This window comes from Streptomyces sp. SID5643 (assembly GCF_009872555.1).
Classification (GTDB): domain Bacteria; phylum Actinomycetota; class Actinomycetes; order Streptomycetales; family Streptomycetaceae; genus Streptomyces; species Streptomyces iakyrus.
Genome location: NZ_WWIC01000124.1, coordinates 1 through 57079 on the forward strand (window position 1 = coordinate 1; position 57079 = coordinate 57079).

50 protein-coding genes, 1 pseudogene and 2 riboswitches are annotated in these 57079 nt (G+C 71.3%); of the genes and pseudogenes, 15 read left to right on the forward strand and 36 right to left on the reverse strand.

Annotated features, from left to right (window positions below; genetic code table 11):
* From GTY56_RS15550 to GTY56_RS15575, 6 genes are all read right to left on the reverse strand, one after another.
* A partial coding sequence (locus GTY56_RS15550) for an ATP-binding protein (protein WP_161365952.1) occupies positions 1 to 2756 on the reverse strand: 2756 nt, incomplete at its 3' end.
* Between the two features lie 128 nt (positions 2757 to 2884).
* Entirely contained in the window at positions 2885 to 3070 is a 186-nt protein-coding gene (locus tag GTY56_RS15555) for a hypothetical protein (protein WP_161365953.1), read from the reverse strand.
* A 198-nt stretch (positions 3071 to 3268) separates the two neighbouring features.
* A complete protein-coding gene (locus GTY56_RS15560) occupies positions 3269 to 3805 on the reverse strand; it encodes a hypothetical protein (RefSeq protein ID WP_161365954.1) in 537 nt (178 codons plus the stop codon).
* A 35-nt stretch (positions 3806 to 3840) separates the two neighbouring features.
* A complete protein-coding gene (locus GTY56_RS15565) occupies positions 3841 to 4413 on the reverse strand; it encodes a GNAT family N-acetyltransferase (RefSeq protein ID WP_161365955.1) in 573 nt (190 codons plus the stop codon).
* Positions 4391 to 6637 carry an MMPL family transporter gene (locus GTY56_RS15570; RefSeq protein WP_161365956.1) on the reverse strand — a complete coding sequence of 749 codons (2247 nt, stop codon included), beginning with the start codon at positions 6635 to 6637 and terminating at the stop codon, positions 4391 to 4393. Before GTY56_RS15570 ends, GTY56_RS15565 begins: the two co-directional genes overlap by 23 nt.
* 158 nt (positions 6638 to 6795) lie before the next feature.
* Complete coding sequence (locus GTY56_RS15575) at positions 6796 to 7137, reverse strand: hypothetical protein (protein WP_161365957.1); 342 nt, start codon at positions 7135 to 7137, stop codon at positions 6796 to 6798.
* Positions 7138 to 7329: 192 nt separating this feature from the next.
* Between GTY56_RS15575 and GTY56_RS15580 the strand changes: the two genes are divergently transcribed.
* Positions 7330 to 8133 (forward strand): SAM-dependent methyltransferase, encoded by an 804-nt coding sequence (locus GTY56_RS15580; RefSeq protein ID WP_161365958.1) that lies wholly within the window; start codon positions 7330 to 7332, stop codon positions 8131 to 8133.
* Between the two features lie 62 nt (positions 8134 to 8195).
* On the opposite strand, the gene gatB is transcribed toward GTY56_RS15580, so the two are convergent.
* From gatB to GTY56_RS15630, 10 genes are all read right to left on the reverse strand, one after another.
* Positions 8196 to 9710: an Asp-tRNA(Asn)/Glu-tRNA(Gln) amidotransferase subunit GatB gene (gatB, locus tag GTY56_RS15585; RefSeq protein WP_161365959.1), complete on the reverse strand. Its 1515-nt coding sequence runs from the start codon at positions 9708 to 9710 to the stop codon at positions 8196 to 8198.
* Between the two features lie 16 nt (positions 9711 to 9726).
* Positions 9727 to 9966, reverse strand: a complete 240-nt coding sequence (locus tag GTY56_RS15590) for a hypothetical protein (protein WP_019329755.1) — start codon at positions 9964 to 9966, stop codon at positions 9727 to 9729.
* Entirely contained in the window at positions 9963 to 11456 is a 1494-nt protein-coding gene (gatA, locus tag GTY56_RS15595; protein WP_161365960.1) for an Asp-tRNA(Asn)/Glu-tRNA(Gln) amidotransferase subunit GatA, read from the reverse strand. Before gatA ends, GTY56_RS15590 begins: the two co-directional genes overlap by 4 nt.
* A 6-nt stretch (positions 11457 to 11462) precedes the next feature.
* On the reverse strand, positions 11463 to 11759 hold the full coding sequence (gene gatC, locus GTY56_RS15600; RefSeq protein WP_018531282.1) for an Asp-tRNA(Asn)/Glu-tRNA(Gln) amidotransferase subunit GatC: 297 nt from the start codon (positions 11757 to 11759) through the stop codon (positions 11463 to 11465).
* Positions 11760 to 11884: 125 nt separating this feature from the next.
* A complete protein-coding gene (locus GTY56_RS15605; RefSeq protein ID WP_161365961.1) occupies positions 11885 to 14173 on the reverse strand; it encodes a putative bifunctional diguanylate cyclase/phosphodiesterase in 2289 nt (762 codons plus the stop codon).
* Between the two features lie 257 nt (positions 14174 to 14430).
* Positions 14431 to 16626 carry an NAD-dependent DNA ligase LigA gene (ligA, locus tag GTY56_RS15610; RefSeq protein WP_161365962.1) on the reverse strand — a complete coding sequence of 732 codons (2196 nt, stop codon included), beginning with the start codon at positions 16624 to 16626 and terminating at the stop codon, positions 14431 to 14433.
* Between the two features lie 15 nt (positions 16627 to 16641).
* Positions 16642 to 17649, reverse strand: a complete 1008-nt coding sequence (locus GTY56_RS15615) for a uroporphyrinogen decarboxylase/cobalamine-independent methonine synthase family protein (protein WP_161365963.1) — start codon at positions 17647 to 17649, stop codon at positions 16642 to 16644.
* Between the two features lie 31 nt (positions 17650 to 17680).
* The gene (locus GTY56_RS15620) at positions 17681 to 18379 is read right to left on the reverse strand and encodes an SDR family oxidoreductase (protein ID WP_161365964.1); all 699 of its coding nucleotides are present in this window, start codon (positions 18377 to 18379) and stop codon (positions 17681 to 17683) included.
* 64 nt (positions 18380 to 18443) lie between these two features.
* On the reverse strand, positions 18444 to 18983 hold the full coding sequence (locus GTY56_RS15625) for an LOG family protein (protein ID WP_161365965.1): 540 nt from the start codon (positions 18981 to 18983) through the stop codon (positions 18444 to 18446).
* Complete coding sequence (locus GTY56_RS15630; RefSeq protein WP_161365966.1) at positions 18980 to 19786, reverse strand: class I SAM-dependent methyltransferase; 807 nt, start codon at positions 19784 to 19786, stop codon at positions 18980 to 18982. Before GTY56_RS15630 ends, GTY56_RS15625 begins: the two co-directional genes overlap by 4 nt.
* 83 nt (positions 19787 to 19869) lie before the next feature.
* Between GTY56_RS15630 and GTY56_RS15635 the strand changes: the two genes are divergently transcribed.
* Together GTY56_RS15635 and GTY56_RS15640 are read left to right on the forward strand one after the other, a co-directional pair.
* Entirely contained in the window at positions 19870 to 20193 is a 324-nt protein-coding gene (locus GTY56_RS15635; protein WP_161365967.1) for a DUF427 domain-containing protein, read from the forward strand.
* A gap of 61 nt (positions 20194 to 20254) precedes the next feature.
* Entirely contained in the window at positions 20255 to 21037 is a 783-nt protein-coding gene (locus GTY56_RS15640) for an alpha/beta fold hydrolase (protein ID WP_161365968.1), read from the forward strand.
* Between the two features lie 71 nt (positions 21038 to 21108).
* Here GTY56_RS15640 and mnmA read toward each other — a convergent pair whose 3' ends face one another.
* Positions 21109 to 22239 (reverse strand): tRNA 2-thiouridine(34) synthase MnmA, encoded by a 1131-nt coding sequence (gene mnmA / locus GTY56_RS15645; protein WP_161365969.1) that lies wholly within the window; start codon positions 22237 to 22239, stop codon positions 21109 to 21111.
* A gap of 60 nt (positions 22240 to 22299) precedes the next feature.
* Between mnmA and GTY56_RS15650 the strand changes: the two genes are divergently transcribed.
* A complete protein-coding gene (locus GTY56_RS15650) occupies positions 22300 to 22965 on the forward strand; it encodes an N-acetylmuramoyl-L-alanine amidase (RefSeq protein ID WP_161365970.1) in 666 nt (221 codons plus the stop codon).
* A 4-nt stretch (positions 22966 to 22969) separates the two neighbouring features.
* On the opposite strand, the gene GTY56_RS15655 is transcribed toward GTY56_RS15650, so the two are convergent.
* The 4 genes from GTY56_RS15655 to GTY56_RS39950 all read right to left on the reverse strand — a co-directional run bounded on the left by GTY56_RS15655 (position 22970) and on the right by GTY56_RS39950 (position 25224).
* A complete protein-coding gene (locus tag GTY56_RS15655) occupies positions 22970 to 23344 on the reverse strand; it encodes a DUF1304 family protein (RefSeq protein WP_161365971.1) in 375 nt (124 codons plus the stop codon).
* A gap of 95 nt (positions 23345 to 23439) precedes the next feature.
* Positions 23440 to 24609: a cysteine desulfurase family protein gene (locus GTY56_RS15660; protein ID WP_161365972.1), complete on the reverse strand. Its 1170-nt coding sequence runs from the start codon at positions 24607 to 24609 to the stop codon at positions 23440 to 23442.
* Positions 24610 to 24750: 141 nt separating this feature from the next.
* Positions 24751 to 25017: a DUF4190 domain-containing protein gene (locus GTY56_RS15665; protein ID WP_161365974.1), complete on the reverse strand. Its 267-nt coding sequence runs from the start codon at positions 25015 to 25017 to the stop codon at positions 24751 to 24753.
* 42 nt (positions 25018 to 25059) lie between these two features.
* A complete protein-coding gene (locus GTY56_RS39950; protein WP_202510230.1) occupies positions 25060 to 25224 on the reverse strand; it encodes a hypothetical protein in 165 nt (54 codons plus the stop codon).
* Between the two features lie 116 nt (positions 25225 to 25340).
* Between GTY56_RS39950 and GTY56_RS15670 the strand changes: the two genes are divergently transcribed.
* The gene (locus tag GTY56_RS15670; protein WP_161365976.1) at positions 25341 to 25979 is read left to right on the forward strand and encodes a TetR family transcriptional regulator; all 639 of its coding nucleotides are present in this window, start codon (positions 25341 to 25343) and stop codon (positions 25977 to 25979) included.
* Positions 25980 to 26091: 112 nt separating this feature from the next.
* On the opposite strand, the gene GTY56_RS15675 is transcribed toward GTY56_RS15670, so the two are convergent.
* Positions 26092 to 26952, reverse strand: a complete 861-nt coding sequence (locus tag GTY56_RS15675) for a thioesterase family protein (protein ID WP_161365978.1) — start codon at positions 26950 to 26952, stop codon at positions 26092 to 26094.
* A 147-nt stretch (positions 26953 to 27099) separates the two neighbouring features.
* Between GTY56_RS15675 and GTY56_RS15680 the strand changes: the two genes are divergently transcribed.
* Positions 27100 to 28335, forward strand: a complete 1236-nt coding sequence (locus GTY56_RS15680) for an alpha/beta hydrolase (RefSeq protein ID WP_161365979.1) — start codon at positions 27100 to 27102, stop codon at positions 28333 to 28335.
* On the opposite strand, the gene GTY56_RS15685 is transcribed toward GTY56_RS15680, so the two are convergent.
* The 9 genes from GTY56_RS15685 to GTY56_RS15725 all read right to left on the reverse strand — a co-directional run bounded on the left by GTY56_RS15685 (position 28226) and on the right by GTY56_RS15725 (position 38738).
* Positions 28226 to 28900 carry a TRIC cation channel family protein gene (locus tag GTY56_RS15685; RefSeq protein WP_161365980.1) on the reverse strand — a complete coding sequence of 225 codons (675 nt, stop codon included), beginning with the start codon at positions 28898 to 28900 and terminating at the stop codon, positions 28226 to 28228. The genes GTY56_RS15680 and GTY56_RS15685 overlap by 110 nt on opposite strands.
* A gap of 64 nt (positions 28901 to 28964) precedes the next feature.
* Positions 28965 to 30098, reverse strand: coding sequence for a dipeptide ABC transporter ATP-binding protein (locus GTY56_RS15690; RefSeq protein ID WP_161365982.1), 1134 nt, complete (start codon positions 30096 to 30098; stop codon positions 28965 to 28967).
* Complete coding sequence (locus GTY56_RS15695) at positions 30095 to 31177, reverse strand: oligopeptide/dipeptide ABC transporter ATP-binding protein (protein WP_161365984.1); 1083 nt, start codon at positions 31175 to 31177, stop codon at positions 30095 to 30097. The genes GTY56_RS15690 and GTY56_RS15695 overlap by 4 nt, the downstream gene beginning before the upstream one ends.
* Positions 31174 to 32184, reverse strand: a complete 1011-nt coding sequence (locus GTY56_RS15700; protein WP_161365985.1) for an ABC transporter permease subunit — start codon at positions 32182 to 32184, stop codon at positions 31174 to 31176. The genes GTY56_RS15695 and GTY56_RS15700 overlap by 4 nt, the downstream gene beginning before the upstream one ends.
* 91 nt (positions 32185 to 32275) lie before the next feature.
* Positions 32276 to 34042: an ABC transporter substrate-binding protein gene (locus GTY56_RS15705; protein ID WP_202510231.1), complete on the reverse strand. Its 1767-nt coding sequence runs from the start codon at positions 34040 to 34042 to the stop codon at positions 32276 to 32278.
* A gap of 8 nt (positions 34043 to 34050) precedes the next feature.
* A complete protein-coding gene (locus GTY56_RS15710) occupies positions 34051 to 35049 on the reverse strand; it encodes an ABC transporter permease (RefSeq protein WP_161365988.1) in 999 nt (332 codons plus the stop codon).
* Positions 35050 to 35392: 343 nt separating this feature from the next.
* Entirely contained in the window at positions 35393 to 36193 is an 801-nt protein-coding gene (locus GTY56_RS15715; RefSeq protein WP_161365989.1) for an enhanced serine sensitivity protein SseB C-terminal domain-containing protein, read from the reverse strand.
* Between the two features lie 163 nt (positions 36194 to 36356).
* Entirely contained in the window at positions 36357 to 37145 is a 789-nt protein-coding gene (locus GTY56_RS15720) for an enhanced serine sensitivity protein SseB (protein ID WP_107459460.1), read from the reverse strand.
* Positions 37146 to 38072: 927 nt separating this feature from the next.
* Complete coding sequence (locus GTY56_RS15725; protein WP_161366041.1) at positions 38073 to 38738, reverse strand: AAA family ATPase; 666 nt, start codon at positions 38736 to 38738, stop codon at positions 38073 to 38075.
* Between the two features lie 222 nt (positions 38739 to 38960).
* Positions 38961 to 39061: riboswitch (glycine riboswitch) on the forward strand.
* Positions 39062 to 39170, forward strand: a riboswitch (glycine riboswitch).
* 40 nt (positions 39171 to 39210) lie between these two features.
* Here GTY56_RS15725 and gcvT point away from each other — a divergent pair.
* From gcvT to GTY56_RS15745, 4 genes are all read left to right on the forward strand, one after another.
* Positions 39211 to 40332: a glycine cleavage system aminomethyltransferase GcvT gene (gene gcvT / locus GTY56_RS15730; RefSeq protein ID WP_161365990.1), complete on the forward strand. Its 1122-nt coding sequence runs from the start codon at positions 39211 to 39213 to the stop codon at positions 40330 to 40332.
* Positions 40333 to 40435: 103 nt separating this feature from the next.
* The gene (gene gcvH / locus GTY56_RS15735) at positions 40436 to 40813 is read left to right on the forward strand and encodes a glycine cleavage system protein GcvH (protein WP_161365992.1); all 378 of its coding nucleotides are present in this window, start codon (positions 40436 to 40438) and stop codon (positions 40811 to 40813) included.
* A gap of 9 nt (positions 40814 to 40822) precedes the next feature.
* Positions 40823 to 42085: a serine hydroxymethyltransferase gene (gene glyA, locus GTY56_RS15740; RefSeq protein ID WP_161365993.1), complete on the forward strand. Its 1263-nt coding sequence runs from the start codon at positions 40823 to 40825 to the stop codon at positions 42083 to 42085.
* Positions 42086 to 42170: 85 nt separating this feature from the next.
* Positions 42171 to 43538, forward strand: coding sequence for an L-serine ammonia-lyase (locus GTY56_RS15745; RefSeq protein WP_161365996.1), 1368 nt, complete (start codon positions 42171 to 42173; stop codon positions 43536 to 43538).
* A 65-nt stretch (positions 43539 to 43603) separates the two neighbouring features.
* Here GTY56_RS15745 and GTY56_RS15750 read toward each other — a convergent pair whose 3' ends face one another.
* The 4 genes from GTY56_RS15750 to GTY56_RS15765 all read right to left on the reverse strand — a co-directional run bounded on the left by GTY56_RS15750 (position 43604) and on the right by GTY56_RS15765 (position 49446).
* Positions 43604 to 44026, reverse strand: a complete 423-nt coding sequence (locus GTY56_RS15750; RefSeq protein WP_524540105.1) for a class I SAM-dependent methyltransferase — start codon at positions 44024 to 44026, stop codon at positions 43604 to 43606.
* An 81-nt stretch (positions 44027 to 44107) separates the two neighbouring features.
* Positions 44108 to 44881, reverse strand: coding sequence for a hypothetical protein (locus GTY56_RS15755; RefSeq protein ID WP_161365997.1), 774 nt, complete (start codon positions 44879 to 44881; stop codon positions 44108 to 44110).
* A 135-nt stretch (positions 44882 to 45016) separates the two neighbouring features.
* On the reverse strand, positions 45017 to 45418 hold the full coding sequence (locus GTY56_RS15760; protein ID WP_161365998.1) for a hypothetical protein: 402 nt from the start codon (positions 45416 to 45418) through the stop codon (positions 45017 to 45019).
* 80 nt (positions 45419 to 45498) lie between these two features.
* Positions 45499 to 49446 (reverse strand): GDSL-type esterase/lipase family protein, encoded by a 3948-nt coding sequence (locus tag GTY56_RS15765; RefSeq protein WP_202510234.1) that lies wholly within the window; start codon positions 49444 to 49446, stop codon positions 45499 to 45501.
* A gap of 809 nt (positions 49447 to 50255) precedes the next feature.
* Here GTY56_RS15765 and GTY56_RS41330 point away from each other — a divergent pair.
* The 5 genes and pseudogenes from GTY56_RS41330 to GTY56_RS40585 all read left to right on the forward strand — a co-directional run.
* Complete coding sequence (locus tag GTY56_RS41330) at positions 50256 to 52448, forward strand: AAA family ATPase (protein ID WP_161366000.1); 2193 nt, start codon at positions 50256 to 50258, stop codon at positions 52446 to 52448.
* Complete coding sequence (locus GTY56_RS15775; protein ID WP_161366001.1) at positions 52445 to 53674, forward strand: 5-methylcytosine restriction system specificity protein McrC; 1230 nt, start codon at positions 52445 to 52447, stop codon at positions 53672 to 53674. Before GTY56_RS41330 ends, GTY56_RS15775 begins: the two co-directional genes overlap by 4 nt.
* Before the next feature lie 85 nt (positions 53675 to 53759).
* Positions 53760 to 54317: a glycoside hydrolase family 25 protein gene (locus GTY56_RS15780; RefSeq protein WP_161366003.1), complete on the forward strand. Its 558-nt coding sequence runs from the start codon at positions 53760 to 53762 to the stop codon at positions 54315 to 54317.
* A 612-nt stretch (positions 54318 to 54929) separates the two neighbouring features.
* Positions 54930 to 55316 carry a PI-PLC domain-containing protein gene (locus tag GTY56_RS15785; protein ID WP_161366004.1) on the forward strand — a complete coding sequence of 129 codons (387 nt, stop codon included), beginning with the start codon at positions 54930 to 54932 and terminating at the stop codon, positions 55314 to 55316.
* Positions 55317 to 55799: 483 nt separating this feature from the next.
* Positions 55800 to 56186 (forward strand): annotated as a pseudogene (locus GTY56_RS40585) (fibronectin type III domain-containing protein); the annotation flags it as partial.
* A 72-nt stretch (positions 56187 to 56258) separates the two neighbouring features.
* On the opposite strand, the gene GTY56_RS15790 reads toward GTY56_RS40585, so the two are convergent.
* Positions 56259 to 56921, reverse strand: a complete 663-nt coding sequence (locus tag GTY56_RS15790) for an NADPH-dependent F420 reductase (RefSeq protein WP_161366043.1) — start codon at positions 56919 to 56921, stop codon at positions 56259 to 56261.
* Between the last annotated feature and the right edge of the window lie 158 nt (positions 56922 to 57079).

A 57079-nucleotide genomic window follows, 5' to 3' on the forward strand; every position in this document is an offset into this window, starting at 1 on the left:
CGCCGGCCGAGGGCGGTGGCGGCGTCGGCGAGCGGCCGGGCGCCGAGGTGGCGGGCGGCGGCGTGGGCGAGCCGGAGCAGTTCCGCGGCGCGCTCGCGCTCGTCCTCGCCGCCGCACGTCAGCAGGGACGCGGCCAGGCGGTAGCGGACGCGGGCGAGGTCGTAGGGCCGGCCCAGGGGTTCGAAGGCGGTGACCACCTCCGACCAGGTGTCCGGGGTGCTCCGGTCCGCGGCGCGGTGGAGTTCGGCGCGGACCCACTGTTCGTGGGCGTACCAGACGGGGGCGTGGGTGGTGAGGCGCTTCACGGCGGCGAGGATGCCGTCCAGGACCTGCTCGCGGCCGTCGCGGGCGGCGGGCAGCGCCCGGGCGTCGGCCTCGGCGGTGGCCGCCTGGAGCAGCAGCGGCCAGGCGTAGCGCTGAGTGCCGAGCGGGAAACCGGACTCCAGGGTGCGGGCCAGTTCGGCGCGGGCGTCGGCCAGGCGTCCCTCGGCGGCGGCGAGGGCGATGGTGAGGCGGGAGATCGGCAGGTCCTGCTGCGGCATGGGGTCGTGCGGACCGTAGGAGGCACGGGCCTCCGCGAGGTGGCGGGCGGCCTCGGCCGGCTCGCCGCGGGCGAGTGCGAGGAAGGCCAGGCTGTGAGCGCCGGATCCGTACGGAGCGGCCGTCCGGCCCAATCGCTGGGCGCTGACGGCCGCCTGTGCCGCCTCGTCCCAGCGGCCCAGGGAGATGAGCGACTCGGCGAGGTTGCCCCAGACCCAGCCCTCGGACTCGGTCAGTCCCATCCTGCCGGTGAGCCGCAACCCCTCGCGCAGGATGTCCACGGATTCCTCGGAGCGCCCGATGCCTTCCAGGGCGGAGGGCAGGTTGACATGGCTGCGGCCCACGACGACGGCGAGACCACGGGCGACGACGTCGTCCCTGACCTCGTACATGTGGGCCAGCCCGGCCTCGATCTGCCCGGCCTCGACCATGAGCCCGCCGAGGGTGAGCCGGGCGTTGGACTCGATCTCGTCGGCGCCCACCATGCGCGCGTACTCGACAGCCCGCTCGGCGGCCGTGAGGGTGTCGGGGCCGGGCTCGCGGAGCATGGACCAGTGGGCGGCCGTGGCCAGTACCTCGGCGTGCACCTCGGACGGTGGCAGGCCGCGGACCAGGTCCTGCGCGGTGGCGATCTCCTGCCAGCCGTCGCCCCGGGCGAGCCGCTGCACCAGCCGGGAGCGCTGGATCCAGAACCAGGCGGTGCGCAGGGGGTCGTTCTCCTGGTCCAGGAGGCGCAGTGCCCGCTTGGTGATCTTCAGGGCGCGTTCGCGCTCCCCGCAGAGCCGTCCGGCGACGGCCGCCTCGGCCAGCAGGTCCAGATAGCGCAGCGCGGTGGTGGCCGGGTCGCAGCCGCAGGGAGGGTAGACCTCGGCGTGGTCGACGGGGCGCAGAATCTCGCGTACGGCCTCGGGGGCGGCGTCCCACAGGTCCATCGCGCGTTCCAGAAGCCGGAGTTGCTCGGCGTAGGCGTGGCGGCGGCGGGCCTGGACGGAGGCTTCGAGGACGGCGGGCAGGGCCTTGGCGGCGTCGTGGGCGTGGTACCAGTAGCTGGCCAGGCGCGCCGCCCGCTGGTCGGCGGGGACGAGGGCCGGGTCGGACTCCAGGGCCTCGGCGTAGCGGCGGTTGAGGCGTGAGCGTTCGCCGGGGAGCAGGTCGTCGCTGACGGCCTCGCGGACCAGGGAGTGGCGGAAGCGGTAGCCGTCGTCGCCGGGTGCGGGGGCGAGGATGCCGGCGTTCACGGCGGCCCGCAGTGCCTCGATGAGGTCGTCCTCGGCGAGCCGGGCGACGGCGGACAGCAGCCGGTACTCGACGGTGGAGCCGCCCTCGGCGACGATCCGGGCGACCTGCTGGGCGGCCTCCGGCAGCCCTTCGACGCGGACGAGCAGCAGGTCGCGCAGGGAGTCGGTCAGGCCGGTGCGGCAGCCCTCGTGGGAGGCGACGGCGAGTTCCTCGACGAAGAAGGCGTTGCCGTCGGAGCGTTCGAAGATCGCGTCGACCTGGTCCGGCTCGGGTTCCTGGGCGAGGATCCCGGCGATCTGGCGGCCCACCTCGTCGCGGTTGAAGCGGGCGAGTTCCAGGCGGCGGATGGTGCGGAGCCGGTCCAGTTCGGCGAGGAGGGGGCGGAGCGGGTGGCGGCGGTGGATGTCGTCGGAGCGGTAGGTGGCGAGGACGACGAGGCGGCCCGTGCGCAGGGTGCGGAAGAGGTAGGAGAGCAGATGCCGGGTGGAGGCGTCGGCCCAGTGCAGGTCCTCCAGGGCGAGGACTACGGTGTGCTCGGCGGTGACGCGTTCCAGCAGGCGTGCGGTGAGCTCGAAGAGGCGGGCCACGGCGTCCTCGTCGTGCCGCCCGGCCCTCGACTCGCCGAGCTCGGGCAGCAGCCGGGCCAGTTCCTCCTCCTGGCCTGCGGCCGCGGCGGCCAGTTCGCCGGGGAGTTCGCGGCGCAGGGCACGCAGCGCGGTGGAGAAGGGGGCGAAGGGCAGCCCGTCGGCGCCGATCTCCACGCAGCCGCCGAGTGCGACCACCGCCTCGCGGCTGCGGGCGGCCGCGGCGAACTCCTCGACCAGGCGGGTCTTGCCGACTCCGGCCTCCCCGCCGATGAGCAGTGCCTGCGGCTCACCCTCGCGGGCGCGTACGAGTGCGTCGTGCAGCGTGCCCAGTTCCTCGGCACGGCCGACGAACACGGGGCTGACGGACCGGGTCTCCACGGCCCCGAGCATCGCACGCGGGTCCGGCAGTGCGGCACCGGTTTTCCGGGCAACGGCCGGAGCAGCGGCCTCCGTTCCGGCAGGAACGACGGCCGCTGCGTGTCGGACGGCCACGGCCGGGGCCGGTCCCGCCGCGGTGTTCACGCCGTCCGGGCGGACCGTGGCCGCCGGAAGAGGCGGCTATGGCTCTCGTGCTCGGCGGTGTCCGTGGTCGCCTGGTCACGGGCGCCGCGGCGGGCCCGGGCCGCCTCGCGGACCAGACGCTCGTGGTCGGCCCGGCGGATGAGGTCGGAGGTGCGCAGCTGCTGGAGCTCGTACTCGTGCATGGTGTGTCCTTCGAGGAGAGGCCGGTCACGGAGTGTTTCTCCGTGATGACCTCACTCTCGTCCCCCAGGCGGGGCCGCCACATCGGGAGAGTTCCGCATCTTCGGCGACGGGAGGGGCCTTAGACACGGCTGAGGGGCCTCAGGGGTTCCGTAAGGTGCTTACGGAACCGTCTGAGACCCCTCGGGAAACGCGTGCTCTCAGCTCGCGGACGGCAGTCCGAGCAGGACGCCTGTGTACTTGAGGACGGCCAGGAGCAGGCCGATGACGCCGAGCGCGACTCCCGCCCAGGCGACGGACTTGATCCAGGGGGCCTGGATCCGGCCCGGCGTGCCGAACGCGGGCCGGGCGAGCGTCACGACGCCGGTGACCAGCGCGATCAGCGCGAACAGGCCGCCCCACAGGGCCGTGGTCTGCCAGGCGTCGCCGTAGACGGCCTGGATCTGCTGGGCCACGCCCGCATTCTGGGCGGTCTCCAGCTGACCGATGAGGTTCTGACGCGCGGAGGCGACGGTGCCGATCCAGCTGCCGGTGAGGGAGACGACACCCAGGGCGGCGGAGACCACGGCGGCGGCACCCTGGCCGACGCCGGAGGGGCTCTCCTCCTTGGCCTGCGCGTCCTCGGCCGCGGCCGGGACCTCGGTCTCGGGCACCTCGTCGGACTTGGTGGTGTCCACCGCCTTCTCGTCGGTCGTGGCCTGGGTGGCCTCGGTCTCGTCCACTGCGTTCGTTGCCATGTCTCGCACCGTAGGGTCGCTGTCTGAGAAGTCTCTTAATGATCGTTGTGAGCGGCACGCGCGCGTGCGGCGCGCCACTCGGGTGCCAGCACCGACCAGACTTCGAGATCGTGCCGTAGGCCACCATAGGGGTGCGCCTCGCGCCGCACACCGTCCCGGGTCATGCCGAGGCGCCGTGCCACGTTCAGGCTGGGCCGGTTGCCGGAGGCGGCGACCCATTCGACGCGGTGGATGCCGCGCTGCTCGACGGCCCAGTCGATGAGGACCCGCATCGCGCGCGTGACCAGGCCGCGGCCCGTGGCGGCCGGCTCCAGCCAGCACCCGACCTCGCAGTTTCCGGTCGCCGCGTCGAAGTTCAGGAACAGCACCCCGCCCACCAGTGTCCCCTCCAGCCACAGACCGTGCAGGGAGCCGGTGTCCGCGGCGCGCATGTCGGCGTAGCGCTGGAGCTTGGCCAGGGCCGAGGGCAGGTCCGTCTCGGTCGTGCCGAACGGGATGTACTGACCGATGAACTCCCGCCCCCGCTCCAGGTGCGCCAGGAACTCCCCGGCGTGCCAGGGTTCCAGGGGCCTCAGCTCGGCGTCGTCACCCAGGGATATCGCGTACATCCCGCTGCCGCTCCTCCTCCGCCAGGACGTCCGCCACCTCGGCGTCCGTCGCGGCGGCCAGCCTCTCATGGGCGGCACGGCTCTCGGGCGGCTCGATGCTGATGCGTGGCATGCGCTTGTCCAGCCAGCGGGGCAGCCACCAGTTCGCGCCGCCGAGCAGGTGCATCAGGGCCGGGACGAGGAGGGTGCGCAGGACGAAGGCGTCCAGGGCGACCGCGGCGGCCAGGGCGATGCCGAACATGGCGATCACCCGGTCGCCGCTGAGGACGAAGGCCAGGAAGACGGAGATCATGATGACCGCCGCCGAGTTGATCACCCTGCTGGTCTCGGCGAGGCCGACGCGCACGGCACGCCGGTTGTCGCCGGTCTCCAGCCACTCCTCGTACATCCGGCTGACCAGGAAGACCTGGTAGTCCATGGAGAGGCCGAAGAGCACCGACACCATGATCACGGGCAGGAAGGGCTCGATGGGCCCGGCGCTGCCGAGGCCGAGCAGTTCGCTGCCCCAGCCCCACTGGAAGATCGCGACCACCACTCCGAAGGCCGAGGCCACGGCGGCGACGTTCATCGCGGCGGCCTTCAGCGGGATGCCGACGGAGCGGAAGGCGAGCAGGAGCAGCAGACAGCCCAGGCCGATGACGACCCCGACGAACACCGGCAGCTTGGAGACGATGACGTCGGCGAAGTCGTCGTAGCCGGCCGTCATGCCGCCCACCTGCACGTCGAGGGAGGTGCCCGCCTCGGCGCGCGGCAGTACCCCGTCGCGCAGCCGGTCGACGAGGTCGCTGGTGTCCTTGGACTGCGGGGAGGACTCCGGGACGACCGTGAGGTAGGCGGTGTGCCCGCCGGAGTCGAAGGTCACCGGGGTGACCGAGGCGACGCCGTCGGTGGTGCGGAGGGTGCCGTCGAGGTTGTCCAGGGCGAGCTTGTCGCCGGCCCCGTCGACCTTGGTGACGAGGGTGAGCGGGCCGTTCACGCCCGGGCCGAATCCGTCGGCGAGCAGGTCGTAGGCCTGGCGGGTGGTGGCCGTCTTCGGGCCGTTGCCCTGGTCGGAGGTGCCGAGGTGCAGGGAGAAGGTGGGCAGCGCGAGGACGCCCATGACGACCAGGGCGACCGCGCCGAGCACCTTGGGGTGGCGTTCCACGAAGGCCGACCAGCGGGCCGCGAAGCCGGTGGGCATCTCGGGTTCCGGGCCGTGCTCGGCCAGGCGGCGGCGCTCGCGGCGGCTGAGCGCGCGCATGCCGATGAACGACAGCAGGGCGGGCAGCAGGGTCACGGAGGCGGCGACGGTGAGGATCACCGTGAGGCTGGCCGCTATGGCGACGCCGTTGAGGAAGCTCAGCCGCAGGATCAGCATGCCGAGCAGCGCGATGCAAACGGTGGCACCCGCGAAGACGACCGCCCGTCCCGTGGTCGCGACGGCGTTCGTGGCGGCCTCGGTGACGGACAGGCCGCGTTTCAGCCCGCGCCGGTGCCGGGTGACGATGAACAGCGCGTAGTCGATGCCGACACCGAGCCCGACGAGCATGCCCAGCATCGGGGCGAAGTCCGCGACGGTCATGGCGTGGCCGAGCAGCACGATCCCGGCGTAGGCGGTGCCGACGCCGACCAGGGCGGTGGCGATGGGCAGCAGGGAGGCGGCGAGCGAGCCGAAGGCGAGGAACAGCACCACCGCGGCGACCAGCACGCCGACGATCTCGGCGAGGTGCCCGCCGGAGGACTCGGTGAGCGCGACGGCGCTGCCGCCCAGCTCCACCTGGAGTCCGTCGGTCTCGGCGCTCTTGGCGGTGTCGACGACGGCCCGGGCCTCGCCCTCGGCGATGTCCTCGGCCCGGTCGTCGAAGGTGACCGAGGCGTAGGCCGTGCGGCCGTCCTCGCTGATGCGGCCCGCGCCCGGCCCGTCGTAGGGGCTGGTGACCGAGGCCACCCCGGGGAGGTCCTCGATCCGGTCCAGGGCGCGGCTCATCGTCTGCTCGACGTCGGCGGCGCGGACGCTGCCGGAGGCGGTGTGCCAGACGACGGTGTCGCTGTCCCCGCCGAGCTGCGGGAAGCCCTCGTGCAGCAGCTCGGTGGCGCGGCCCGACTCGGTGCCCGGAACCTGGTAGTCGTTCGAGTACGTGGTGCCGGCGACGGCGGCACCGGCGGCGACCCCCGCGAACGCGAGGAGCCACAGCAGGACGCTGAGCAGACGGCGCTGGACACACCAGCGTGCGAGGGCTGCCACGAAACGTGCTCCCGGAGTTGCCTTGTGTGGATCTTTGGCCGGGAACAGTCGTACATGAACTGAACAGCCAGCAAAGAACGCATGAGCAATGCGCTGCCACTCTTACAAACGAACGAGATCATTTGTCGGTTTCGTGGGCTTATTCACAGCGGCCGGGCTCAGTCGAACTGGTCCCCCAGCGCCATCACCATCACGCCCGCGATCAGCAGCCACAGCGCGCGGCGGGTGCGGCCGCGCGAGCCCAGCGCGGCGGCGGCCGCGCAGACGGCGGCCCCGCTCGCGTAGGCGGCCGGGACGAGCGCCGACGCGGGGCCGGTGAGGCGAAGCACGGCTGCGGCGAGTCCCGCGAGGGTCAGCGCGGCACCGGTGGCGGCGGCCGTCCAGCGGGCCCGGCGCGCGGCCCCCTCGTCCTGCGCCGGGTCCCCGGCGTCGTCCTGCCCGGCGGCCGCCTCCGCGTCCGCCATCTCTGGATCGGTGCCGGAATCAGGACGTCCACTCATGGCCGAGACGGTAGCGCGCCGGGTGGCGAAAACCGGGTGCGGGGCCGGAGGGGCGGCTGTTAGCGTCCGCTGGTCCGAGGAACACCCGCGGCCCCCCCGCCGCCCGGCCGAAGCAGGTGCATTGTTTGACGGTCCGACCGAGCTCCTCCGCATCCCCTTTCTTCCTCAAGGACTCAAGGAGCCCGTTCACCGATGTCGGACATCACTTCCCGGACCCCGAACGACCCCCTCGCTGACCGTGTGAGCCACCCCGGCTACCCGCGCAGCAACGGCTACGACGCCCGCTGGACCATCGACAACCAGATGGGCCCGCATGCGCTGTGGCTGCTGGAGTGGCTGGCCCCCGCCCTGGGGCTCGACACCCTGAGCCCCGGCTCCCGCGTGCTCGACCTGGGCTGCGGCCGCGCCATGACGTCGGTCTTCCTCGCCAGGGAGTACGACGTCCAGGTCACCGCTGCCGACCTGTGGATCAAGCCCGACGAGAACGCCGGGCGCATCGCCGGGGCGGGCGTCGCCGACCGCGTCCTGCCCGTGCTCGCCGAGGCGCACGACCTGCCGTTCGGCGCGGACAGCTTCGACACGATCGTCTCGATCGACGCCTACCAGTACTTCGGCACCGACGATCTCTACCTGCCCCGCCTCACGCGGCTGCTGAAGCCCGGCGGGCGGATCGGCGTCGTCGTACCGGCGCTGCGCGAGGAGATCGACGGCGTCGAGCCGCCGGAGCACCTCAAGCCGTACTGGGAGCCGGACTTCTGGTGCTTCCACACCGCGGCGTGGTGGCGACGCCACTGGACCCGCAGCGGGGCCGTGGAGGTCGAGACCGCGGACTGGCTGGAGGACGGCTGGCGCGACTGGCTGCGCTGGTGCGAGGTCGTGGCCGAGGAGCACACGGACGAGTGGCACGTCCGGATGGCCGGCCAGTGCGCCGAGATGCTGCGCCTGGACCGGGGCGAGACGCTCGGCTTCGTCCGGGTCGTCGGCCGCCGCCCGTGAGCTGAACGTCGAGGGGGACGCACCGGTTCCGGTGCGTCCCCCTCGTCGGGTCCACGGGAGGGTCAGCCCTCGCTGACGCCCAGCTTCTGAAGGATCAGCTCCTTCACGCGGGCCGCGTCGGCCTGGCCGCGCGTCGCCTTCATGACCGCGCCGACCAGGGCGCCGGCCGCGGCCACCTTGCCGCCGCGGATCTTGTCCGCGACGCCCGGGTTGCCGGCGATGGCCTCGTCGACGGCGGCCGTCAGCGCACCCTCGTCGGAGACGACCTTCAGACCGCGCTGGTCGACGACCTCGTCCGGGGTGCCTTCGCCCGCGAGGACGCCCTCGATGACCTGCCGGGCCAGCTTGTCGTTCAAATCGCCCTTCGTGACGAGTTCGGTGACCCGGGCCACCTGCGCCGGCGTGATGGCCAGCTCGTCGAGGGCCTTGCCCGACTCGTTGGCGCTGCGGGCCAGCTCGCCCATCCACCACTTGCGGGCGGAGGCGGCGTCCGCCCCGGCCTCGATCGTGGCGACGATCGGCTCCAGCGCACCGGCGTTGAGGATCGCCTGCATGTCGGTGGCCGAGACGCCCCACTCCTCGCGGAGCCGGTTGCGGCGGACCAGCGGCAGCTCGGGCAGCCCGGCCCGGATCTCCTCGACCCAAGCACGGGACGGGGCGACCGGGACGAGGTCGGGCTCCGGGAAGTACCGGTAGTCCTCGGCCTCCTCCTTCACGCGGCCCGAGGTCGTCGACCCGGTGTCCTCGTGGAAGTGGCGGGTCTCCTGCACGATCGTGCCGCCGGACGACAGCACGGCCGCGTGCCGCTGGATCTCGAAGCGGGCCGCGCGCTCCACGGAGCGGAGCGAGTTGACGTTCTTCGTCTCCGAGCGCGTGCCGAACTTCTCGGTGCCGTGCGGGCGCAGCGACAGGTTCACGTCACAGCGCATCTGGCCCATCTCCATGCGGGCCTCGGAGACGCCGAGCGCCTTGATGAGCTCGCGCAGCTCACGGACGTAGGCCCGCGCGACCTCGGGGGCACGCTCGCCGGCGCCCTCGATCGGCTTGGTGACGATCTCGATGAGGGGGATGCCGGCGCGGTTGTAGTCCAGCAGGGAGTGGGACGCGCCGTGGATACGGCCGGTGGCGCCGCCGACGTGCGTCGACTTGCCGGTGTCCTCCTCCATGTGGGCGCGCTCGATCTCCACGCGGAAGGTTTCGCCGTCCTCCAGCTGCACGTCGAGGTAGCCGTTGAAGGCGATCGGCTCGTCGTACTGGGAGGTCTGGAAGTTCTTCGGCATGTCCGGATAGAAGTAGTTCTTCCGGGCGAAGCGGCACCACTCGGCGATCTCGCAGTTCAGCGCGAGGCCGATCTTGATGGCGGACTCGACGCCGGTCGCGTTGACGACCGGGAGCGCGCCGGGCAGGCCGAGGCAGACCGGGCAGGTCTGCGTGTTGGCCTCCTGGCCGAGGGCGGTCGAACAGCCGCAGAACATCTTGGTCTTGGTGCCGAGTTCGACATGGACCTCAAGGCCCATGACGGGGTCGTACGACGCGAGTGCGTCCTCGTACGACACCAGGTCGGTCGTGGTGGTCACGGTGAGTACTTCCCTCTCAGCCCAGCAGGACGTCGTCGTCGCCCAGCCGCTTCAGCTCGCGGTAGAGGATGGCCAGGTTGGTGACGACCGCGGCGCCGGTCACGACGGCGTCGAGCAGCCGCAGCGTGTCGTTGTCTCCGCGGGCCTTCTTGATCTGCTTGTAGACACCGACGGCGCCGAACGCCGACGTGGCCATCGAGACGTACAGACCGGACTTGGACTTCTTGAAGCCCTTGGCCTTGGACAGTGCGCTCACAGCGACGGAGCCTCCTCGATCAGCGGGTGGCCCCACTTTTCCACGAAGGCCGCCTCGACGGCTGCTCCCACCTTGTACAGGCGGTCGTCCTTCATGACGGGGGCGATGATCTGCAGGCCGACCGGGAGGTTGTCCTCCGGGGCGAGGCCGCACGGCAGCGACATGGCCGCGTTGCCCGCCAGGTTGGTCGGGATGGTGCACAGGTCGGCGAGGTACATCGCCATCGGGTCGTCGGCGCGCTCGCCGATCGCGAAGGCGGTGGTCGGGGTCGTCGGGGAGACGATCACGTCGACCTGCTCGAACGCCTTGTCGAAGTCCTGCTTGATGAGCGTGCGGACCTTCTGGGCGCTGCCGTAGTAGGCGTCGTAGTAGCCGCTCGACAGGGCGTACGTGCCGAGCATGATGCGGCGCTTGACCTCGGGGCCGAAGCCGGCCTCCCGGGTCAGGGAGGTGACCGCCTCGGCGGAGTTCGTGCCGTCGTCGCCGGTCCGCAGGCCGTAGCGCAGGCCGTCGAAGCGGGCGAGGTTGGAGGAGCACTCCGAGGGCGCGATCAGGTAGTACGCCGACAGCGCCAGGTCGAAGGACGGGCAGTCGAGCTCGACGATCTCGGCGCCCAGCTCCTTCAGCAGCTCGACGGACTCGTCGAACCGCTGGATGACGCCGGCCTGGTAGCCCTCGCCGCGGAACTGCTTGACGACGCCGACGCGCATGCCCTCGACGCTGCCGCCCAGGGCGGCCTCGACGACCGACGGGACGGGCTCGTCGATGGACGTGGAGTCGAGCGGGTCGTGCCCGGCGATGACCTCGTGCAGCAGCGCCGCGTCCAGGACCGTACGGGCGCAGGGCCCGCCCTGGTCGAGGGAGCTGGAGAAGGCGACCATGCCGTAGCGGGACACCGCGCCGTAGGTCGGCTTGACGCCGACCGTGCCGGTGACCGCGGCGGGCTGGCGGATGGAGCCGCCGGTGTCGGTGCCGATGGCGAGCGGGGCCTGGAAGGAGGCGAGCGCGGCGGACGAACCGCCGCCGGAGCCGCCGGGGATCTTGGTGAGGTCCCACGGGTTGCCGGTCGGGCCGTAGGCGCTGTTCTCGGTGGAGGACCCCATGGCGAACTCGTCCATGTTGGTCTTGCCGAGGATGACGACGTCCGCGGCCTTCAGCCGCTGGGTGACCGTCGCGTCGTACGGCGGGATCCAGCCTTCGAGGATCTTCGAACCGACGGTCGTGGGCACGCCCTCGGTGGTGAAGATGTCCTTCAGCGCCAGCGGTACGCCGGCCAGCGGGCCGAGCTTCTCGCCGCGCTCGCGCTTGGCGTCCACGGCACGGGCCTGGGCGAGGGCGCCCTCACGGTCGACGTGCAGGAAGGCGTGCACCTTCTCGTCGACGGCCTCGATGCGGGCGAGGTGGGCCTCGGTGACCTGCACCGCGGTGAGCTCGCCGGAGGCGATCCTCGCGGCGGTCTCGGCGGCGGTGAGCTTGATGATGTCCGTCATGACTTCTTAGTCCTCCCCCAGGATCTGCGGCACCTTGAAACGCTGCTGCTCCTGGGCCGGGGCGCCGGAGAGCGCCTGCTCGGGGGTGAGCGACGGACGGACCTCGTCCGCGCGCATGACGTTCGTCAGCGGGAGCGGGTGCGAGGTCGGCGGTACGTCTTGGTCGGCGACCTCACTGACGCGGGCGACCGCGCCGATGATGTCGTCCAGCTGTCCCGCGAAGTGGTCGAGCTCTTCGGGCTTCAGCTCCAGACGCGCCAGCCGGGCGAGGTGGGCGACCTCCTCGCGCGTGATGCCAGGCATGCAGCGATCCTCAGGGGTGAGTGAATGTGGTTTGGCCTAATCCTATGGGGCGGGAGGGCGTGCCCGTGAAACGGTTTGCCGGACCTTCGCGCCCCGGCCCTGCCGGGGCGCGTCGGGTTCCGTGACTAGCCGACCCGGCCCGAGTCGTCCGCGGCGGCCGCCGGCAGGGCGGCCCGGGGGCGCTGCCAGCCCCGTGAGCCCCGGGCGCGGAGCCAGGCCGTGGTCTCGTCCGGGGGCATGGCGGCGGCGACCAGCCAGCCCTGGACCGCGTCGCAGCCGAGGTCGCGCAGGCGTTCCCAGGTCTCGTCGTCCTCGACGCCCTCGGCGACGACGAGCAGGCCGAGGGAGTGGGCCAGGTCCACCGTGCAGCGGACGATCTCGGCGTCCTCGGCGTCGACCGCGAGGCGTGCCACGAACGAACGGTCGATCTTCAGCTCGCTGACCGGCAGCCGGCGCAGGTGTACCAGCGAGGAGTAGCCCGTGCCGAAGTCGTCGAGGGACATCTTCACGCCGTGCGCGGTCAGCTGGTTGAGGGTGTCGGCGGCGCGCTGCGGATCCTCCAGGAGGACGTGCTCGGTGATCTCCAGCTGGAGCGCTCCCGCCGGGACGCCGTGCCGGGCGAGCCGGGCGGCGACCGAGCCGGCGAAACCGGGGGTGTGCACGTCGCGCGGAGAGACGTTCACCGCGACCGGGACGAACAGGCCCTGCTCCCGCCAGTGCGCGACCTGGCCGAGCGCGGTCTCCAGCACGTACTCGGTGAGGTGGGGCATCAGGCCCGAGGACTCGGCGATCGCTATGAACTCGTCCGGCGGCACCTTGCCCCGCTCGGGGTGCACCCAGCGGACCAGGGCCTCCAGGCCCGCGACCTGCCCGTCGAAGCGGACCTTGGGCTGGTAGTGCAGATGCACCTCGTGCGCGTCGAGGGCGCGGCGCAGATCGCCCAGCAGGCCGAGGCGGTCGGGGGTGTTGGAGTCGCGCTTGGACTCGTAGACCTCGACGCCGGTGCGGTCCCGCTTCGCCTGGTACATCGCCACGTCCGCCCGCCGCAGCAGTCCTTCGGCGTCCAGGGCGTGGTCGGGGAAGACGGCGACCCCGGCGCTGGCCTCCAGGACGAGGGTGAGGCCGTCGAGGTCGAGGGGGGAGCTGAGGGCGGCGACCAGGGTGCGGGCGATCCGGGTCGCGGACGTCGTGGAGTCGGCGACCGGCAGTAAGACCGCGAATTCGTCCCCGCCGAGCCGGGCGGCCTCGGCCCCGCGCGGCAGCGCCACCCGCAGCCGGTCGGCGATCTGCAACAGCAGCCGGTCACCGGCGAGATGACCGAGTGTGTCGTTGACCGACCGGAACCGGTCGAGGTCGATCAGCATGAGGGCGGCGCGGGCGTCGATCCGCTCCGCGTCGTCCAGCGCGGTCCAGATGCGCTCCAGCAGCCACTGGCGGTTGGGCAGCCCGGTCAGCGGGTCGCGCAGCTGTTCCTCCGCGCGGGCCCGGGCTATCCACAGGGTGGAGTCCAGGGCGATCAGGGGGATGGAGAACAGCGGCAGCAGGATCGGCTTGGCCACGGCGACCACGCAGACCAGCGGCGCGATGCCGAGCAGCGCGACGGCGACCAGACCCTGCCTGACCAGGGCGGTGCGGGCGACGGTGGGCAGCCCGGGGCGCGGGGCGTGCAGGTACCAGAGCAGGACGCGGGTGACCATCAGGTAGGCGACGGCGACCAGGGCCACCTGGGGTGCGGTGGCGAGCGTCCAGGCGGCGGGGTCCGCCGGGGACTCGACGGACGGCACGGTTCCGAAGACGGCCAGCACGAGCGCCCCGGCGCCGATGCCGAGGAGGTCGACGGCGCCGTGCAGCACGCCCTGACGCCAGCGGTTGCGGCGGGCTACGCCCACCAGCACGACGACCGTGAGGCTGACCATGCCGGCCGGTACCCAGCCGTAGAGCAGCAGCACGGCCAGGGTGAGGGCGGCGCCCGAGCCGGTGCCGCCCCACCAGCGGGAGCGGCCCAGCATGACGAGATGGCCGACGATGATGCCGGTCAGCACGGCCAGCGCCCAGCCGGCCGTGCCCGACGGGAACAGCGCGTGGCCCCCGGTGAAGGCGCGGTAGAAACCGGCGCCCAGGACGAAGCCGGCCGCCGCGACGACGGCCGCGGGCAGCGCGGGCCAGGACTGGTGCCGTTCGCCGTCAGGGTCGTCGGTGCCGGCGGGCAGGGGGGTGTGTTCGGTGATCGGCTGTGCGCCGGGGCCGTCCACGGCGCGCCCCCCGTCACCCCGCGCGTCCGGGGTGTACTGTCCGACGGCGCGCACCTCCGCTCCCGGACGCCCCGCCGGCCGCACGGCCCCACGGACTGCACGCCACGCGACCGCCACACGGCGCAGCCGTGAGCCCGGCACGGCGCTCTCGGTCGGTTCCATTCCCGTCCCTCTCACAGCCGGCGGTGCCCACGCCCCGCGGCCCGGTGCCCGACATCCCTCAACGGCCCGCGCCCGAAAACCCTTCCCCGCGCTCTTGCGAACACGAGGATGCCCCGACCGCAGCTGGGCACGGCAGGCGCACATCTCAACAGTAGGCCGCAGAAGGCTTCCACGGGCAGCGGTCGCCGACGGTTGCCCGAATGCGCCCCGGCCACCCGTATGCATCTGGTATGCGCCGAACGGGTGGCCTTCAACCGCTACTCCTCGGCCGAAAGGGCGACTTCGGCCGCGGCTTGCTGCCCCTGCTCCAGCAGGACGCCGAAACCGTCCTCGTTCAGGACCGGAACCTTCAGCTGCATCGCCTTGTCGTACTTGGATCCGGGGCTGTCACCGACGACGACGAACGACGTCTTCTTCGAAACGGAGCCGGTCACCTTCGCTCCGCGGCTCTGCAGCGCCTCCTTGGCGCCGTCCCGGGTGAAGTGTTCGAGGGTGCCGGTGACGACCACGGTGAGACCTTCGAGCGGGCGCGGCCCCTCGTCCTCGCCGGTGCTCTCGGCCTCCATGCGGACGCCCGCGGCCTTCCACTTGCGGATGATGTCGCGGTGCCAGTCCTCGGCGAACCACTGCTTGAGGGAGGCGGCGATGGTCGGTCCGACGCCCTCGGTGACCGCCAGCTCCTCCTCCGTGGCCTGGTCGATGCGCTCGATCGAGCGGAACTCGCGGGCCAGCGCCTCGGCCGCCACGGGTCCGACGTGACGGATCGACAGACTGGTGATGACACGGGCCAGGGGGCGCTCCTTGGCCGCGGCGATGTTCTCCAGCATGGCGACCGCGTTCTTGCGGGGCTCACCCTGCTGGTTGGCGAAGATCGTGGCGACCTTCTCCTCGCCGGTCTTCGGGTCGCGCTTGGGCAGCCCGCTGTCCGGGTCGAGGACGTACGCCTTGATGGGCAGCAGCTGCTCGATGGTGAGGTCGAACAGGTCGCCCTCGTCGGCCAGCGGCGGGTCCTTGGGCTCCAGCGGGGCGGTGAGGGCGGCGGCGGCGACATAGCCGAAGTGCTCGATGTCCAGCGCCTTGCGGCCCGCGAGGTAGAACAGGCGCTCGCGCAACTGGGCAGGGCAGGTGCGGGCGTTGGGGCAGCGCAGGTCGACGTCACCCTCCTTCATCGGCCGTAGTGCCGTGCCGCACTCGGGGCACTCGCCCGGCATCACGAACTCGCGCTCGGTGCCGTCGCGCAGGTCGGCGACGGGGCCGAGGATCTCCGGGATGACGTCACCGGCCTTGCGCAGCACGACCGTGTCCCCGATGAGGACGCCCTTGGCCTTGACCACGTCCTGGTTGTGCAGCGTGGCGAACTCGACCTCGGAGCCCGCGACCGTGACCGGCTCGACCTGGGCGTAGGGGGTGACGCGGCCGGTGCGGCCCACGCCCACGCGGATGTTGACGAGCTTGGTGTTGACCTCCTCCGGCGCGTACTTGTACGCGATCGCCCAGCGCGGGGCGCGCGAGGTGGAGCCGAGGCGGCCCTGGAGGGGGATCTGGTCGAGCTTGACGACGACGCCGTCGATCTCGTGCTCGACGGAGTGGCGGTTCTCGCCGAAGTAGGCGATGAACTCCCGGACGCCTTCCAGGCCGTCGACCACCTTGTTGTGCCGGGAGGTGGGCAGGCCCCACGTCTTGAGCAGGTCGTAGGCCTGGGAGAGGCGGGTCAGGCCGGTGAAGCCCTCCAGGGCGCCGATGCCGTGGACCACCATGTGCAGGGGGCGGGTGGCGGTGACGCGCGGGTCCTTCTGGCGCAGGGAACCGGCCGCCGCGTTGCGCGGGTTGGCGAAGGGCTTGTCACCGGCCTCGACGAGACGGGCGTTGAGCTCCTGGAACTTCTCCATCGGGAAGTAGACCTCGCCGCGGATCTCCACGAGGTCCGGCACGCGGTCGCCCTTGAGGCGCTCGGGGATCTCGGCGATGGTCCGGACGTTCGGTGTGATGTCCTCGCCGGTGCGGCCGTCACCGCGGGTCGCCGCGCGGGTGAGGCGGCCGTGCTCGTAGGTGAGGTTCACCGCGAGGCCGTCGACCTTGAGCTCGCACAGGAAGTGGTAGGCCTGTTCACCCAGTTCCCTGGCGATGCGTTCCGTCCAGGCGGCCATCTCCTCGTCGTTGAACGTGTTGTCGAGGGAGAGCATGCGCTGTCGGTGCTCGACGGCGGTGAACTCCGTCTCGTACGACCCGGCGACCTTCTGGGTCGGCGAGTCCGGCGTGCGCAGCTCCGGGTGCTCCTCCTCCAGCGCCTCCAGGGAACGCAGCAGCTGGTCGAACTCCGCGTCGCTGACGACGGGAGCGTCCTTCACGTAGTAGCGGAAGCGGTGCTCCTCGATCTGCTCCGCGAGGCGCGCGTGCTTCTCCCGTGCCTCGGCGGGCACCGTCGTCGTCTCCGCTTGCTTGTCGCCGGCCACCGTGTCGTCCTCCCGTTACTCTGGGTTGTCCGCGAGGGATCTCGCCGCCCGGGCACAGTGCGCGAGGGCCGTGCGCGCGTACCCCGGGGAGGCCCCCGCGAGTCCGCACGCCGGGGTGACCGTGACCGCCTCCGCGAGCAGCCCCGGAGACAGCCCCAGCCTGCGCCACAGCGTCCTGACACCCATGACGCTACCGGCAGGGTCTGACAATGGGCCCTCGGTGCCCGGGACGACACCGGTGAAGAGCCGGGTGCCGCCCTCCACGGCCTCCCCGATCGCCTCGTCGTCACGCTCGGTGAGCGGGGAGAAGTCGAAGGAGACGGCGGCCGCTCCGGCCCGGCGGAGCAGGGCGAACGGCACGTCCGGGGCGCAGGAGTGGACCACGACCGGGCCGGAGGTGTGCACCCCGACGAGGTCGCGCAGCGTCTGCTCGACGACCTGCCGGTCGACGGCCCGGTGGGTGCGGTAGCCGCTGGCGCTCTTCACCTGCCCGCGCAGGACGGCCGTCAGCGACGGCTCGTCGAGCTGGAGGACGAGCTGCGCGCCGGGGATCCGTCGCCGCAGTTCGGCCAGGTGCTGGCGCAGTCCCTCGGCGAGGGAGGCGGCGAGGTCGCGGCAGGCGCCGGCGTCGGAGAGGGCCGCCTCGCCGTTCCTGAGCTCCAGGTTGGCGGCGAGGGTCCACGGGCCGACGGCCTGGACTTTCAGCGGCCCCTCGTACTCCTGCGTGAACTCCTCCAGGGCGTCGAGGTCCTCGCCGAGCCAGGAGCGGGCGCGCCTGGTGTCCCGGCCCGGCCGGTCCCCGAGCCGCCAGCCGCTGGGCTCGACGCGCGCGTACAGCTCGACGAGCAGGCCGGCGGTCCGCCCGATCATGTCCGCGCCGGGGCCCCGGGCGGGCAGTTCGGGCAGGAAGGGGAAGTCCTCGAAGGTGCCGGTGACGGTCTTGGCGGCCTCACGGGCGTCGCCGCCCGGCATGGATCCCACACCGGTGGCGGCGCCGAACCTGAACTGGCTGTTTTCGCTCACCGGAGAAGCCTACGCAGCCCCTCTGCCGGCGTCAGCCTCCCGGGCGCACGGTGAGGTCGTTGACCTCCGCGTCCCTCGGCAGATCCAGGGCCATCACGATCGTCGTGGCGACCGACTCCGGGTCGATCCACTTCGAGGCGTCGTACTCCTTGCCCTCCTGCTGGTGGACCTTGGCCTGCATGGGGCTGGCCGTGCGGCCCGGGTACACCGAGGTGACGCGGATCCCGTTGCCGTGCTCCTCGTGGCGCAGCGAGTCGGCGAGGGCCTTCAGGCCGTGCTTGGAGGCGGCGTAGGCGGACCAGCCGGCGTGGGCGTTGAGTCCTGCTCCGGAGTTGACGAAGAGCACGTGGCCGCGGGCGGCGCGCAGTTGGGGCAGGAAGTGGCGGGTCAGCTCGGCGGGGGCGATCAGGTTGACGTCGATCTGGCGGCGCCAGGCCTTCGGGGTGAGCTCACCGACCGTTCCGAGGTCGACGACGCCGGCGATGTGCAGCAGCGAGTCCACGCGGTCCGGCAGCGACTGGTGGGAGAAGGCCCACGAGAGCCGGTCGGGGTCGGCGAGATCGCCGACCAGGGTCCGCGCCCCGGGGAACTCGGCCGCCAGTTCCTTCGCGCGGCCCGCGTCGCGCGCGTGCAGCACGAGGTCGTCCCCGCGCGCGTGCAGGCGGCGGGCCACGGCCGCGCCGATGCCGGAGCCGGCTCCGGTGATCACATGAGTAGCCATGTCCGCCATGCTCGCATCAGCGCCGGGGCATGGCTGCCCCGGCTCTCCCGCCGTGCTCCCGTCAGCAGTCGGCCTACTCGATCCCCCGGCTCTCCTCCAGGTACGCCAGCGCCCCCACCGGCTCCTCGGCGAAGAACACCAGGTCGGTCAGGGGCCGGGGCAGGAAGCCCTCGGCGTCCATGCGGCGGAACTGCTCCTTCAGGCCGTCGTAGAAGCCCGCGGTGTTGAGCAGGACCACCGGCTTGTCGGTGTGCCCGTGCTTCTTCAACTCCAGGATCTCGGTCGCCTCGTCGAGCGTGCCCGTGCCGCCGACCATGATCACCACGGCGTCGGCCCGCTCCAGGAGCAGCTTCTTGCGCTCGGCGAGGTCCTTGGCGACGACCATCTCGTCGACGCCCGGGCGGGCCTTGGACGCGAGGAACTGCACGGAGACGCCGGCCAGCCGGCCACCCGCCTCCTGCACCCCGTCGGCGACCACCTTCATCAGGCCGACGTCGGAGCCGCCCCACACGAGCGTGTGACCGCCCTTGCCCAGCAGCGTGGCGAACTCCCGCGCGGGGCGGGTGTAGCGCTCGTCGAGGTCGGCGGCGGACAGGAAGACACAGATGTTCATGAACCCACCGTACGGGCCCGGTCCGCCGCGGTGGTGAGCCGCATTTTGGACTGCCGGTGCGGCAGGCGCTCCCAGTCGTCCATGAACCGCGCGTCCAGGCCGTGCCGCGCGGCGAGGTCGGTGAGGGTCCGCGTCCGGTAGTAGAAGTCCTCGTGCAGGACCTGGTGCTCCTCGCCTTCGGTGCGGTCGAAGGTGAAGTCGAAGAACCCGCCGGGCGCGAGGACCCGGCCGACGTTCGCGAAGCACTCCTCGATGACGTGCAGCGGCGAGTGCGAGAAGACGCTGTGCGCGTGCACGACGTCGAAGTGGGCGTCCGGCAGGAAGGCGAAGGTGAGGTCCCGGGAGAGCGCCAGGTAGGGCAGCTTGGGCTGGAGCTTCTCGGCCACGAGGGTGTCCTGGGCGGCGAGCAGGATGTGCGGCGAGATGTCGATGCCGTAGTAGTGCCCGGTGTCGAGGTGGTCGATGAACAGGCGTCCGGCGCGCAGGTTGCCGCAGCCGATCTCCAGCATCCGGTGGTGCGGCCGCAGGCCGTGGCCGACCAGGTAGTCGAACTGCATGCGCCCGATCCGGGCCCACTGCTCGCGCGAGGGGTTGTGCCCGACCGCCGCCTCGGCGCTGCGGGCTGCGTCCGACGCCATCACGGCCCGGTAGTAGGCGATGTGGTCGGGGTGGCGCAGCCTCAGCCATGCGTCGCGCACCGCACGGCGAGCGTGCGCGGGCACGCGCTCCGGGTGGTGCAGGGCGTACCGGACCTGGTGGAGCAGGCGGGAGCGGTTTCCGGCAGCCGGTTCCTTGGCGCGCATGGGGCCTCCTCCTGCGGCGAGGGAAGAACTCCGCTTCAGCCTGCGCTGTACGGGAGGAGTCGGCTACCCGAGGAGGGACGATCGTGACGACAGGGCATCGCATCACCATCGAGCGCAGCGACCGGCACGTGCGCGTGGTGCACGGCGGGCAGGTGCTGGCGGAGAGCGACCGGTCGCTGGTGCTGCGCGAGACGGGCTGTCCCGAGCGGTACTACATCCCGCCGGAGGACGTGGCGCTGGACCTGCTGACGGCGTCCGACGCGCAGACGTACTGCCCGTTCAAGGGCACCGCCTCCTACTGGTCCCTGCCGGACGCGGAGAACCTCGTCTGGGCGTATCCGGACCCCAAGCCGGACGTCGCCGTGATCAAGGACCACCTGTGCTTCTACGAGGTGGAAGTGTTCTGATCGGCTGACGCGCCGCCCGCCTCATCGATGAACACCGCGGCGTGCGGCAGTCTGCATGAGCATGGACAAGAAGATCCTTTCGCGCGACGGCACCCGCATCGCCTACGAGAGCACCGGCCGCGGCCCCGCGGTCGTCCTGGTGAGCGGTGCGATGTCGACGGGCGGCACCCTGGCGCCGCTCGCCGTGTCGCTCTCGGAGCGTTTCCAGGCCGTGGTGTACGACCGCCGGGGCCGCGGCGCCAGCGCGGACACCGCGCCGTACGCCGTGGAGCGTGAGGTCGAGGACCTGGCCGCGGTGATCGAGGCGGTGGGTGGCGAGGCGCTCCTGTACGGCATCTCCTCGGGCGGCGCTCTGGCGCTGGAGGCGGCGGCGAGCGGACTGCCGGTGCGGCGCGTGGCCGTCTACGAGGCACCCTTCGCGATGTCCGAGGAGGGTGCCAGAGAGCGTGCGCAGTACACCGAGCGGCTGACGGAGGCGCTGGGCGAGGGGCGGCGCGGCGACGCGGTCGAGCTGTTCCTGCGGCTGACCGGTCTGGCCGAGGGGATGATCCAGGGCGCCCGCCAGTCCCCCATGTGGGCCGGGATGGAGGCGATGGCCACGAGCCTCGCCTACGACGACGCCGTGATGGGTGACGGCACCGTCCCCCGCTCCCGGCTGGGCTCGGTCGGCGTACCCGTCCTGGCGGTCGCGGGCGACGCGAGCCCCTCGTGGCTGCGCGAGGCGGCCCGGGCGATCGCGGACTCGGTCCCCGAGGGCGCGTACCGCACGCTCCAGGGGCAGACGCACATGGTCGAGCCGAACGTGCTGGCGCCGGTGCTGACGGAGTTCTTCAGCCGGGACTGAGGCGGGCGGCGCGCGGGCACGCGCGCGTGGAGCCCGCCTCCTGGTCCCCCGGCGGGATCCCCCCGGCGGGATCAGGCCACGCCCGCCGTCGCCCGGGTCGTCGTCGCGATCGTCGCCGAGCCCACCACGCGCGTGCCGTCGTACAGCACGATCGCCTGGCCCGGGGCGACGCCCCGGACGGGCTCGGCGAACGTGACCTCCAGGGAGCCGTCGACGAGTTCGGCGGTCACCTCGGTCTCACCGCCGTGGGCGCGCAGCTGGGCCGTGTAGGTGCCGGGGCCGGTGGGGGCGGCACCGCACCAGCGCGGCTTGATCGCCGTGAGGGCGCTGACGTCCAGGGCGGAGGCCGGGCCGACGGTCACGGTGTTGTCCACGGGCGAGATGTCGAGGACGTAGCGCGGCTTGCCGTCGGGGGCCGGGGTGCCGATGCGCAGGCCCTTGCGCTGGCCGATGGTGAAGCCGTACGCGCCCTCGTGCGTGCCGAGCTTGGCGCCGGACTCGTCGACGATGTCGCCCTCGGAGCGGCCGAGCCGGTTCGCCAAAAAGCCCTGGGTGTCGCCGTCGGCGATGAAGCAGATGTCGTGCGAGTCGGGCTTCTTGGCCACGGCCAGGCCCCGGCGCTCGGCCTCGGCGCGGATCTCGTCCTTGGTGGTGACGGTGTCGCCGAGCGGGAACAGGGCGTGGGCGAGCTGCCGGTCGTCCAGGACGCCGAGGACGTACGACTGGTCCTTGGCCATGTCGGAGGCGCGGTGCAGCTCGCGGGTGCCGTCCTCGCGCACGATCACCTGGGCGTAGTGGCCGGTGCAGACCGCGTCGAAGCCCAGCGCGAGCGCCTTGTCGAGCAGCGCGGCGAACTTGATCTTCTCGTTGCAGCGCAGGCAGGGGTTGGGGGTGCGGCCGGCCTCGTACTCGGCGACGAAGTCCTCGACGACGTCCTCGCGGAAGCGGTCGGCGAGGTCCCACACGTAGAACGGGATGCCGATGACGTCCGCGGCGCGGCGGGCGTCGCGTGAGTCCTCGATGGTGCAGCAGCCCCGTGCACCCGTCCGGAAGGACTGGGGGTTGGCGGAGAGCGCGAGGTGGACGCCGGTCACGTCGTGGCCCGCTTCGGCGGCGCGGGCGGCGGCGACGGCGGAGTCGACACCGCCGGACATGGCGGCCAGGACGCGGAGGGGGCGGGGGCGCTGCGGGGTTTCAGTCATAACCCTTCCAGGGTAAGGGGGCGCGGGAACCAGGACCGCCGGGTATCCGTTGACGATCACATGGGACAGCGGAAGGCTTCGAGGGACGGCGACCGGAAGGTCGGCCGCCGCGCGCTGCTGATCGGTGGCACGGTGGCCGCGGCGGGCTCCGCCGTGCTGGCCCGGGACGAGCTGGCGCGACTGTGGTGGCGCACCCCGGGCGTCGAGAAGCCGCGCGAGGCGGGCGCGGTCGATTACCAGGGCGCGCGCTGGGTGGCGGCGTCGGACGCGAACTGGCGCCGCGCGGACCGCCCCGACGACTTCGGCATAGACATGGTGATCGTGCACGTCACGCAGGGCAGCTTCGACAGCGCGGTGAAGGCCTTCCGGGACCCGGGGCACAAGGCGGCCACGCACTACATCGTCCGCCAGGACGGGCATGTCACGCAGATGATCCGCGAGTTGGACGTGGCCTACCACGCGGGCAACCGCGACTACAACGAACGCAGTGTCGGCATCGAGCACGAGGGCTTCGTGGACCGCCCGCAGGACCTCACGGACGAGATGTACGCGGCCTCGGCCCGTCTCACGGCCCGGATCTGCGCCCGCTACGACATACCCGTCGACCGCGAGCACATCATCGGGCACGTGGAGGTGCCGGGCACGGACCACACGGACCCCGGCCCGCACTGGGACTGGGACAAGTACCTGCGGCTGGTGCGCCGGGCGCGCACGACGCCGGCCTGACGGGTCAGTACAGGGCGGCGACGAGCGCGACGGCCGGTGCCAGCCCCTGGCCCAGGGCACCGCGCCACAGCCGGGGGAACGACAGGGCGAAGACGACGGCGGACACCACGAGGAACCCGCAGAGGTAGAGGACCAGGGCGCGCCCGGCTGCCTCGTCCCCGGTGTGCAGGGCCACCGTGCCGGCGACGAGCCCGAGTCCGAGCAGGATGTTGTAGACGGCCACCCCGGACCGCCACAGCGTCGCCTCGGGTGCGTCCGCCGTCGAGGTGGTGAGGAAGACCCGGATCGCCGGGCGGTCGTAGAAGAAGCGCTCCAGGGCGCCCACCACGAGGTGAATCAGGGCGGCGAGCACGGCGAAGACCTGCGTGACAGCGTTCACGTCCGGAGTGTCCGCCCGGCTCCGGCCCGCGGCAAGGGCACGCGTCGGGGGCCATGCGCCCCTCGTGCGCGCCGGGCGCCCTGTGCGCCCCGGACCTACGTCAGCCCCGCCGCCCGGGCCCGTTCCACCGCCGGGCCGATGGCCTTGGCCAGGGCCTCGACGTCGGCCTCGGTGGAGATGTGGCCGAGGGAGAAGCGCAGGGTGCCGCGGGCCAGGTCGGGATCGGTGCCGGTGGCGAGGAGGACATGGCTGGGCTGGGCGACGCCGGCGGTGCAGGCGGAGCCGGTGGAGCACTCGATGCCCTGGGCGTCGAGGAGGAGCAGCAGGGAGTCGCCCTCGCAGCCGGGGAAGGTGAAGTGCGCGTTGGCGGGGAGGCGCCCGTGCGGGTCGGGGTCGCCGCCGAGGATCGCGTCCGGCACGGCGGAACGGACCGCGCTGACGAGGGAGTCGCGCAGGGCGCCGATCTCGCGGGCGAACCACGCGCGCTGCTCGGCGGCCAGCCGTGCCGCGACGGCGAAGGAGGCGATGGCCGGGACGTCCAGGGTTCCGGAGCGCACATGGCGTTCCTGACCGCCGCCGTGCAGGACCGGTACAGGGGTGTGCTCCCGGCCGAGGATCAGCGCGCCGATGCCGTAGGGGCCGCCGATCTTGTGGCCCGAGACCGTCATCGCGGCGAGGCCCGAGGCGGCGAAGTCGACGGGGATCTGGCCGAAGGCCTGGACGGCGTCCGAGTGCAGTGGCACTCCGAACTCGGCTGCCACGCCGGCGAGTTCACGGGCGGGCAGGATGGTCCCGATCTCGTTGTTCGCCCACATGACGGTGGCGAGGGCCACGTCGTCGGGGTTGCGGGCGATCGCCTCGCGCAGGGCGTCCGGGTGGACCCGGCCGTGGGAGTCGACCGGCAGGTACTCGACGGTGGCGCCCTCGTGTTCGCCGAGCCAGTGCACGGCGTCGAGGACCGCGTGGTGCTCGACGGGGCTGGCGAGGACGCGGGTGCGGGCCGGGTCGGCGTCACGGCGTGACCAGTAGAGGCCCTTGACGGCGAGGTTGTCGGCCTCCGTGCCGCCCGAGGTGAAGACGACCTCGCTGGGGCGGGCGCCGAGGGCTTCGGCGAGGGTCTCGCGGGCCTCCTCGACGGTGCGGCGGGCCTGCCTGCCGGACGCGTGGAGGGAGGACGCGTTGCCGGTGGCACCCAGCTGCGCGGTGAGCGCCTCTGCCGCCTCCGGGAGCATCGGGGTGGTCGCGGCGTGGTCGAGGTAAGCCATGGTGAGCCCGATTCTACGGCGTCCCCTTGGACCGGCCTCAGGGCTGGGCCGGCCGAACGTGAACCGCCGTGGGGCGCTGCGTCGGCCCGTCGTCCCCGGGCCCGGCCGCGGCGTACCGGCTCACGGTGGTCCGACGGCGGCTCAGAAGCTCCACGAGATGGTGCTGTCGAACTCCATGAAGGCGGCGAGGACCAGCAGGTCGGCGACGCCCAGGCCCAGGCCCAGCAGTGCGCGGCCGCGGCGCTCGGTGCCTCGCCACAGGGCGACGCTCGCCAGCACGATGGCGATCGGGCCGAGGAAGAGGTTGAACACGAGCAGGCCGAGCAGGCCGAGGATGAAGGACGCGACGGCCATGCCGTCGGTGTCACGGATGCCGGTGCGACGCGAGGCCGGAGCGGTGAGCTGCATGGTGATCGACTCCCGAAGTCGGTGCGAAGGGGTGGCGGACGGTCAGTGGGCCTGCGTGTGGCGCCGGCGGCCGCGCTCGCGGACCGCGAAGACGCCGAGCCAGACGGCGATGACGGCGCCCACTGCCAGGGAGAAGGTGAGCGGTGCGTGAGCCACGGTGCCCAGGACGACACCCAGCAGCAGGAGCGCGGCGACGATGAACAGCATGGGAAACAGCCCCCAGAGTTCCGGTGAACGGTTGTGGTTACAGTTGTTCACTGACTTCCCAGTCTAGCGCCTCTCATGACTTTTCAATTCCAGAGAACAGTTGTTAACTGCATGGTATGAGTCACACCCTCGGCATCCGACAGGCCCAGAAACAGAAGACCCGTCAGGCACTCCTGGACGCGGCCCTGGCGCTGCTGGAGGAGCAGAGCCTGAGCAGCCTGGGACTGCGGGAGGTCACCCGCGCCGTCGGCGTCGCCCCGACCGCCTTCTACCGCCACTTCCGTTCCACGGCGGATCTGGGCGTGGCCCTGGTCGAGGAGGCGCTGGGCAGCCTGCACCCGATGATCCGGACAACGGTGTCCACGACGGGCGACCCCGAGGAACGCGTCGCGCGCGCCATCGGCCTGATCGCCCGTCATGTCGACGGGTACCCCGCCCATGTCCGGTTCATCGCCCGTGAACGACATGGCGGAGTCCAGCCGGTCCGGGAGGCGATACGGGACCAACTGGCCCGCTTCGCCCGGGAGGTCAAGGCCGAACTGGCGAAGGACCCGGTGTCGCGCGGCTGGAGCGAGGACGACCTGCTGATGCTCGCGCACCTCTACGTCGACCAGATGCTGAGCACGGCGTCACTGCTCCTGGAGGCCCTGGAGGGACCGGAGGAGCAGCGCGCGGACCGGACCCGGCACGCCACACAGCTGGCGACCCGCCAGATGCGGCTGATCGGCCTCGGCCGGCTGCACTGGCTGGACTGACCTCGCGCGCGACACACCCACGCGCGCACCCGCACAACACACAGGGACGGCACGCCCGTTCACCGGACGCGCCGCCCCTGCGACGCGGAAAGACCTGTCAGCGAGGCACAGTTCAGCCCAGCCGGACCCGCGCCAGCTGCCGGGACTGGGCGACCAGCCGGTCCGCGCTGTCCCACACCTCGGCGTCCTCCTCCAGGAAGCCGCCGGCCAGGTTGCGTGTGGTGATCGCCACCCGCAGCGGACCCGGCGCCGGACGGCAGCGCACGTGCACGGTCAGCTCGACGGTCGGCACCCAGCCCTTGAGCCCGAGCTCGAAGGCGGTCGGGGGCAGGGCGTCGACCGCGAGCAGCAGGGAGAGCGGGTCGGAGTCGCGCCCGTCCTTCAGGCCGAACCAGGCCCGCATCTCGCCCTTGCCGGACGGCTGCCCGAGGGCCCAGCCGAGGGTGGCGGGGTCCAGCTTGAGCATCAGGCGCTCGGTGATCGCCGAGCTGCCGTCCACGGGGGCGGGTCCGTCCTCGGGGCCGAAGCAGTGCTCCATCGGCGGGATCGCGGGGGGCCGGGCCGCCGTACGGACGTCGTCGGGCAGGGTGTCCAGGTCGCCGTAGGAAGCCAGCACGCGGATGCGTTCCACCTCGCGGCCCTCGTCGTCGTACTGGAAGAGGGAGGCCTGGCCGGTCGACAGGGTGCGGCCGGCGCGGACGACGTCCGTGCGGACGACGGCCGGGCCGGGCTGCGAGGCGGTCAGGTAGTGCGCCGAGATCGTGAAGGGGTCGGCGTGCGGCAGGGCGTCCGCGAGGGCGCGGCCCAGGACCGCCAGCAGGTAGCCGCCGTTGACGGCGCTGATGATCGTCCAGCCGGCGGAGAGGTCGATGTCGTAGACGCCGGGCGCGCGACGGGTGAGCGCGGTGTCGCGGTCGAACTCGCTGTCGCCGATCATGGCCCGGGCGGCCGGGGCGGTGGCTGCTTCTGACATGGCTGAACAGTACAAGATGGTGCTACTAAGCGGTAGCTTTGCTCTTCGGGCAGGGGCGGGTCACGCCTTGGTGAGACACGGGCAATTTCTCGGTAAGTGTCCGATACATCCGTAAACCCCGGGACCGGTCCCGGCCTCTGTTGGGACATGAGCCTCACCGGGACACCCTTTCTCTGCACGCTGGTCGTGTTGTCCGCCGTCGCCCTCGTCGGTCCGCTGATCCTCTGGTCGCGCATCCGCGGGCCCAGGGCCCTGCGCACCGCGGCCCGCGCGCTGATGCTGCTGTTCGCACAGGGGACGGCCGTGGCCCTTGTCTTTGCGCTCGTCAACAACGCCAACGACCTGTACGACAACTGGGCCGACCTGCTCGGCACCGGCGACCACGTGCAGCAGGCTGCCGACCTCGGCGCCGATGGCACCGGCGGCATCGCGCTCACGAAGCTGCCCAAGGTACGGCAGAGCTTCAGGCCGACCACCGGCCCCGGGATGAGCGCGGCCGGCGGGGTGCGGGTGACCCAGCTCCGGGGCCGGGTGTCGGGGGTGAACGCGGAGGTCTACGTCTGGCTGCCGCCCCAGTACCGCGAACCGGCCTACCGGAACTACCGGTTCCCGGTCGTGGAGCTGCTGCCCGGCTACCCCGGCTCGGCGAAGGCGTGGTTCGGCTCGCTGCACGCGCACGAGCAGCTGGAGCCGCTGATGCGCGACGGCCGGGTGGCCCCGTTCATCCTGGTCGCGCCCCGCACCAACCTGCTGGCCGGGGTCGACACGGGCTGCGCCGACATCCCGGGCACGGTGGACGCCGACACCTGGCTCAGCGTCGACGTGCCGAAGATGGTCATGGACAACTTCCGCGCCCAGTCCGCCCCGCGGGGCTGGGCCGTCGCCGGCTACTCGGCCGGGGCGCACTGCGCGGCCCGGCTCGCCATCGCCCACCCCGACCGCTACCGGGCGGCCGTGAGCCTGTCCGGCTACGACGACCCGATCGGCGAACGTGACTCGCTCACCGCGCAGAGCCCCGCCCTGCGCACGGAGAACAACCCGTACCTGATGCTGCGCAGGTCGCCCGTCCCGCCGCGCGTCGCGCTGTACCTCTCCGGCCAGCCGCACGACGGCTACGAGGCCGCCGTGGCCCTGGAGCAGGCCGCGAAGGCCCCGACGACCGTGCACGTGGTGTACATCCCGAAGAGCGCGGGCGGTCACAACATGGCGCTGTGGCGGCCGCAGGTGGTCCCGGTGTTCCGCTGGCTGACCCAGCAGATGGCCGCCCGGCCCGTCACGGCAGGACGGGCTGCTCCTCCTCGCTCACCGTCGAGCGCCGGTGCCATGCCCGCGGAGCTCGCCAGTGGTACCGCATCGCGAGCAGGCGCAGCACGAAGGCCGTGATCACCGCGAGAGAGCTGGTGAGCGGGTTCAGGGCGTCGTACTGAATGCACAGGGCGACCAGGGCGGAGCCGACGATGGCCGGGACGGCGTACAGGTCGCGGTCCCAGCGCAGCAGCGAGGGGACCTCGTTGGCGAGCACGTCCCGCAGCACGCCGCCGCCCACGGCGGTGGTCAGTCCCAGACCGGCGGAGGCGGTCAGGCCGAGCCCGTACTCGTACGCCTTGATCGTGCCGGCGACGCAGAACAGGCCGAGGCCGGCCGCGTCGAAGACGTTCACGGCGACCTGGATGCGCTCCACCTGGGGGTGCAGGAAGAAGACGAGGAGGGTGGCGAGCAGCGGGGTGAGGAAGTACCCCAGGTCCGTGAAGGCGGCGGGCGGTACGGCTCCGATGACCAGGTCCCGGAAGAGCCCGCCGCCCAGCGCGGTGACCTCGGCGAGGACGGCCATGCCGAACACGTCGAAGTTCTTGCGCACGGCCAGCAGGGCGCCGGAGATCGCGAAGACGAAGATGCCGATCAGGTCGAGCGTGTGCTGGACGGACGGGCTGAAGAGTTGCTGGAGCACACGGGCATTTTCCCCCACGAGTGAGCCCCCGCCCTGATGTGCGAGGGCGGGGGCTCGTGGTGGGTCACTTCTCCACGGGGGTGGCGCCGTTGCCGGCCGCCTCCTTGGCCGAGGACAGCAGCTTGGTGTCCTGCGGCTGCTGGTCCTCGAAGTTCTCCGGGTGGTGACAGGCGACCTGCTGCCCGGCCCGCAGCTCCTTGAGCGGCGGCTCGGTCGTCTTGCAGATCTCCGTCGCCTTCCAGCACCGGGTGTGGAAGCGGCAGCCGCTCGGCGGGGCGATCGGTGAGGGCACGTCGCCCTTGAGCAGGATGCGCTCGCTCTTGACGCCCCGGCGCTTGGGGTCCGGGATCGGCACGGCCGACAGCAGCGCCTTGGAGTACGGGTGCATGGGCGACTTGTACAGCTTGTCGCGGTCGGCCAGCTCGACGATCTTCCCGAGGTACATCACCGCGATCCGGTCGGAGACGTGCCGGACCACCGACAGGTCGTGCGCGATGATGACGTACGTCAGGCCCAGTTCCTCCTGGAGGTCGTCCAGCAGGTTCACCACCTGCGCCTGGATCGACACGTCCAGCGCGGAGACCGGCTCGTCCGCCACGACCAGCTTCGGGTTGAGCGCGAGCGCGCGGGCGATGCCGATGCGCTGGCGCTGGCCGCCGGAGAACTCGTGCGGGTAGCGGTTGTAGTGCTCGGGGTTGAGACCGACCACCGACAGCAGCCGCTGGACCTCCTTCTTCACGCCGCCCTCGGGGTCGACGCCCTGGAGCCGGAAGGGGGCGCCGACGATCGTGCCGATGGTGTGGCGGGGGTTCAGCGAGGAGTAGGGGTCCTGGAAGATCATCTGCACGTCGCGGCGCATCGGGCGCAGCTCGCCGGTCTTCAGGTGCGTGATGTCCTGGCCCTCGAACTCGACCCGTCCGCCGGTCGGTTCGAGCAGGCGGGTGATCAGCCGGCCCATGGTGGACTTGCCGCAGCCCGACTCACCGACGACGCCGAGCGTCTCGCCCTTGCGGACCTCGAAGTCGATGCCGTCGACGGCACGGACCGCGCCGGTCTGCCGCTGGAGCAGGCCCTTGCGGATCGGGAAGTGCTTCTGAAGGCCGGTCACCTTCAGCAGCACCTCGCCGTCGGCGGTGGTGCCCTGGGTGAGGGTGCTCCCGCTCGTGTCCGGTGTGCTCACCGTTTTGTCGTCGCTCACAGCTTCGGCGCAATCTCTTCGGTCCAGATACGCTCCCGCTGCTCCTGCGACATGTGGCAGGCGGCCCAGTGCGAGCCGCCGACCTCGGTCAGCTCGGGGCGGACCGTGCGGGTGACGTTGTCCTTCGGGATGTCCGCGTACGGGCAGCGCGGGTGGAAGGCGCAGCCGGACGGGAGGTTGATGAGGGAGGGCGGCGCACCCTTGATCGGGATGAGCCGGTCGGTCTCCTCCCGGTCCAGACGCGGCATCGAGCCGAGCAGGCCCCAGGTGTAGGGGTGGCGGGGCTCGGAGAACACGTCCTCGGCGGGTCCGCGCTCCACGCACCGGCCGCCGTACATGACCAGCAGGTCGTCGGCCATCTCGGCGACCACGCCCAGGTCATGGGTGATCATGATGACCGCGGAGCCGAACTCCTTCTGCAGATCCCGGATCAGGTCGAGGATCTGCGCCTGCACGGTGACGTCCAGGGCGGTGGTCGGCTCGTCCGCGATGAGCAGCTCGGGGTTGTTCACCAGCGACATGGCGATCATGGCGCGCTGGCGCATACCGCCGGAGAACTCGTGCGGGTAGCCGTCGACGCGCTTGGCGGGCTCGGGGATGCCGACGCGGTCGAGCATCTCGATCGCCCGCTGCTTGGCCGCCTTCTTGCTGACGTCGTGGTGGACGCGGTACGCCTCGACGATCTGGTGCCCCACCGAGTAGTAGGGGTGCATCGCCGACAGCGGGTCCTGGAAGATCATGGCCATCTTCCGGCCGCGCAGCCGCCGTACGTCGTCGGGGTTGGCCGTGATCAGCTCCTGGCCGTCCAGCCAGACCTCGCCGGAGACCTTGGCCCGGGCCGAGCGGTGCAGGCCCATCACGCCGAGCGAGGTCACCGACTTGCCGGAGCCGGACTCGCCCACGATGCCCAGGGTCTTGCCCTTGCGCACGTCGAAGCTGACGCCGTCGACGGACTTGACCAGACCGTCGTCGGTGTCGAAGTGGATGCGCAGATCACGGACGGACAGGAACACGTCGTCCGGAACGGACGGGGCGGTGGAGTCCGGTTCGCCGAGCGCGGCTTTGTCGAGCTTGCTCACGAGTACCTCACCCGGGGGTCGATGGCGGCGTACACCAGGTCGACGATCAGATTGCAGAAGACGATGAAGAACGCGGCGACCATGGTCACGCCCATGATGATGGGCAGGTCGTTCGTCTGGATGGACTGGATGGCGTAGGCGCCGATGCCCTGGAGCGAGAAGACGGTCTCCGTGAGCACCGCGGAGCCGATGAGGATGCCGAAGTCCATGCCGAAGATCGTCACGATCGGGGTGAGCGCGGAGCGCAGGCCGTGCTTGGCCACGACCGTGGTCTCCTTCAGGCCCTTGGCCCTGGCCGTTCTGATGTAGTCCTCGCTCATCGTCTCCAGCATGCCCGCCCGGGTGAGCCGGGCGTAGAGCGCGGAGAAGAGGAAGGCGAGGCTGACCCAGGGCAGCACCAGGTGCCAGGCCCATTCGGCGGGGTTCTCGGTGAACGGGACGTAGTCGACGCTGTCCCAGATGGGAATCTCGTAGACGAAGAGCGCGAGCAGGATCTGGCCGGTGAAGAAGATCGGGAGCGAAACGCCGGCGAGGGCGATGAACATGGCGACGCGGTCGATCGGCTTGCCCTTGCGCAGCGCCGAGACGACGCCGGTCATGACACCGAAGACCACCCAGATCACCGCGGCACCGACGGCCAGCGACAAGGAGACGGGAATCCGCTCCAGCAGCTGGGGCCACACCTCGACGTGGTTCTTGAAGGAGTACCCGAAGCAGGGTGCGCTGCAGTGCGTCGCGTCGGGACCGAACCGGTAGTCCGCGCCCGCCACGATGCCCTTGATGAAGTTCCAGTACTGCTCGTAGACGGGCAGATCCAGCCCCAGGTTCTGCTTGATCGCGGCGACGGACTCGGGGTTCGCGTCCTTGCCGACGTACTGGGTGGCCAACTGGTCGGCCGTCTGGCCCCCGAGACGGGGCACCAGGAAGAAGATGGCGAATGTGACTGCGCTGACCACCAGCAGCAACAGCACGGCGCCCATGACGCGTCGGAGGATGTACGCAGCCACAGCTGTACGGCCCCGGGTGGCCGCGGCGGGGTCGTCCGCCGCGGCCACCCGGTGCCTTCACCTGCCTTTCGAAAGGATCCGGCCTGCTGAATTACTTCGAGGAGCTCATCAGCAGGTAGTCGTACATGCCGAGGTAGGCCTGCGTGACCGTGACGTTCGTCGCGGACGTCGGCCGGAGCAGCAGGTTCTTGCGGTAGATCAGCGGGACGACCGAGGCGTTGTCGAGCACCATCTTGTCGATTTCACCCCAGGCCTTGGTGCGGGCGGCGTCGTCGGTGTTGGCGATCGCGTCCGTCAGGGCCTTGTTGATCTTCGGGTCGTCCAGCTCCATCAGGTTGTTGCCGCCGGAGGGCTTGATGGCGGCACCGTTGACGATCTGGTCGAGGAAGCCGTAGCCGGTCGGCCAGTCGGCGCCCCACGCCATCGAGAGCATGCCGAGCTTGTTGTCGTGGACGTAGCTCGGGACACCGGCGAAGTTGGAGAAGTACTTGCCGGAGGGGAACTGCTTGATCTCGACGTTGATGCCGATCTTCTTCAGCGACGCCTGGGTGGCGGTCGCCGCGGCGATCTCGGCGGGGCGGTCGGAGCGGGCGGTCAGGATCGTGTTGAAGCCGTTCGGCTTGCCGCACGCCTTCAGCGCCGCCTTGGCCTTGGCCACGTCACCCTTGTGACCCTCGGTCGCGTAGGTGTCGAACTTGGTGTAGCCGTTCACCGACGGGGGCAGCAGCGTGGTCGCCACGTCGCCCTTCGGAGAACCGCCCATGGCGTCGAGCACCGACTGCTTGTCGAGGCCCCACTGCACGGCCTTGCGGCAGTCGGCGTTGTCGAACGGCTTCACGTTCACGTTGAGCGCGATGTACTGCGTCGCGCCCGCGTAGGAGCTGTCGGTCTGGTCGGCGAGCTTGCCGCGCAGCACCCTCGGCTGGGTCTGCGGCTGCACACCCGTGCCGGCCGCGTCAGCCGTGATCTTGTCGGAGATCAGGTTGTTGTCGACCGTGACCGGGTTGACCTTGAACTTGATCGTGATCTTGTCCGGCAGGGCCTTGCGGACCGGGTCCGTCTTGGCGTCCCACTGCGGGTTGCGCACGAGGGTGGCGCCGCGGCCCTCCTCGTAGGACTGGAACTGGTACGGGCCGGAGGACTGGATGGCCTGGACGTACTTCGCACCGGTGTCCTTCGCCTTCGGCACGGGGGCCGTCTGCGAGAACGTCGCCAGGTAGTCGAAGTCGGCGAACGGCTGCTTCAGCTTGAAGACGATCGTCCGGTCGTCCGGCGTCTCGATGGACTTGATGCCCTCGGCGGACTTGTCCTTGTAGGGGCCCTTGTACTTGTCGCCGCCCTCAAGGTACGCCTTGAAGTAGGTCGGGCCGTTGGACAGCGCCTCGGGCGCGAAGTTGGAACGCTCGATGGCGTACTTCACGTCCTTGGACGTCACCGGGGTGCCGTCCTGGAACTTCACACCCGCACGCAGCTTGTACGTCCAGGTCTTGGCGTCCGGGCTGGACTTGCCGAGCCCCTCGGCGAGGTCCGGCACGACCTCCAGGCCTTCCTTGCCCGCCGCCGGCTTGAACGTGGTGAGCGTCCGGCCGTAGAGGCGGGAGAAGTTCTGGACCCAGCCGTAGTACGTGTTGCCGGGGTCGAGGGAGTCCGGCACGTCCGAGTGCTCGTACGTGACCGTCCCTCCCTTCTTGTCCGACGCGTTGACGATCGAGTTCAGCGCGGCGTCCTTCTTGCCGTTGCCTCCCCCGTCGTTGTCGTCGCCTCCGCCGCCGCACGCGGCAGCACCCAGCGACAGTGCCAGGACCGACGCAACGCCGGCGGTCACCCTTCTCGTCTTCACCTGAGGAAGCCCCCTCATTCGATGGATCACTTGCTGCGAGGGTCGAGGGCGTCACGCAGCCCGTCACCCAGCAGGTTGAAGGCCAGGACGGTGATGAAGATCGCCAGTCCGGGCACGAACATGTACTGCGGATCAGCCGTGTAGAGATCCACAGCGTTGCTGAGCATGCCGCCCCAGGAGGCCTGTGGCGGAGCGATACCGACGCCGAGGAAGCTCAGCGCGGCCTCGAACAGGATGTTCGTCGGGATGATCAGCGTCGCGTAGACGAGGATCGGTGCGACGAGGTTCGGGAGGAGCTCCCGGAACAGGACGTACGGGCCGCGCGCCCCGAGGCTCGTGGCGGCCTCGATGAACTCCCGCTTGCGCAGGGTCATCGTCTGGGCGCGCACGATGCGGCCGATGTACGGCCAGCTGAAGAAGCCGATCACGAAGATCAGCACGCAGATGCGCAGCGGCAGGCCTTCGAGGCCGAAGAACCCGTCCTGCACGGCGGCGGAGATCGAGATGGCGAACAGCAGCAGGGGGAAGGCCAGGAAGGTGTCCATCAGCCTGCTGATGACGCTGTCGATCCAGCCGCCGTAGTAACCGGCGACGACACCGAGCACGGTGCCGATGCACACGGACAGCAGCGTGGCGCCGCCCGCGACCAGCAGGGAGACCCAGGAGCCGTCGATGATGCGGGCGAGCATGTCCCGGCCGTACTGAGGGTCCACGCCGAGCGGGTGGTCCCAACTCATCCCGCCCCAGCCGCCCTTGGGGGCGAGCAGCGCGGGGTCGATGAGGTCCTGGTTGAACTTGTTGGGATCGAGGTTGAAGATCCACTGGATCGGCTTGGAGAACACCGCCATCAGCGTGAGCAGGATGACGACGACGCCTCCCGCCATCGCCACCTTGTCCCGCTTGAAGCGCATCCAGGCGATCTGGGTGAGCGAGCGCCCTTCGATCTGGCTCTTCTTGACCCCGGAGAGCACGGCCTCGGGCTGTGCTCCGGCTTCCGCCCCGGTGGTCTCGATCGGTGCGGTCACGGTGCGATTGACCCCTCTCGGGCCGGCGATCGCCGAGCCCCTGGCTGCCGCTGTAGCGGTTTGTTTGTCTCGTACACGAGACCGACCCGGCCTGTGTCTTGCCGGGAGTCTTCAACGCTTTGGCGATCAGTTGCCAGACTTGGCGGTGAAAGGATGCGTAAACGTGATGCTGTCTGGGGGGTTCCGTTATCCGGACAGCGGGTAACACGGGTCGGACGCGCGAGGACAAGGGCATTTTAGGACATAAGCAATCAAGCTGCCCTGATCTACGCGCGGAGAGCTGAGTGGTCGTCGCGTTCGGGGAGGGGTGCGGGAGGGGCCGCGGAGGGCTGCTTCCGGACGGTCAGTACCTGCCTTGGGCCGGTGGGTAGCCGTACCCGGAGGCAGGTGCCTGGACGGGTGCGGTGGCGTGGGCCTCGCGGTCGTAGAAGGGTCGAGCGGTGGCGCGCAACCACATGGCGACCGGGTCGTGTTCGTCGGACATGGCGACCGTCGACACGGGGAGCCCGTCCGGCACGGCGCCGAGGGACTGCTGCATCATCGCGCGCACGGAGTCCACGGCCGGCGGCGAGGTGTCGTACACGTCCAGTCCGATGGCGAGGTACGGCGCCCCGAGGGCGGGCTGCACCCAGGCGCGGCGCAGCGAGCGGACGGCCGGGGTGCGGTGGGCGTTCTGCGCGAGCAGGGCGTAGAACTGCGGGATCTCGATGGCGGGTTCGGACAGCCGCAGGGGGCCGGCGGGCTGGCGGTCCAGGCCGGTGGCGATCCGGCGCAGGTCCAGCCAGGGGATGCCGACGCCGCCACCGGGGGCGTGCGGGTTGAGCCAGAGGCCGTAGTGGTCGGGGTAGAGCGCACGGGCGACGTCGACGCCGTCGATCACCTCGTAGGAGCGGTTCCAGCCGCTGGCGGAGAGCTCCTGGGCGGAGGTCACGCAGGGGGCGTAGCCGAAGCCGTCGACGTCCATGTTTCCGTACTGGGCGTCCGGGGAGCCGGCCTGGCCCTGCCACAGCAGCATCCAGATCTGGCCGGTGTGCGGGGTCGCGAGCGCGCGCAGGAGAGCCTCGTAGGCGTCGTAACGCCCGGGCGTGACCTGGCGCAGCATGTGCTCGACCTGTCCGGCCGCGGCCGTGCCGCTCGCGCTCACCTTTACCGCCCCTTCGTACAACGCCTCGACGGTGCCCTAGCTTAAGCCCGCAGGGGTGCCCCGGGGGTTATGCCGTCGGGCGGGTGCGGGTCGTGTGTGGTTGATCGCGTTCACGCGGCGGAGCCGCATGACGATACAGTCTCGCGCCGCTGAGTGGGCTGCCCTACCGCTGGTAGAAGGGCCGGACCCGGTCCCGCATCCACGCGCCCACCGGGTCCTCCGCCACGTCCAGGAGGACGAGGTTGACCGGCCAGGGGGCCGGGACGGCGCTGACGGCGCGGGTGAGGGCATCCAGGGGGAGGGCGCGCAGGTCGCCTTCCCACTGGGAGAGTTCGACGCCGACGAACATCACGGGGTCTGCGGTCTCGATGGCCGCGAGGCAGCGGCGGGCCGTGACGACGACACCGGTCGCCTCGAACTCCGCGGAGGCGGCGGCGAGGAAGTCCACCGGATCCTCCTGCCAGTCCGGCTCGAAGAGGCGGACCCGGCCGCCGCTCGCCGGGCCGTCCAGCGGGGTCCGGCCCGCCCGGCACAGCTCGGCCACCGCGGGCGGCGGGAGCGGGATGCCGACCACGCCGCCCGGGTTGACGGCGATGCCCGCGTGCGGGGGCAGGCCGCGGGCGAACTCCACGGCGGGCGCGATGGTGTACGACATGTGGGAGCCGACGACCTGGCGGAACTGCTCCTCGGAGCTGAACACCGGCACGAAGGCCTGGCCGTCGATCTCGATGCCGGGCAGGTCGAGGGGGCCGCTGTGCGGGCCGCCGCCGCTGGGCAGCGGAATCCACACGAAGCTCCGGCCGAGCACCTCGACGATCCGCCCGCCGGCCGCCGGGCCGGCGCCGAGGGAGGCCGAGAGCACCTCCTCCAGCTCGTTGCCGGGCCAACCGCCGTGCGGGTGGGTCTGCGTCTGCGCCGGGAAGTCCGCGGAGAAGCCCGCCGGGATGTCCATCTGCCTACCGCCTGCCTGGAACCACTGCTGTGGCTCAAAGGCTAACGGCTGCGGGAGGCGGGGAGGCAGGGCTGTGGAGGAGGGGACGGGATGAGATGGGACGGGACGGGATGAGGGGGTGGGGAGTGCGGGCGGATGCGGAGCCGGGCCGTCACCCCGGCCGCGCGCTCCTGTCCGGGTCCGGACCGGGACAGCGCCGCGACGGAGTGCACGACCGTAGGGGGAAGCTCTGAGTCCGGAAACCCCGCCCGCGGTTCGGTGACCGGTGGCGGTGCGCCGGGCCGACGGCCGGCGCGGGTGGCCGACACCACGGTGCCCGGCAACCCGGCGCCCCGCTCCACCAGCAGGCCCCGGTTCAGCGACAGCCGATGGCAGGCGCCGCGCTCCGTCGTCCGGCGCTCCGGGCCGGCGTCCGGCACCCCGGGCCGGCGTCAGGCGCCCCGGGCCGACGTCAGGCGTCAGGCGTCAGGCGTTCGATGGTCGGTGGCCAACGCCCCGGCAACTGGGGGCTGACGTCCCGGTCCAGCGGCAGACGCCAGGTCACCGACAGCCGCTGGCACGTGCCGCTCTCCGGCGTCCGGCGCTCCGGGCCGGCGTCAGGCGCCCCGGGCCGGCGTCCGGCACCCCGGGCCGGCGTCCGGCACCCCGGGCCGACGTCAGGCGTCAGGCGTTCGACGGTCGGTGGCCAACGCCCCGGCAACTGGGGGCTGACGTCCCGGTCCAGCGGCAGACGCCAGGTCACCGACAGCCGCTGGCACGTGCCGCTCTCCGGCGTCCATCGGCCGAGGCCCGGTCCAGCGGCAGGCGTCACGTGGCCGGCGTACCGGGGTCTCGCAACCGGCGGCCCCCGCAGCCGGGCAAGTCGCAGCCCCGCGGTGGACAGCCGTGGCCTGTCGCACCGTCACCTCCGTGCCCCCGCGCCGTCCCTCAGCCCGTGAAGCCGATTCTCCGGAGCGCGTTCGCCGCGTCGCGGTCGGCGAGGACGGCCGAACCGCAGCCGGAGGGGAGGTCGCCGCGTTCCACCGCGCGCAGGAGGCGGGTGCTGGCGGCGCGGTGGCGCAGGAACGCGTAGCGCGAGACGCCGCGGCCCCGGTCGCGCTGGCCGGCCAAGGCCTGCTCGGGGGTGACGTCGAGGAGGAGCAGGTGGAGCGTGCCGCCCCGGCGGCGGGCCTCACGGGCGAGCCAGCGGCGGACCCAGGCCTGGGTGCCGCAGTCGTGCACGACGACGCCCTCGCCGGTGCGCAGGGCGCGGCGCAGCCCGGCGTAGTGGGAGAGGCGGACGAACGGGCGGTAGAGCGCGTACGGCAGGGCCCGCGGCATGCGGCGGGCCCAGCGGTCACGGGTGTCCTGGGAGTCGACGCGCCGGCCCGGCACGGTGCGCCGCATCAGCGTGGACTTGCCGCTGCCGGGCAGGCCCGTGACCACGACCAGGTCGCGGGGGCCGAACAGCAGCGCGTGCGGGCCGCGGCCGGCGCGGTCGCGCAGATCACGGACGACCGGTGCCGGCGCCGGGGCGCGGACCGCCCGGGCCGGAACGGCCGGCTGCTCGGGCAGCGCGATGCCCGTCGTCGCGTACGCGGTGGTCCTGTTCACCGTGATCGTCCTCCCCTGGGGCCAGGTACGGAGTCCCATCCCCGCCGAGTGTAAAGAGAAGGTAATGCCGCAGGCCTCTCATTTACGTTCTCGTCCTGCAACAGGGCTGCTACAGGTCGCGGTGTCCGGCGGGCGGGACTCGTGCACTCCCTGGGAAAGGTCCCCCTGCCGCGCCGGAAGGATGCGTGCAATGATGTGCGCGCCAACTGCATACCGGCCGTTTGAATCCGCGCGGGAGAGTCCCCAGCAGCCGCAAGAGCTGGGGCGCCGAAGGAGCAAGTCCCTCCCTTGAATCTCTCAGGCCCCGTTACCGCGCGGGCGAGGCACATCTGAAAAGCGAGTCACCGGCCACCGGTGGCTCCACCCAAGGTGCAAGCCGTGTCCCGTGTGGTCATGGCGAACCTCTCAGGTTCCGATGACAGATGGGGAGGACCGACCTCGCCCGTGTCATGCATCTGGGAGACGACCGACCGTGAGCAGTACAGGAGAACTCCGTCACACCGCGCTCGATGCCCTGCATCGTTCGCTCGGCGCGACGATGACCGACTTCGCCGGCTGGGACATGCCCCTGCGCTACGGCTCCGAGCGCGACGAGCACATCGCCGTACGCACAAAGGCCGGCCTCTTCGACCTCTCCCACATGGGTGAGATCACCGTCACCGGCCCGCAGGCCTCCGCCCTGCTGGACTTCGCCCTGGTGGGCAACATCGGCGGCGTGAAGCCGGGCCGCGCCCGCTACACCATGATCTGCCGGGCCGACGGCGGCATCCTGGACGACCTGATCGTCTACCGCCTGGGCGAGACCGAGTACATGGTGGTCGCCAACGCCTCCAACGCCCAGGTCGTCCTGGACGCGCTGACCGAGCGCGCCGCCGGCTTCGACGCCGAGGTGCGTGACGACCGGGACGCCTACGCGCTGATCGCCGTCCAGGGTCCGGAGTCGTCCGGGATCCTGGCGTCCCTGACCGACGCCGACCTCGACGGCCTGAAGTACTACGCCGGGCTGCCCGGCACGGTCGCGGGCGTGCCGGCCCTGATCGCCCGGACCGGTTACACCGGCGAGGACGGCTTCGAGCTGTTCGTGAAGCCCGAGCACGCGGTCGAGCTGTGGCAAGCCCTGACCAAGGCCGGCGAGGGCGTCGGCCTCGTGCCCTGCGGTCTCTCCTGCCGCGACACGCTGCGCCTGGAGGCGGGCATGCCGCTGTACGGGCACGAGCTGTCGACCTCCCTCACGCCCTTCGACGCCGGCCTCGGACGGGTGGTGAAGTTTGAGAAGGAGGGCGACTTCGTGGGCCGCGCGGCCCTGCGTGAGGCCGCGGAGAACGCGAACCACGAGCCGCCGCGCGTCCTGGTCGGCCTGATCGCCGAGGGCCGCCGGGTCCCCCGCGCCGGGTACGCCGTCGTCGCCGAGGGCAAGGTGATCGGCGAGGTCACCTCCGGGGCCCCCTCCCCCACACTGGGCAAGCCGATCGCGATGGCCTACGTCGACGCCGTGTACTCCACGCCGGGCACGGCCGGTGTCGGTGTGGACATCCGGGGCAGTCACGAGCCGTACGAGGTCGTGGCGCTGCCGTTCTACCAGCGTCAGAAGTAGACACTGGCCGAAGGGCCGCGACAGCGCCCCCGAGCCCGTCGTCCCAGCTCACCAGCAGTCCCCCCTTCCACAGCACTCCCGCGCGTACAGGAGAATCCAGGCCATGAGCAACCCCAAAGAGCTGCGCTACAGCAAGGAGCACGAGTGGCTGTCGGCCGCCGAGGGCGGCGTGTCGACGGTCGGCATCACGGAGCACGCGGCCAACGCGCTCGGCGATGTGGTGTTCGTCCAGCTTCCCGAGGTCGGTGACGCGGTGTCCGCCGGTGAGACCTGCGGCGAGCTGGAGTCGACCAAGTCGGTGTCCGACCTGTACTCCCCGGTCTCCGGTGAGGTCATCGAGGTCAACGAGGACGTCGTGAACGACCCGTCCCTGGTGAACTCGGCCCCCTTCGAGGGCGGCTGGCTGTTCAAGGTGCGGATCACGGACGAGCCGGCCGACCTGCTCTCCGCCGACGAGTACACCGCGTTCTCCGCGGGCTGAGGGAGTCGTATGTCCGTCCTGAACACACCCCTGCACGAGCTCGACCCGGCGGTCGCCGCGGCGGTCGACGCCGAGCTGCACCGCCAGCAGTCCACGCTGGAGATGATCGCCTCGGAGAACTTCGCTCCGGTCGCGGTCATGGAGGCGCAGGGCTCGGTCCTCACCAACAAGTACGCCGAGGGCTACCCGGGCCGCCGCTACTACGGCGGCTGCGAGCACGTCGACGTGGTCGAGCAGATCGCGATCGACCGCATCAAGGAGCTGTTCGGCGCCGAGCACGCCAACGTCCAGCCGCACTCGGGCGCCCAGGCCAACGCGGCCGCGATGTTCGCGCTGCTCAAGCCGGGCGACACCATCATGGGTCTGAACCTCGCGCACGGCGGGCACCTGACCCACGGCATGAAGATCAACTTCTCCGGCAAGCTCTACGACGTCGTCGCCTACCACGTGGGCGACGACGGCCGGGTCGACATGGCCGAGGTGGAGCGGCTGGCGAAGGAGTCCCGGCCGAAGCTGATCGTCGCCGGCTGGTCGGCGTACCCGCGGCAGCTGGACTTCGCGGAGTTCCGCCGGATCGCCGACGAGGTCGGCGCGTACCTCATGGTGGACATGGCCCACTTCGCCGGTCTTGTCGCGGCCGGGCTGCACCCCAACCCGGTGCCGCACGCCCACGTGGTCACCACCACCACCCACAAGACCCTGGGCGGCCCCCGCGGCGGTGTGATCCTCTCCACGGCCGAACTGGCCAAGAAGATCAACTCCGCCGTCTTCCCCGGTCAGCAGGGCGGCCCGCTGGAGCACGTGATCGCCGCCAAGGCCGTCGCCTTCAAGGTCGCCGCCTCGGAGGACTTCAAGGAGCGCCAGCGCCGTACGCTGGACGGTGCCCGCATCCTGGCCGAGCGCCTGGTGAAGGACGACGTCCGGGCGGTGGGCGTGGACGTCCTGTCCGGCGGCACGGACGTGCACCTGGTCCTGGTCGACCTGCGCCATTCGGAACTGGACGGCCAGCAGGCCGAGGACCGCCTCCACGAGGTGGGCATCACCGTCAACCGGAACGCGATCCCGAACGACCCGCGTCCGCCGATGGTGACGTCCGGTCTGCGGATCGGCACACCGGCCCTGGCGACCCGGGGCTTCGGCACCGAGGACTTCGCGGAGGTCGCGGACGTCATCGCCGAAGCGCTGAAGCCCGCCTACGACGCGCAGGCCCTCAAGGCCCGGGTGAAGGCCCTGGCCGACAAGCACCCGCTGTACCCGGGTCTGAACAAGTAACGAAGAAACCTTTCGGGTGCCGCGCCCGCCACAAGCGGTCGCGGCACCCACCCCCTCTGCACCACCCCGTAGTCAGGAGTTCCCCGTGGCCATCTCGGTCTTCGACCTGTTCTCGATCGGCATCGGCCCGTCCAGCTCCCACACCGTCGGCCCCATGCGGGCGGCCGGCCTGTTCGTCCGGCGGCTGCGCAACGAGGGGCTTCTGGGGTCCGTCGCCTCGGTCCGCTCGGAGCTGTACGGCTCGCTCGGCGCGACCGGACACGGCCACGGCACGCCCAAGGCGGTGCTGCTCGGCCTGGAGGGCGACTCGCCCCGCACGGTCGACGTGGCGAGCGCGGACGAGCGGGTGGAGGCGATCAGGACCGGCGGGCGGCTGAACCTGCTCGGCGAGCACGAGATCGCGTTCTCCTTCGACGACGACATGGTCCTGCACCGCCGCAAGGCCCTGCCGTACCACGCGAACGGCATGACGCTGTGGGCGTACGACGCCTCGGGCGCGGAGCTGCTGACGAAGACGTACTACTCGGTCGGCGGCGGTTTCGTCGTCGACGAGGACGCGGTCGGGGCGGACCGCATCAAGCTCGACGACACCGTGCTGAAGTACCCCTTCCGCACGGGTGACGAGCTGCTGCGCCTGACCGAGGAGACGGGCCTGTCCATCTCCGCGCTGATGCTGGAGAACGAGCGGGCCTGGCGCACCGAGGAGGAGATCCGCGCGGGACTGCTGGAGATCTGGCAGGTCATGCGGGACTGCGTGGCGCGCGGACTGTCCCAGGAGGGCATCCTGCCCGGCGGTCTCAAGGTGCGCCGCCGGGCCGCGAACACCGCGCGCAAGCTGCGCTCCGAGGGCGACCCGCTGGCCCTCTCCATGGAGTGGATCACCCTCTACGCCATGGCGGTCAACGAGGAGAACGCCGCCGGCGGCCGGGTCGTCACCGCCCCCACCAACGGCGCCGCCGGGATCATCCCGGCGGTCCTGCACTACTACATGAACTTCGTGCCGGGCGCCGACGAGGAGGGCGTGGTCCGCTTCCTGCTCGCCGCGGGCGCGATCGGCATGCTCTTCAAGGAGAACGCCTCCATCTCCGGCGCCGAGGTCGGCTGCCAGGGCGAGGTCGGCTCCGCCTGCTCCATGGCCGCGGGCGCCCTGGCCGAGGTCCTCGGCGGCTCGCCCGAGCAGGTCGAGAACGCCGCCGAGATCGGCATGGAGCACAACCTCGGGCTCACCTGCGACCCGGTCGGCGGCCTGGTCCAGATCCCCTGCATCGAACGCAACGGCATGGCCGCGGTCAAGGCCGTCACGGCCGCCCGCATGGCGATGCGCGGCGACGGCTCCCACAAGGTGTCCCTGGACAAGGTCATCAAGACGATGAAGGACACCGGCGCGGACATGTCGGTGAAGTACAAGGAGACGGCCCGGGGCGGGCTGGCGGTGAACATCATCGAGTGCTAGGGCCCGGCCTGTCCGGCGACAGGGGGCCTTCACGTCCCGGCGCGGCGGAACTCACGGTTTGTGGGTCACCCGGAGCAGTTCCGCCGGCCAGCGGTGTGCCCAGTCGGGTGGGTCGGTCTCGTTGTGGCCGTTGCGTGTTCCAGGTCGAAGCTGTCGGCGGCGAAGGGGAGTTGTTCGGCGGCGCCTTGCACCAGCGGGTAGCGGGCCGCTCCCGTCGCGCGGGACGCGGCGGCGAGTTGGGCTTCGGACAGGTCGAGCCCGACCACGGTGGCGCCCTCGGAGGCGAGCGCCCTGGACCACTGGCCGGCGCCGCAGCCGAGTTCGAGGACGCGCTTGCCGGTGACGTCGCCCAGGGCGTGCAGATGCGCGTCGGGGACGGAGTACATGCCCCACAGCCGGGGTTCGGCGCCGATCTGCGGGTCGTGCTCGTGCTGGTGGGCACTGCTGATCCGGTTCCAGAGCCGCCGGTTGGCGGGGATGCTGTCCACGTGCCGACTCCAGCACTGCCTGGCGGCGGCGGTCAACACGATGAGGGCACTGTCCGGCGCTCGCCGTGGGTCACCTCCGGGTCAGCACGAGGACGCGGGAACCGCGGTGGCGGGACCCCGGCCGGCGCCGTCGGGGACGGGCCGGGTGAAGCGGTAGCACTGGCAGGTCCCTGCGTGTGAGCTGGAGACGAGGACGAAGACTGTCGTCGTGTCCCCTTCCGGCACCACCTTGTTGACGTCGAAGGAACGCCGTTGCGTGGGGTCGAGGGCGTTCTGGATGCCGTCGGGCGTCAGGTCGTCGGCGTCCATGCCGGAGATACGCGTCAGGGCCAGGCGGACCCTGTGACCGATCTGGGTGCTCGGACGGCACGTGGCATCGTCGCGCTCGGACACCTGCGACGTCCACCCCTGGCCGGGGTGCCGGGTGAACGTGAACACGAAGCAGCCGGTCACCCGGCCGGATCCGCCACCGGGAAGGATGGCCTTTGCATCGTAGTGAGCAGCTGATGCGGCCGTGGCGGTGAACTCGCGGCGGGACGCATCGTAGGTGATGACCGGAGCTTTGGAGTGCTGCCAGACGACGCCGGTCAGGGCGTCGACGTCGGTGGTACCGCTCGCGTCGAGCGCTCGGTCCGTGGCGCCCGCCCGGGCACGGGCCTGCTTCTCGATCGCTGCGCGTGCCCGTTCCCTGCGCTCGCTGTTGACGTTCCCGTCATGCCAGTGCCGGTACCACAACCAGGAGACGGGTATGCCGAGAACGGTGATCAGCACGATCAGGAGGGTCAGGCAGCCGGTGGTCACGAGGCGGTTCGCCCGCCCCGTGACCACCGCACCGCCGGTTGTCTCAGACCCCACTGGCTGCCTTTGTATCCGATACCGGCCAGGCGGGAGTGTGTAGCTGACCACACCTGGTGTGCCGGTTCCAGCCTGAGGGACGTCGTGGAGCGGACTCAGCCAGTGGGCAGTCCGGTCTGCTTCGCAGCACTTGGATCAGATGACGTCGCACTTTTCCAGCGGAGTCGTCCTCGTCTGCGGTAAGCCCTCGGCGCCCTTCCGGAGCACGACGGAGTAGCAGCGGTAGGCCCGGGAGTACGAGACACCGAACATGCTCGTGTCCTCGTACTCCCCGAAGAAGCGGACGGTGGTGGTCAGCGAGTCCTCCGAGCGCGCGTAGGAGAGCAGCCTGCCGTCGTGCCGCTCGGCGATGCCCCGAACGGCTTCTTGACCGGGGAAGCCGTTCGGGGCTGCCGCCACGTCTTGCGCGTACGAGCGGGCCAGCGTTGCTGTCCGGCCCAGGGCTTCTTCCTTGTTTCGCTCGTTCGCGCGTTCCTGGCGGTAGTGCATGACCATGAGAACCGCAGCCGCAATCAGGACCGTGAGGATGGGCACCATGATGGCGGCGAGACACCCTGGGGACGGCACCGTGACACGGCTCTGCCGCGCCACGGTGCCGTGATGGGACATGTCCCTGTTCACCGGCCCTGTCGAGTGGCCGCTGACAGGGGGCCGGCTGCCATGAACGCCTGTGCGTAGGCGCTCGTTCCGGTCTGGTTCGGGTGGTAGCTCTCACGGCTGAGGCAGGTGTCCCCGGTGAACCACCAGCAGAGCTGCGTGTTCTTGTCACCGTGGTGGAAGTCGCCGTCACCGTTCGGCCCTGCCACGACCCCGTTGATGCCTTCCGGTGAATCACAGATCCGCTTGCCCTCGAACGCCGGCTGCGGCGACTTGTACCGGACATTGGATGCACTCATCGAGAGCGCGAGCTCGCGCTGCTTGCTCTCGAAGTACTCGGCCATACCGTTCAGGATGACACGTTGTGAGGCACTGACCAAGGTTGAGCAGGCCTGAGTGCGGCTGAAGAGCAAGGGGTAACCCATCAGCGAGATCGTCGCGTTCGGCGCATGGGCGTGGATCTGTTCCAGCACCGTGCGAGTCTCGGCCACGGCATTGTCGATGTCTGCCTTCATCGATGCCTCCGACGGGCACCCTTCCATGACACATGTCTGGATCTTGTTGTCGAATCGCGCGTCGTTTCCACCGATGGTCAGCATGACCAGAGTGGTGTCGGCGCTGAGCGCCCCTGAGTCGATCTGGGTCTTCTCGTGGAAGTTCCCGTCGAGCCCCCAGCCGTTGGGGGGGTCTCCCTCGGTCATCTGGGCGGTCTTGGCTCCGGAGCAGGCGGTGAACTGGAAGCCCAGAGCCGGATCGAAGCTGTCCGCGAGTGCACCGATGCTCTTCGTCTGGCCCGGGAGAGTCACCTTGCGGGGCCACGCGTTGGGGCTGCGCCGGCAGGCGTTCCAGCTGCTCTTGCCGTGGCCCCTGTCGGACTCGGGTGAATAGGATCCGGCACCTTCACCGGAGGTGTAGGAGTCCCCCATGGCGACGACCATGTGCTTCGGCTTGCCGGACAGCGGCTGGAAGGCGACGGCGTCCCAGGCGACGTCCTCGTCCGCGGTGCCGTCGGCGGTGGTGTTCGTCAGCTCCACCCGCGGGGTGCCGGTGAAGCGGTAGACGCCGAGTTCGACCCAGGTGTTCTTGCTGAAGTGGGTGTTGACGTAGCGGTGGCGGTCACCGCCCGCGACTCCCTTGATCACGTAGCGGGCCTGCTGGGTGTGCGCCCCGGTGTCCGGCATGTGCGCGTAGACGCGGGCCCATTCGACACTGCGGCCGAGGGTCCAGGTGCCGTCGATGGTCATCCGGCCGCCGGGGCCGCCGAGATGTGCGGCGTCACGGGTGTGCGTGTACCAGAAGTGGCCGCCGTGCCCGCCGCCGATCTGGTGCAGGTCGCCCTTGGCCTCGTAGGGGCCCAGTCCCGGCCCGGTGGCCGCCGGGTTGGGGTGGAACGTGAACTGGAAGGTCCCGGTGTCGGTGCCCGACGGTCCGCAGGAGCTGTAGGTGTCGAGGTTGTCCGGGACGGACTCCACGATCAGCGCCCCGCCCGGGGCGGCGCCGCACTCCGGCGTGCCGTGCTTCAGCCGAGTGCCGCGGCCCGGCTCCTCGCGCAGCGTGACGTACTTGATGCTCTCGTTGCCGCAGTCGGCGTCGCAGTTCGCTTTCCACGTCACGTTCGAGCCTCGCCACCAGTACTTCTCGTAGCACTTGGCGTCGGGGCAGTCCGGCGGGCTGGCGGAGTTGCAGTTGTTGGTGGTGTTGCAGAACGCGTCCAGTGGCGGCTTGACCCGGTCGCGCTGGCCCGGGTTGATCCACCAGGCGGGCCGGAAGCCGGCGCTGGAGAACCCGGACTCGCCGGGCCAGTCCTGGCGCCCGTCGGTGGCATAGGAGTACCCGGTGTCCATGGACCAGGCGGCCCAGCCCATGACCTTCTCCTGGTACGGCCAGTTCTGGGGCTTGGCGGCGTCACGCGGGTCGGACATGAAGGGGTGCCGCGAGGCCGGGTAGGACGGGTTCGCGGGGTTGTTGTACCACCCCAGGCCCCATGGTTTGCCGTCGCCCTTGTTCTCGTTGAAGCCGAGGTTGTAGTTCCACAGCGCGGCGAACCAGTTCTCCGGCTTCGACGGGTCGTCGTTGTTGACGGTGATGGTCTGCCCGGCGGTGTGCACCTGGTTCCACTTGTCCGCGAGGATGTACATCGACGCGGCGATGTTGACCGCGTAGTCCAGGGCCACGGCTTTCTGCTTCGCCGGAGGCAGGGAGGTCTCGCCGGGCTTCTCCAGGCCGGCGAGGCGCATGCCGTCGGTGACCTGGCCGACGCCGTAGCCGCAGTCCGACTGGTTCCAGTTGATCCTCCAGTACGCCTCGGACGTCTCCCCCTTGTGCCCGTAGAAGCCCGCGATCGCGGCCTGCGGGTTGCCCATCTGGCCGGGGATGGCGCCGCCTTCGGCCTGCCACAGGTTCGACTCCTGGGCGAGCACACCGAGCAGCACCTGCGCGGGGATACGCGCGCCGGCCTTCCCCTTCAGCGTCGGGGCCGGGAACAGTCCCTGCGGGTCGACGGTGCCCAGGCCCGAGCGCCAGCCGCCCTGCTTGATCCACTTGGAGCGCAGCTCGCCGCGGATCGCCATGTTGACGGCCCACTCGACCTGGTTCGGAGTGGGTTGCAGCGCGAGCTGCTTGACGTCGTTGCGGGGGATGGAGCACCAGCGGTCGGTGTCGACCGGATTGTGCGGGTCGGCCGCCTGTGCCGCCCGCCCGCTCCTCCCGGTCGCTCGCCCGCTCTTGCCGGCCGCACCCAGGGCGGGTGAGAAGGACTCGTTGCCGGTGCCGCCGGTGGTGTCGGCGAGCGTCTGCTTGATCTTCTCGCCGGTCGTGGTCGCGACACCGGTCACGACCGGCGGCGCGGGATCCCCGTCGGTGGGGTCCTGGGACGTGCGCGCCCGCGACGGGGGTTCGGCCCTGGTGAAGCCCTTGCCCGCGTTCCCGATCCTCTCCAGGCCCGCACGCACGCCGGGCATGAGCACGGGGTCGACGGCCAGGCGGCCGTGGCTGGACACGTCGGTGTCCGCCGGGACGTCCAGGCGCGCCACCGCGGTGCCCGTGAGCTTCGTGTCCGTGGCCTCGCCGGTGAGGAAGGCCCGGCCCCCGGTCCCCTGTTCGAGGGCCAGATCGCCGAGCTTGCCCGAACCGAGCGTCGACGGTGCGCCCCGGCCCTTCGACAGCTTGGCGCGAGCCGTGCCGCCCCTGTGGTCGAGGAAGGCGATCCCCTTGCCGGTGGGGCGGATGTCGAACGGCACGCTGTCCGCGGCGGCCAGCTTGCGGAGTTTCCCGTCGACGGGGTCGACGTGGACCAGGTGACGGCCGTGGGCGGCGACCAGGCCGTCCTTCACCGGCACGGCCGAGGTCACCTGTCCGGTGACGGTGGTATCGCTGGTCGTCCTGCCGCCGGTGTCGACGGTGACGAGCCGGGTCCTGCTGTCGCGGGACGCGGTGAAGGCCGCCGTGCGCGTCTCTGGGTTGCACGAGGGGTCGAAGTAGGCCAGCGAAGCGGTGAACGGCAGCTTCGTGACCCGGCCGGACTTCAGGTCGACGACCGCGGTGAACGCCCCGCCCTGCATCAGGTCCGGCTTGTTCGTGAACGTACGCGGGGCGTACACGACCGCGGCGTGATCACGGTCCATGACGCAGGAGTTGCCGATCCAGGTGTCCGCCGGCATGCCGGGCTCCGCCAGCGAGGCGACGGTCCGCCACCGGTAGGCGTCCTCGCTGTCGGCCACAAGGATCTTGAAGCCGTCGCTGTCCGCCGCGGTGGTCACGGCCCGGTCCGCCGAGGTCTTCCAGCCCTTTCCCAGCTTCTCGCCGGGATCCGGCACCCGGGCCGGCGGATCGGACGCCGGGTTCCCGGACGGCTTCGGGTCGGGGGGACTGGTCTCGGCGAACGCCGGGGCGGCTTGTATGAGCCCGGTCAGGACCGCGGTGGCCGCGAGGCCCGCGATCCCGGCACGGCCCGGTCTGCGAACTTTCAACTGCCGTCCTCCAATTGAGATTCTTCGGGCAGGGATGAGGGACCGGCGCGGCCTTCCGGGAGACGGGAGGCCGTGGCGGTCGACGAACGGCACGGGAACGCCGGTCAGGAGCCGGTCCACGTGAAGGAGGCGTTCTCGCCGTGGACCTCGAGAACGTGCCGATGGTCTCGTTCGGGCTCGGCTCGTCCTGCGCGCCCTTGTAGCCGCTGCGGTGGAGACGGGGCCGCTGTACGCCGATGTACTGAGAGTGGTGGTTCCTCGCGGAAGCGGCGTTGTTCTCGATCCTCTGGTGCCGGCATGCCGCCGGCCGATGAGCCGCCGTCAGCGGCGGCCGGCGTGGGCGATGCTGCCGCTGTGAGAGATCTTCTCCCTGACCCATCCGCTTCCGGACGGCGTCCTCACCTGGACACGGGTCGGCACCGAAGGCGACTGCCGGAATCGTGGCATGACGAACTCCCCTCCCCCGTAGCGGCGCCGGTTCCCCCGGGCGCGCACTGAAGTCGTGCCGTAGCGGGTGGTCATGTCCCGCCGAGCACAGCAGTCACCATAGCCACAGGCCTACAGCGGGTAACAAGGGTTTGGTCCGGGCTCCCGCCCCGGCTGGCGTGAAGCAGTTGCACAAGAAAGCGCACATTCCGACGCCCCACCTGTGTGATTCCTGTGAACTGCGTGATGCAGGTCGGCCGAAAGTCGCCCGTGAAGATGAGGGGCCCGTTGCTGAACAACCACGGGCCGGACCGGACATGCCGACCCGCACCCGCACGGTGCCCCCTAAGCTGGGCCCGTCGAGCACCTGGGGGTGGGGCACAGTGGCGAGGCGGCCGGAGAGTACCGATGTCGTGGCGGCGGTGCGGCGGGTCTTCCGCGACGGGCTGATCAGCGGGAAGTCCGCCTTCGCCGAGGAGATCCCGGCCTGGACCGGGGCGACGGCCTCGGATCTGCGCAGACGGTTCGTGGACCGGCCGGACGAGTCCTCGGACACCTTCCTGGTCAAACTGCGCCGGCAGCTCGACGGCGCCCCGGACGCGACCGTCGTGCTCGCCGCCGAGTTGCTGTTCGTGAACATGGCCCCGCTGGTGCCCGAGCAGATCGGGCCGGCCAAGAAGCGGCAGATCCTCGACGAGGTGCTGTCCTGGGCCGGCCGCCCGGTGACCCTTCCGGCGGATCTGGAGCCGGGCCTGACGGGCTTCCTCAACGGCGGCCAGGGCTTCCTCAACTACCGGTGGGCGCAGTTCCAGATCCTGGTACTGCTGGTGGAGCGGCTCGCGGGAACGACCGCTGCGGAGCGCGAGGCGATGTTGCAGGACCCGCCGGCGTTCAGGGCCCTGTGCCTGGACATCCAGGAATCGGTCGGGCACAAGAAGGGACGGGCGCAGATCCACGTCCTGCTGTTCCTGCTCTTCCCGGACTTCTACCAGCCGATCGCCAGCGCCCACCACAAGCAGGAGATCGTCAAGGCGTTCGCGGACGAGCTGCCCGAACCCACCGGAGACGACGACCTCGACCTGCTGGAGCTGTGCCGCACGCTCCGGGAACAGACCGGACAAGCGGTCGACTTCTACGACGAGCCCTGGGTCGGCCGATGGCGCAAGGGTGCCGTGGAGCACGAGCAGCGCGGCTGGCTGGTGCGCGGGTACAACGTCGACGGACGCAACTTCATCCCGGACTGGCTCCGGCAGGGCTACTGCTCGATGTCCTGGCGCGAGATCCCCGACATCCCCGCCGGCTCCGCCAAGCGGGACGTCCAGCGGGCCGTTGCCGAGGCGATGCCCGAGGCCGGCGCCCAACTGCGCGGACAGGCCGCGTACCAGCTGCACGTCTTCCTCACCCTGATGCAGCCGGGCGACCTGGTCGTCACCGTCACTCCGGACGAGGTGCACGTCGGCACGGTCCAGGGCCCGGCGGAGTACGACACCTCGGACGGCCCGGACAACGCCCGGCGCCGGCCGGTGAGCTGGGCCACCGCCGAGCGGCCGCTCGTCCGCGCGGAGCTGCCCGAGCGGGTGCAGGCCCGGCTGCCGCTGCCGCCGACCCTCTACGACGTCAGCAGCATCGCCGCCGAACTCGCCGAGCGGGCCGGCCTGGAGGACGTCGTCGCCGAGGAACTCGTCGACGTCGACGTCACCAAGCCGCTCGAACTGCCCCCCGTCACCGAGGAGCTGGCCGCGCGGCTGCTGATGCCGCTGGACTGGCTCCGGGAGACCGCCGAACAGCTCCAGGAGCAGGGGCAGCTCGTCTTCCACGGCCCGCCCGGCACCGGGAAGACCTACCTGGCCCGCGCCCTCGCCCGGCACCTGGCCGGACCCGACCGGGTCGAGCTCGTGCAGTTCCACCCCTCGTACACGTACGAGGACTTCTTCGAGGGCTTCCGTCCCGTCCGGGGCGAGAACGGCTCGGTGGTGTTCGACGTCGTGCCCGGGCCGTTCCGGCTGCTCGCCGAGCGTGCCGCGAAGGACCCGTCCAACCCGTACGTCCTGGTCGTCGACGAGATCAACCGGGCCAACCTGGCGAAGGTCTTCGGCGAGCTGTACTTCCTGCTGGAGTACCGCGAGGAGCCCGTCACCACCCAGTACAGCCCGCAGGCCCCGTTCACCCTGCCGGGCAACCTGTTCCTCGTCGGCACGATGAACACCGCCGACCGTTCGATCGCCCTGGTCGACGCGGCGATGCGGCGCCGGTTCGCGTTCCGCCGCCTCTCCCCCGAGAAGCCGCCGGTCCGGGGCCTGCTGGACCGCTGGCTGCGGGAGCGCGGTCTGCCCGACACCGCCGCCCGGCTGCTGGACGAGCTCAACTCCCGGCTCGGGGACGCCGACCGGGCCATCGGGCCGTCGTACCTGATGAAGCCCGCCGCGGTCCGGCCCGACGGGCTCGACCTCGTCTGGCGCACCCAGATCCTGCCCCTGCTGGAGGACCAGCTCTACGGCACCGGGACGGACGTGGAGGAGGAGTACGGCCTGCCCGCGCTGCGTGCGGCGCTGGGGCGGGCCCCGGAGGAGGCGTGACCGGCCTCCTCCTCACCGTTCCGGAGACCGGCCCCGGCCTCGTGCGGGAGCTCACGGGCGACCAGCTCGCCGGACTGCTCGCCGTGCCCGGCCTGGTGCGCCTGACCCCCGCGGCCGGCGGACGCTGGCGGCTGCGCGGGAACCAGAAGGCCGGGCTGGTCCGGCTGCGCACCCCCTCCGGCGGGACTGTCCAGCTCCACCTGCGCCCCAAACTCCCCGTGCGGGACCTGCTGTTCCTGCTCTCCTACTCCTCCGACGACCCCTGGCGGTCCGAGCCGGTCGACGCGGCCGAGTCGGACGGACTCCTCCCCGCGGTCGCCGACCTGCTCGCCCGCACCGCACGCCGCACGCTCGACACCGGGGTGCTGCACGGCTACCGCACGGTCGAGGAGGACCTGCCCCTGATCCGCGGCCGGATCCGCACGGCGGACCAGCTGCGCCGCGTCGGCCTGCCGCTGCCCGTCGCCGTGCGCTACGACGACCACACCCCCGACATCGCCGAGAACCGCGTCCTGCTCACGGCCCTGAGCCTGGCCGCCCGGCTGCCGGGCCTTCCCGTCCGGACGCGGCAGGCCCTGCACCACCTCACCGGCCGGCTCACGGGCGTCCGCCCCCTCCGCCCGGGCGCGCCGCTGCCCCACTGGACACCGAACCGCCTCAACTCCCGCTATACGCGGGTGCTGCGGCTCGCGGAGCTGGTGCTGTCCGCCCGTTCCGTCCAGCCGGAAGGCGGCAGCCCCGTCACGGCGGAGGGCTTCCTGCTCGACCTGCCGGACGTGTTCGAGCGGTTCCTCACGACGGCGCTCGGCGAGGTCCTGGCCCGCCGGGGTCTGCGGTGCGCCGGGCAGGAGGGGCACCACCGGCTGGACGAGGCCCGCCGGGTGCGGCTGCGGCCGGACATCGTGCTGTACCGGGCGGGCCGTCCGGTGTCCGTCGTCGACGCGAAGTACGTGTTCCTCGACAGGGCCGCGCCCTCCACCGACCACCTCGGCCAGCTGCTCGGCTACTGCACCGCGCTCGGCCTGCCGCACGGCCATCTGGTGTATGCCGCCACCACCCAGGACGGACCCACGGACCACGTCATCCGCCGCTCCGGCATCACCGTCACCGCCCACACCCTGGACCTCGCCCTCCCACCGGCCGGGCTCCTGTCAGCCGTGGCGGACCTGGCGGACCGGATCACCGCCACGGCGGCAGGCACCCCCTCCACGGCCCACGGAAGTTGACGTTCCGCTCTCGGGCAACGGCAGCCCGTGCCATGGTGTTGGGACCCGACTCCCCCTCCCCCACGAGCACTTCAGGGAGCCCCCCATGCTGCGTGGCATAGATGTGAGCGCCTACCAGTCCTCCACCTACGGCACCGACGGCCTCTCCTTCGTCATCGTCAAGGCGACGGAGGGACGCTCCTACGTCAATCCCAAACTCGCCGCCCAGACCAAGCGGGCCCGGGACGCCGGGCTCGTCGTCGGCTTCTACCACTTCCTGTGGCCCGGCAACCTGACCGCCCAGGCCGAGTACTTCGTGAGCAGGGCCCCGGAGCGACCGGGCGACATCCTGGCCGTCGACTGGGAGACGACCGGCGACGGAACCCACGCGAGCAACGCCGAGAAGGACCTGTTCCTGCGGAAGCTGAAGGATCTGCGGCCGGACAACCGGGTGGTGCTCTACTGCAACCGGCATTTCTGGCTGCATGTCGACACGACCTCCTACGCGGGCGACGCGCTGTGGATCGCCGACTACGTCTCTGCGGGCAAACCCCGCATCAAGGCGAAGTGGCGCTTCCACCAGTACACCGACGATCCGCTGGACAAGAACGTGGCCGACTTCGACAGCCGGGCAGCGCTGCGGAGGTGGGCGGAGGGCGCCTGATCCGCCCCGGTGAGGGGACGGCGCCACGTCACCGCTCCGGTGCGGAACGGGTGACCGCCGTCGTCGATCCGCAGCGTGCCCGAGCGGAGGCCCTGGGTCCACCGCAGTTCCAGGTACCAGCGCACCTCGCTCTTCGACGTGTGCGCGGTGACGTCCAGGACCAGGGGAGTCCCGGCGGACGCCTCGTACGGGAAGCCGCGCCTCGGGCTCACGGCCCGGGGCTCAGGGGCGTCCAGGTCCACGGCGAACGGGTGCTGGGCGTCTGTGCCTCGGCAGTCCCCGTAGGTGACGTCGGCGGGCGGGGCTTCGGCGGACACTGCCCGGACGTCCATGGCGGTCACGGTCACGGGGCCCTCTGCCGTGCTTCGCACCTCCAGGCGGAACGTCGTGGGACGGATCCGAGTGCCGTCCGTCCGGGGGCAGTCGTCGTCGGACGGGACGACGGCCGCCGAGAGGGGGACGCTCCCTCCGGCCGTCCCGGCCTCCTCCTCGGGCACCGTGACGGCCGGGACCGTCAGATCCGGTACCGACTCGGCGCGGAACCGGTCGATGGCGAGCGCTCCGGAGGTGCTGAGGGCGACCACGGCGGCCCCGAGCAGGACGTACCACGACGTGCTGAAGACCACCCACGACTTCCTGAGCGACCACCCCGGCGAAACCGTCCTGATGAACCTGAAGGCGGAGTGCACCGGCTCCACCTTCTCCTGCGAGGACGCAGACGGGTTCGGGACCGACGAGTGGCGCAAGAAGATCTTCGACTCCTACCTGGACGGCCGCTCGTACACCGGGGACGGTGAGGAGAACACCCCGTCGAAGGCTTGGCGCAACCTGTTCTGGCGCCCCTCGGTCACCGGCGAGAGCCAGTCGAGCCGCGTCCCGACGCTCGGCGAGGTACGCGGCAAGGTCGTGCTCCTCGGCTACCGGAACACCGGCGGCGGCATCTTCGGCGGTTACGGGCTCAAGCAGCCCTACCCGTCCGGCGGCTCCAACGAGGAGTAGGTGCAGGACGACTTCGAGCTGTCCACCATCAGCGACATCGACGACAAGTGGGAGAAGGTCCGCGCGCACCTGCGCCGGACCAACGGCACCTGGGACGGCAGCCGCCCCGGTGAGAAGGACCACGAGTACAAGCAGGACGCGGCGATGGGCTGCGACCCGAAGGCGACGACCTGCGCCACCACCTACGACGGGCTGCACCCCAACGCCCTCGGCGAGTACCGCATCGCCCAGGCGTTCGGCACCGTGCTGCACAAGGAGTTCGGCATCGGCGCCGCCGCGCCCGACGTGCCGGACAGCGCGCCCGGCCGGTCGCTCGCCACGCCGTCCGGCATGAAGTTCGACGGCACCCAGCAGGGCGTCACCGCCACCTGGGACAAGGTCTTCGGCGCGCACACCTACGACGTTCAGTGGCGTGACGTCACCACCGACTCGAACGCGGACTGGCAGGACGTGGTGCCCGGCGTCAGCGCGCCGCGCTACGACATGTCATGGCAGTTCACCGACCAGCCCTACGACGGCCACACCTACGAGGTGCGGGTCCGCGCGGTCGCCGGTGAGGGCGCGGCCAACCGCTCCTCGTGGTCCTCGGCGGTCCGGGGCAAGGCGGCGCCGACGACGGCGGGGCGGCCGCAGGGGCTCACCGCGACGGCCGGCGCGGGCTCGGTCGACGTGCGCTGGTCGGCGCCGGCCGGTTCGCCCAGCGGCGCGATCGTCCGGTACGCGGTGTGGGTGTACGACAAGAGCACCCCGACGAACCACTCCCGGATCATCGGCTACCCGGCCTCCGCCCGCTCCGCCAGGATCACGGGGGTCACGGCGGGTCACGAGTACGTGATCCTGGTCTGCGCCTGGAACGCGTCCGGTGAGGGGAAGCCGAGCATGAGCGGCACGGTGGTCCCGGGTCAGGGGTGTCCGCAGAGTCCGCCTGCCCCGTCGGCACACCTAGCCGCTGAACTCCGGCGTGCGCTCCGGGGACGCCTCCGCCAAGGCCTTCGTGACTGCCTCGACCCCGTCGCGCAGGCCGTACACCGGAGTGCCGGGCTGCTGGCGCCAGGAGTCGTCGATGCCGCCCGCGTCGACCGTGTCGAAGCCGAGGGCGTCGATCAGGTCCCGTACCGTGCGCTTGGCCGTCTCGTCGTCGCCGGCCACCGGCAGGGCCATGCGGCCGGGGTCGCCGGCGGGGAGCGGGCGGTCCAGGATGTCCTGGGCGTAGGTGCCGTTGAACGCCTTGATCACCGGGTGGCCGAGGTGCCGTTCCGTCCAGCGGCTCTCGGTGAGGCCTTCGTCCTCGATCCCCGCGATCCTGCCGTCGCGCTGCCGGGGGTAGTAGTTGCCGGTGTCGATGACCGCGACGCCGTCCGCCGCGCTGTCGAGGAGGCCGGAGGGGAGGTCCGGGACGGCCTTGAGCGGGATGGTGACGACAACGAGCTCGGCGTCCCGCGCCGCCTCCCCGACCGTCACGGGCGTCGCGCCGGTCTCCTCCGCCAGGGCCGTGAGCGTCTCGGGCCCGCGGGAGTTGGCGACGGCCACGTCGTGACCGAGGGCGGTGAGCCGCCTGGTCAGGTTGCCGCCGATGTTGCCCGCGCCGATGATGCCGATCTTCATGTCCTCGCCTCGTCCTTCCGGAGATGAACAGCGCCGCCTGAAGCCTTCGTCAGCAGGGTCAACCTTCGGGGCGGTTGGGCTGTTCCGCGCCGGAGAAAATTTCGTGCACGTCCCTCCGGGCACGGCGAGGGGCCCGGTCCGGTGATCGCGGACCGGGC

Excerpts from the sequence above, each read along its gene's own strand:
- GTY56_RS15555 (WP_161365953.1), bottom strand. The coding sequence starts at position 3,070 with ATGCACGAGTACGAGCTCCAGCAGCTGCGCACCTCCGACCTCATCCGC.
- GTY56_RS15560 (WP_161365954.1), bottom strand. The coding sequence starts at position 3,805 with ATGGCAACGAACGCAGTGGACGAGACCGAGGCCACCCAGGCCACGACC.
- GTY56_RS15565 (WP_161365955.1), bottom strand. The coding sequence starts at position 4,413 with ATGTACGCGATATCCCTGGGTGACGACGCCGAGCTGAGGCCCCTGGAA.
- GTY56_RS15575 (WP_161365957.1), bottom strand. The coding sequence starts at position 7,137 with ATGAGTGGACGTCCTGATTCCGGCACCGATCCAGAGATGGCGGACGCG.
- GTY56_RS15580 (WP_161365958.1), top strand. The coding sequence starts at position 7,330 with ATGTCGGACATCACTTCCCGGACCCCGAACGACCCCCTCGCTGACCGT.
- gatA (WP_161365960.1), bottom strand. The coding sequence starts at position 11,456 with ATGACGGACATCATCAAGCTCACCGCCGCCGAGACCGCCGCGAGGATC.
- gatC (WP_018531282.1), bottom strand. The coding sequence starts at position 11,759 with ATGCCTGGCATCACGCGCGAGGAGGTCGCCCACCTCGCCCGGCTGGCG.
- GTY56_RS15605 (WP_161365961.1), bottom strand. The coding sequence starts at position 14,173 with ATGGAACCGACCGAGAGCGCCGTGCCGGGCTCACGGCTGCGCCGTGTG.
- GTY56_RS15620 (WP_161365964.1), bottom strand. The coding sequence starts at position 18,379 with ATGGCGGACATGGCTACTCATGTGATCACCGGAGCCGGCTCCGGCATC.
- GTY56_RS15625 (WP_161365965.1), bottom strand. The coding sequence starts at position 18,983 with ATGAACATCTGTGTCTTCCTGTCCGCCGCCGACCTCGACGAGCGCTAC.
- GTY56_RS15630 (WP_161365966.1), bottom strand. The coding sequence starts at position 19,786 with ATGCGCGCCAAGGAACCGGCTGCCGGAAACCGCTCCCGCCTGCTCCAC.
- GTY56_RS15640 (WP_161365968.1), top strand. The coding sequence starts at position 20,255 with ATGGACAAGAAGATCCTTTCGCGCGACGGCACCCGCATCGCCTACGAG.
- mnmA (WP_161365969.1), bottom strand. The coding sequence starts at position 22,239 with ATGACTGAAACCCCGCAGCGCCCCCGCCCCCTCCGCGTCCTGGCCGCC.
- GTY56_RS15650 (WP_161365970.1), top strand. The coding sequence starts at position 22,300 with ATGGGACAGCGGAAGGCTTCGAGGGACGGCGACCGGAAGGTCGGCCGC.
- GTY56_RS15660 (WP_161365972.1), bottom strand. The coding sequence starts at position 24,609 with ATGGCTTACCTCGACCACGCCGCGACCACCCCGATGCTCCCGGAGGCG.
- GTY56_RS15665 (WP_161365974.1), bottom strand. The coding sequence starts at position 25,017 with ATGCAGCTCACCGCTCCGGCCTCGCGTCGCACCGGCATCCGTGACACC.
- GTY56_RS39950 (WP_202510230.1), bottom strand. The coding sequence starts at position 25,224 with ATGCTGTTCATCGTCGCCGCGCTCCTGCTGCTGGGTGTCGTCCTGGGC.
- GTY56_RS15670 (WP_161365976.1), top strand. The coding sequence starts at position 25,341 with ATGAGTCACACCCTCGGCATCCGACAGGCCCAGAAACAGAAGACCCGT.
- GTY56_RS15675 (WP_161365978.1), bottom strand. The coding sequence starts at position 26,952 with ATGTCAGAAGCAGCCACCGCCCCGGCCGCCCGGGCCATGATCGGCGAC.
- GTY56_RS15680 (WP_161365979.1), top strand. The coding sequence starts at position 27,100 with ATGAGCCTCACCGGGACACCCTTTCTCTGCACGCTGGTCGTGTTGTCC.
- GTY56_RS15705 (WP_202510231.1), bottom strand. The coding sequence starts at position 34,042 with ATGAGGGGGCTTCCTCAGGTGAAGACGAGAAGGGTGACCGCCGGCGTT.
- GTY56_RS15720 (WP_107459460.1), bottom strand. The coding sequence starts at position 37,145 with ATGGACATCCCGGCGGGCTTCTCCGCGGACTTCCCGGCGCAGACGCAG.
- gcvH (WP_161365992.1), top strand. The coding sequence starts at position 40,436 with ATGAGCAACCCCAAAGAGCTGCGCTACAGCAAGGAGCACGAGTGGCTG.
- glyA (WP_161365993.1), top strand. The coding sequence starts at position 40,823 with ATGTCCGTCCTGAACACACCCCTGCACGAGCTCGACCCGGCGGTCGCC.
- GTY56_RS15760 (WP_161365998.1), bottom strand. The coding sequence starts at position 45,418 with ATGGTGCCCATCCTCACGGTCCTGATTGCGGCTGCGGTTCTCATGGTC.
- GTY56_RS15780 (WP_161366003.1), top strand. The coding sequence starts at position 53,760 with ATGCTGCGTGGCATAGATGTGAGCGCCTACCAGTCCTCCACCTACGGC.
- GTY56_RS15790 (WP_161366043.1), bottom strand. The coding sequence starts at position 56,921 with ATGAAGATCGGCATCATCGGCGCGGGCAACATCGGCGGCAACCTGACC.